54 protein-coding genes and 1 riboswitch (2 of these 55 running past the window's edge) are annotated in these 57671 nt (G+C 61.0%); of the genes, 40 read left to right on the top strand and 14 right to left on the bottom strand.

Going from position 1 to position 57671, the window contains the following annotated elements; genetic code table 11:
- The 10 genes from hisH to WM42_RS11345 all read left to right on the top strand — a co-directional run.
- A protein-coding gene (gene hisH, locus WM42_RS11300; RefSeq protein WP_062038313.1) for an imidazole glycerol phosphate synthase subunit HisH crosses the window boundary here: on the top strand, positions 1-254 show its 3' end. It extends 382 nt beyond the left edge of the window; 254 of the gene's 636 nt are visible here — the last part of the coding sequence; its start codon lies off the left edge, out of view; it ends in the stop codon at positions 252-254.
- A gap of 15 nt (positions 255-269) precedes the next feature.
- Complete coding sequence (priA, locus tag WM42_RS11305) at positions 270-1052, top strand: bifunctional 1-(5-phosphoribosyl)-5-((5-phosphoribosylamino)methylideneamino)imidazole-4-carboxamide isomerase/phosphoribosylanthranilate isomerase PriA (RefSeq protein ID WP_062038317.1); 783 nt, start codon at positions 270-272, stop codon at positions 1050-1052.
- A gap of 18 nt (positions 1053-1070) precedes the next feature.
- Positions 1071-1862, top strand: a complete 792-nt coding sequence (locus WM42_RS11310) for an inositol monophosphatase family protein (protein WP_062038320.1) — start codon at positions 1071-1073, stop codon at positions 1860-1862.
- Between the two features lie 13 nt (positions 1863-1875).
- Positions 1876-2640 (top strand): imidazole glycerol phosphate synthase subunit HisF, encoded by a 765-nt coding sequence (gene hisF / locus WM42_RS11315; RefSeq protein WP_062038324.1) that lies wholly within the window; start codon positions 1876-1878, stop codon positions 2638-2640.
- Positions 2637-2999 carry a phosphoribosyl-AMP cyclohydrolase gene (hisI, locus tag WM42_RS11320; protein WP_061923341.1) on the top strand — a complete coding sequence of 121 codons (363 nt, stop codon included), beginning with the start codon at positions 2637-2639 and terminating at the stop codon, positions 2997-2999. Before hisF ends, hisI begins: the two co-directional genes overlap by 4 nt.
- Positions 3000-3632: a TIGR02234 family membrane protein gene (locus WM42_RS11325; RefSeq protein ID WP_062038327.1), complete on the top strand. Its 633-nt coding sequence runs from the start codon at positions 3000-3002 to the stop codon at positions 3630-3632.
- A gap of 69 nt (positions 3633-3701) precedes the next feature.
- Positions 3702-4532: an indole-3-glycerol phosphate synthase TrpC gene (locus WM42_RS11330; RefSeq protein WP_062038330.1), complete on the top strand. Its 831-nt coding sequence runs from the start codon at positions 3702-3704 to the stop codon at positions 4530-4532.
- 36 nt (positions 4533-4568) lie between these two features.
- Positions 4569-5465, top strand: coding sequence for a prolipoprotein diacylglyceryl transferase (lgt, locus tag WM42_RS11335; protein WP_062038333.1), 897 nt, complete (start codon positions 4569-4571; stop codon positions 5463-5465).
- A 168-nt stretch (positions 5466-5633) separates the two neighbouring features.
- A complete protein-coding gene (gene pyk, locus WM42_RS11340; protein ID WP_062039444.1) occupies positions 5634-7046 on the top strand; it encodes a pyruvate kinase in 1413 nt (470 codons plus the stop codon).
- A 212-nt stretch (positions 7047-7258) separates the two neighbouring features.
- The gene (locus WM42_RS11345; RefSeq protein ID WP_141740977.1) at positions 7259-8296 is read left to right on the top strand and encodes an HNH endonuclease signature motif containing protein; all 1038 of its coding nucleotides are present in this window, start codon (positions 7259-7261) and stop codon (positions 8294-8296) included.
- Between the two features lie 257 nt (positions 8297-8553).
- Here WM42_RS11345 and WM42_RS11350 read toward each other — a convergent pair whose 3' ends face one another.
- A complete protein-coding gene (locus WM42_RS11350) occupies positions 8554-10941 on the bottom strand; it encodes a glycogen/starch/alpha-glucan phosphorylase (RefSeq protein WP_062038339.1) in 2388 nt (795 codons plus the stop codon).
- Between the two features lie 77 nt (positions 10942-11018).
- Positions 11019-12221, bottom strand: a complete 1203-nt coding sequence (locus tag WM42_RS11355; RefSeq protein ID WP_062038342.1) for an amidohydrolase — start codon at positions 12219-12221, stop codon at positions 11019-11021.
- A 36-nt stretch (positions 12222-12257) separates the two neighbouring features.
- Between WM42_RS11355 and WM42_RS11360 the strand changes: the two genes are divergently transcribed.
- On the top strand, positions 12258-12656 hold the full coding sequence (locus tag WM42_RS11360) for a hypothetical protein (RefSeq protein WP_062038345.1): 399 nt from the start codon (positions 12258-12260) through the stop codon (positions 12654-12656).
- On the opposite strand, the gene WM42_RS11365 is transcribed toward WM42_RS11360, so the two are convergent.
- Positions 12622-13743: a glycerate kinase gene (locus WM42_RS11365; protein WP_062038349.1), complete on the bottom strand. Its 1122-nt coding sequence runs from the start codon at positions 13741-13743 to the stop codon at positions 12622-12624. The two genes, WM42_RS11360 and WM42_RS11365, sit on opposite strands and share 35 nt — an antisense overlap.
- 138 nt (positions 13744-13881) lie before the next feature.
- Here WM42_RS11365 and gdhA point away from each other — a divergent pair, with 138 nt between their 5' ends.
- Together gdhA and WM42_RS11375 are read left to right on the top strand one after the other, a co-directional pair.
- Entirely contained in the window at positions 13882-15222 is a 1341-nt protein-coding gene (gene gdhA, locus WM42_RS11370) for an NADP-specific glutamate dehydrogenase (protein WP_062038352.1), read from the top strand.
- Positions 15223-15315: 93 nt separating this feature from the next.
- Positions 15316-16083: a DivIVA domain-containing protein gene (locus WM42_RS11375; protein ID WP_141740978.1), complete on the top strand. Its 768-nt coding sequence runs from the start codon at positions 15316-15318 to the stop codon at positions 16081-16083.
- A gap of 50 nt (positions 16084-16133) precedes the next feature.
- Here WM42_RS11375 and WM42_RS11380 read toward each other — a convergent pair whose 3' ends face one another.
- Positions 16134-16748: a hypothetical protein gene (locus WM42_RS11380; RefSeq protein WP_062038354.1), complete on the bottom strand. Its 615-nt coding sequence runs from the start codon at positions 16746-16748 to the stop codon at positions 16134-16136.
- A gap of 174 nt (positions 16749-16922) precedes the next feature.
- Here WM42_RS11380 and WM42_RS11385 point away from each other — a divergent pair, with 174 nt between their 5' ends.
- The 17 genes from WM42_RS11385 (at position 16923) to WM42_RS11465 (ending at position 38139) form a co-directional block, all read left to right on the top strand.
- Positions 16923-17477: a YceD family protein gene (locus tag WM42_RS11385; RefSeq protein ID WP_235591055.1), complete on the top strand. Its 555-nt coding sequence runs from the start codon at positions 16923-16925 to the stop codon at positions 17475-17477.
- Positions 17474-18244 (top strand): ribonuclease III, encoded by a 771-nt coding sequence (rnc, locus tag WM42_RS11390; RefSeq protein ID WP_062038357.1) that lies wholly within the window; start codon positions 17474-17476, stop codon positions 18242-18244. Before WM42_RS11385 ends, rnc begins: the two co-directional genes overlap by 4 nt.
- Positions 18244-19065: a bifunctional DNA-formamidopyrimidine glycosylase/DNA-(apurinic or apyrimidinic site) lyase gene (mutM, locus tag WM42_RS11395; protein ID WP_062038360.1), complete on the top strand. Its 822-nt coding sequence runs from the start codon at positions 18244-18246 to the stop codon at positions 19063-19065. Before rnc ends, mutM begins: the two co-directional genes overlap by 1 nt.
- A 37-nt stretch (positions 19066-19102) precedes the next feature.
- A complete protein-coding gene (locus WM42_RS11400) occupies positions 19103-20620 on the top strand; it encodes an alanine/glycine:cation symporter family protein (protein WP_062038363.1) in 1518 nt (505 codons plus the stop codon).
- Positions 20621-20899: an acylphosphatase gene (locus WM42_RS11405; RefSeq protein WP_061923298.1), complete on the top strand. Its 279-nt coding sequence runs from the start codon at positions 20621-20623 to the stop codon at positions 20897-20899.
- A gap of 26 nt (positions 20900-20925) precedes the next feature.
- Positions 20926-24504 (top strand): chromosome segregation protein SMC, encoded by a 3579-nt coding sequence (smc, locus tag WM42_RS11410; protein WP_062038366.1) that lies wholly within the window; start codon positions 20926-20928, stop codon positions 24502-24504.
- 50 nt (positions 24505-24554) lie between these two features.
- On the top strand, positions 24555-26273 hold the full coding sequence (gene ftsY / locus WM42_RS11415) for a signal recognition particle-docking protein FtsY (protein ID WP_062038368.1): 1719 nt from the start codon (positions 24555-24557) through the stop codon (positions 26271-26273).
- A 270-nt stretch (positions 26274-26543) separates the two neighbouring features.
- On the top strand, positions 26544-29522 hold the full coding sequence (locus WM42_RS11420; RefSeq protein WP_062038371.1) for a DUF4040 family protein: 2979 nt from the start codon (positions 26544-26546) through the stop codon (positions 29520-29522).
- Positions 29522-29965, top strand: coding sequence for a cation:proton antiporter subunit C (locus WM42_RS11425; RefSeq protein WP_062038374.1), 444 nt, complete (start codon positions 29522-29524; stop codon positions 29963-29965). The genes WM42_RS11420 and WM42_RS11425 overlap by 1 nt, the downstream gene beginning before the upstream one ends.
- The gene (locus WM42_RS11430; protein ID WP_062038379.1) at positions 29965-31506 is read left to right on the top strand and encodes a monovalent cation/H+ antiporter subunit D family protein; all 1542 of its coding nucleotides are present in this window, start codon (positions 29965-29967) and stop codon (positions 31504-31506) included. Before WM42_RS11425 ends, WM42_RS11430 begins: the two co-directional genes overlap by 1 nt.
- Complete coding sequence (locus tag WM42_RS11435) at positions 31507-32037, top strand: monovalent cation/H+ antiporter subunit E (RefSeq protein ID WP_062038382.1); 531 nt, start codon at positions 31507-31509, stop codon at positions 32035-32037.
- The gene (locus tag WM42_RS11440) at positions 32037-32327 is read left to right on the top strand and encodes a cation:proton antiporter (protein ID WP_062038384.1); all 291 of its coding nucleotides are present in this window, start codon (positions 32037-32039) and stop codon (positions 32325-32327) included. The genes WM42_RS11435 and WM42_RS11440 overlap by 1 nt, the downstream gene beginning before the upstream one ends.
- A 2-nt stretch (positions 32328-32329) precedes the next feature.
- Positions 32330-32698 carry a Na+/H+ antiporter subunit G gene (locus tag WM42_RS11445; protein ID WP_062038387.1) on the top strand — a complete coding sequence of 123 codons (369 nt, stop codon included), beginning with the start codon at positions 32330-32332 and terminating at the stop codon, positions 32696-32698.
- 79 nt (positions 32699-32777) lie between these two features.
- On the top strand, positions 32778-33116 hold the full coding sequence (locus WM42_RS11450) for a P-II family nitrogen regulator (RefSeq protein ID WP_062038390.1): 339 nt from the start codon (positions 32778-32780) through the stop codon (positions 33114-33116).
- On the top strand, positions 33117-35228 hold the full coding sequence (locus WM42_RS11455) for a [protein-PII] uridylyltransferase (RefSeq protein ID WP_062038393.1): 2112 nt from the start codon (positions 33117-33119) through the stop codon (positions 35226-35228).
- Positions 35229-35276: 48 nt separating this feature from the next.
- On the top strand, positions 35277-36914 hold the full coding sequence (ffh, locus tag WM42_RS11460) for a signal recognition particle protein (protein WP_062038396.1): 1638 nt from the start codon (positions 35277-35279) through the stop codon (positions 36912-36914).
- Between the two features lie 82 nt (positions 36915-36996).
- Positions 36997-38139 (top strand): TIGR04053 family radical SAM/SPASM domain-containing protein, encoded by a 1143-nt coding sequence (locus WM42_RS11465; RefSeq protein ID WP_062038399.1) that lies wholly within the window; start codon positions 36997-36999, stop codon positions 38137-38139.
- Positions 38140-38209: 70 nt separating this feature from the next.
- On the opposite strand, the gene WM42_RS11470 is transcribed toward WM42_RS11465, so the two are convergent.
- Positions 38210-40480 (bottom strand): acyltransferase family protein, encoded by a 2271-nt coding sequence (locus WM42_RS11470; protein WP_062038402.1) that lies wholly within the window; start codon positions 40478-40480, stop codon positions 38210-38212.
- 457 nt (positions 40481-40937) lie between these two features.
- Between WM42_RS11470 and rpsP the strand changes: the two genes are divergently transcribed.
- Complete coding sequence (rpsP, locus tag WM42_RS11475; protein ID WP_062038405.1) at positions 40938-41444, top strand: 30S ribosomal protein S16; 507 nt, start codon at positions 40938-40940, stop codon at positions 41442-41444.
- A gap of 97 nt (positions 41445-41541) precedes the next feature.
- Here the strand turns inward: rpsP and WM42_RS11480 are convergent, their stop codons facing one another.
- A complete protein-coding gene (locus tag WM42_RS11480) occupies positions 41542-42258 on the bottom strand; it encodes a TetR/AcrR family transcriptional regulator (protein WP_062038408.1) in 717 nt (238 codons plus the stop codon).
- Complete coding sequence (locus WM42_RS11485; protein WP_349267188.1) at positions 42255-42707, bottom strand: cupin domain-containing protein; 453 nt, start codon at positions 42705-42707, stop codon at positions 42255-42257. Before WM42_RS11485 ends, WM42_RS11480 begins: the two co-directional genes overlap by 4 nt.
- Positions 42708-42838: 131 nt before the next feature.
- On the opposite strand from WM42_RS11485, the gene rimM reads away from it, so the two are divergent.
- From rimM to WM42_RS11515, 6 genes are all read left to right on the top strand, one after another.
- On the top strand, positions 42839-43339 hold the full coding sequence (gene rimM, locus WM42_RS11490; RefSeq protein ID WP_062038411.1) for a ribosome maturation factor RimM: 501 nt from the start codon (positions 42839-42841) through the stop codon (positions 43337-43339).
- Entirely contained in the window at positions 43336-44214 is an 879-nt protein-coding gene (gene trmD, locus WM42_RS11495) for a tRNA (guanosine(37)-N1)-methyltransferase TrmD (protein ID WP_062038414.1), read from the top strand. The genes rimM and trmD overlap by 4 nt, the downstream gene beginning before the upstream one ends.
- Positions 44204-44566, top strand: a complete 363-nt coding sequence (locus WM42_RS11500) for a hypothetical protein (RefSeq protein WP_062038418.1) — start codon at positions 44204-44206, stop codon at positions 44564-44566. Before trmD ends, WM42_RS11500 begins: the two co-directional genes overlap by 11 nt.
- 202 nt (positions 44567-44768) lie before the next feature.
- A complete protein-coding gene (locus tag WM42_RS11505) occupies positions 44769-45350 on the top strand; it encodes a hypothetical protein (protein ID WP_062038422.1) in 582 nt (193 codons plus the stop codon).
- 182 nt (positions 45351-45532) lie between these two features.
- Positions 45533-47863, top strand: a complete 2331-nt coding sequence (locus WM42_RS11510) for a Tex family protein (protein WP_062038425.1) — start codon at positions 45533-45535, stop codon at positions 47861-47863.
- A gap of 118 nt (positions 47864-47981) precedes the next feature.
- The gene (locus WM42_RS11515) at positions 47982-50087 is read left to right on the top strand and encodes a YhgE/Pip family protein (RefSeq protein WP_062039450.1); all 2106 of its coding nucleotides are present in this window, start codon (positions 47982-47984) and stop codon (positions 50085-50087) included.
- Between the two features lie 14 nt (positions 50088-50101).
- On the opposite strand, the gene WM42_RS11520 is transcribed toward WM42_RS11515, so the two are convergent.
- The 6 genes from WM42_RS11520 to thiC form a co-directional block, all read right to left on the bottom strand.
- A complete protein-coding gene (locus tag WM42_RS11520) occupies positions 50102-51220 on the bottom strand; it encodes a ThiF family adenylyltransferase (RefSeq protein ID WP_062038428.1) in 1119 nt (372 codons plus the stop codon).
- Positions 51220-51999, bottom strand: coding sequence for a thiazole synthase (locus WM42_RS11525; RefSeq protein ID WP_062038430.1), 780 nt, complete (start codon positions 51997-51999; stop codon positions 51220-51222). Before WM42_RS11525 ends, WM42_RS11520 begins: the two co-directional genes overlap by 1 nt.
- 4 nt (positions 52000-52003) lie before the next feature.
- Complete coding sequence (gene thiS, locus WM42_RS11530) at positions 52004-52201, bottom strand: sulfur carrier protein ThiS (RefSeq protein WP_062038434.1); 198 nt, start codon at positions 52199-52201, stop codon at positions 52004-52006.
- 47 nt (positions 52202-52248) lie between these two features.
- A complete protein-coding gene (gene thiO / locus WM42_RS11535) occupies positions 52249-53349 on the bottom strand; it encodes a glycine oxidase ThiO (RefSeq protein WP_062038437.1) in 1101 nt (366 codons plus the stop codon).
- Complete coding sequence (locus WM42_RS11540; RefSeq protein WP_062039455.1) at positions 53346-53948, bottom strand: thiamine phosphate synthase; 603 nt, start codon at positions 53946-53948, stop codon at positions 53346-53348. The genes thiO and WM42_RS11540 overlap by 4 nt, the downstream gene beginning before the upstream one ends.
- Positions 53949-53979: 31 nt before the next feature.
- Positions 53980-55737 (bottom strand): phosphomethylpyrimidine synthase ThiC, encoded by a 1758-nt coding sequence (gene thiC / locus WM42_RS11545; RefSeq protein WP_062038440.1) that lies wholly within the window; start codon positions 55735-55737, stop codon positions 53980-53982.
- Positions 55734-55849, bottom strand: a riboswitch (TPP riboswitch). It overlaps the preceding gene by 4 nt.
- A gap of 175 nt (positions 55850-56024) precedes the next feature.
- Here thiC and rplS point away from each other — a divergent pair.
- Positions 56025-56369, top strand: a complete 345-nt coding sequence (gene rplS, locus WM42_RS11550; RefSeq protein ID WP_062038443.1) for a 50S ribosomal protein L19 — start codon at positions 56025-56027, stop codon at positions 56367-56369.
- 139 nt (positions 56370-56508) lie between these two features.
- Here rplS and WM42_RS13385 read toward each other — a convergent pair whose 3' ends face one another.
- Complete coding sequence (locus WM42_RS13385; protein ID WP_158510277.1) at positions 56509-56670, bottom strand: hypothetical protein; 162 nt, start codon at positions 56668-56670, stop codon at positions 56509-56511.
- A 190-nt stretch (positions 56671-56860) separates the two neighbouring features.
- Between WM42_RS13385 and lepB (WM42_RS11560) the strand changes: the two genes are divergently transcribed.
- Together lepB (WM42_RS11560) and lepB (WM42_RS11565) are read left to right on the top strand one after the other, a co-directional pair.
- Positions 56861-57664 (top strand): signal peptidase I, encoded by an 804-nt coding sequence (gene lepB / locus WM42_RS11560; RefSeq protein ID WP_062038449.1) that lies wholly within the window; start codon positions 56861-56863, stop codon positions 57662-57664.
- Positions 57642-57671, top strand: the beginning of a protein-coding gene (gene lepB, locus WM42_RS11565; RefSeq protein ID WP_062038452.1) for a signal peptidase I. It continues 750 nt past the right edge of the window; 30 of the gene's 780 nt are visible here — the first part of the coding sequence; it begins with the start codon at positions 57642-57644; its stop codon lies off the right edge, out of view. The genes lepB (WM42_RS11560) and lepB (WM42_RS11565) overlap by 23 nt, the downstream gene beginning before the upstream one ends.

Genomic DNA, 57671 nt, shown 5'->3' on the forward strand with positions numbered 1-57671 from the left:
TTGCTGCGGACTCAGCGATGTTCGCGGGGATTTCTCCGCAAGAGCGCTTCTATTTCGTGCACTCCTATGCGGCACGCCGCTGGGAGCTGGAAACCGAAATCACCGAGCCGCCGCGTGTGGCCTGGGCTGAGCACGATGGGGACCGTTTCGTGGCGGCCGTGGAAAATGGCGCGCTGTGGGCCACCCAGTTCCACCCGGAGAAGTCCGGCGAGGTAGGAGCGCAGTTGTTGCGCAACTGGATTAATACGCTTTAAGTAGGATTTGAAACCATGACCTTTACTTTGTTGCCGGCCGTCGACGTCGTTGACGGCCAGGCTGTGCGACTTGACCAAGGCGCGGCCGGAACCGAAAAGAACTATGGCACCCCGCGCGAGGCCGCGCTCAAGTGGCAGGAGCAGGGAGCTTCATGGCTGCACTTTGTCGACCTCGATGCGGCTTTTGGCCGCGGTTCTAATCACGCGCTGATGGCGGAGATTACCGCGGAGCTTTCGATGCAGGTGGAACTGAGCGGCGGAATTCGCGACGGTGAGTCTTTGGAGCGTGCGCTTGCCACCGGTGCGCGGCGGGTCAACATCGGCACCGCGGCGCTGGAGAAACCGGAGTGGGTCGAGGAAATGCTGGAAAAGCACGGCGACAAAATTGCCGTGGACTTAGCGGTGCAGCTAGAAGAAGGCGAGTGGCGCTGCCGCGGCAACGGCTGGGTATCGGATGGCGGAGACCTCTGGGAGGTACTCGAGCGCCTCGATGCGGCAGGCTGCCAGCGCTTCGTGGTCACCGACGTCACCAAAGACGGCACCCTCGAAGGGCCCAACGTGGAGCTGCTGCGTGAGGTTGCTGCGGCTACCGAGGCAAAGATTACGGCCTCGGGCGGCATCTCTAGCCTGGATGATCTTCGCGAGCTGGCGCTGTATGAAAACGAGGGCATCGATTCCGCGATTGTCGGGAAAGCGCTCTATGAGCAGCGCTTTAGCCTCGAAGAAGCAATCGCGGCGGTGGCGGAGGTAGAGCCGCTGCCGGAAGAAGATTACATCGACCCCATTGACACTTATTAAAGCGAGGAGCGCCATTTCATGACTCAACCGCGTGAGCTCGTGGCTTTTGCCGAGGCGGCCGTTGACCAAGTAAGCGAACTATTCCGCGCCGGCCTCGGCGCGCCGCCTGCCCATTTCAAGGGCGAGGGCGATTTTGCCACGGAAGTGGACCTGCAGATCGAGGCGCAGCTGCGCCAGCATCTCACCCAGCTCACAGGCATTCCGGTCTATGGCGAGGAGTCTGCCTCGCCCTCCGGCGTGTTTGCGTCCGAGAAGGCCATGTGGGTGGTCGATCCCATCGACGGCACCGCGAACTATTCCGCGGGCAACCCGCTGTGCGGCGTTCTAGTCAGCCTCATCCATGACTCCCGCCCCGTAGTTGCGGTGGCGGACTTCCCGCTGCTGGCGCGCCGCGTGGTGGCTGCCGAGGGAATGGGTCTGCGCTCGGTTGGCGGACCTGCCACCGGCTTTGGCGGCGGTGCGGATTCTCTCGGTTTTGACGAAGGCCGCGGGCACGTCGGCTGCTCTTCGCACCTGCCCACGGATATCTTCCACGAGCTGCGCGAGACCGGGCTGCGCCCACGCATGACCGGCTCCGTGGGGGTTGATTCGGCTTTCGTGGCGCAGGGCGTCTTCGACGGCGTGGTGAACTTCTCGCCGCATCCGTGGGACAACGCCGCGGGCGCTCTGCTCATCAAGGCCGCTGGCGGCATCGCAACCGACCCCGAAGGCAACGACTGGGCACCGGGCGCCCGCGGTCTGGTCGCCGGCACCCCTCAGGTGCACGCCACGATTCTCGACATCGTGGCCCGCCACAGTCAAAAATCTTAAAAAGGAGGATGCCATGGCCTTGGCCGTGCGTGTTATCCCTTGCCTCGATGTGGACAACGGCCGCGTGGTCAAGGGCATAAACTTTGAAAACCTGCGCGATGCCGGCGACCCAGTAGAGTTGGCCGCCCGCTACGAAGAACTCGGTGCCGATGAACTGACCTTCCTCGACGTCAGCGCCTCGAAAGAAGGCCGGGGCACCATGCTCGAGGTGGTGCGACGTACCGCAGACCAGGTCTTTATCCCACTGACCGTGGGCGGCGGCGTGCGTTGCATCGACGACGTCCGTAAGCTGCTGCGCGCCGGCGCCGATAAAGTAGCCGTCAACTCCGCGGCGTTTTCCCGCCCGGAGCTGCTGCGCGAGCTTGCCCGGGTCTTCGGCTCCCAATGCATCGTCCTATCCGTCGACGCCCGCAGAACCCCACGCATGCCTTCCGGCTTCGAGGTCACCACCCACGGCGGCACGCGCTCCGCTGAACTCGACGCCATCGAATGGGCGGCCCGTGGCGCGGAGCTGGGTGTCGGCGAGATTCTGCTGAACTCCATGGACGGTGACGGCACGAAGACAGGCTTCGACTTCGAGCTCATCAAAAAGGTGCGTGCTGCGGTGTCTATCCCCGTCATCGCCTCCGGCGGAGCGGGCAAGGCGGCCGACTTCCCACCGGCTATTGCAGCTGGCGCCGACGCCGTCCTCGCGGCCTCCATCTTCCACTTCGGCGAGGTGGAAATCGCCGAGGTGAAGGATGCCCTCGCGGCGGCCTCCTACGAGGTACGCAAGTGAGTAGCCCGGCAGACTTCGAGCTAGACCCGGGCGTCGCTAAGCTGCTCAAGCGCAACGCCGACGGCCTGGTTCCCGCCATCGCCCAGTCCGAGCAAGGCGAGGTGTTGATGTTGGCATGGATGGATGACCACGCACTCGCGCACACCTTGGCCACGCGCAAGGGCACCTATTACTCGCGTTCGCGGCAGGACTATTGGATAAAAGGCCAGACCTCGGGGCATACCCAAGAAGTGCTGGGGGTGCGGCTGGATTGCGATGGCGACACCATCCTGATTACAGTTCGCCAAGAAGGCGCGGCCTGCCATACCGGAGACCGCACTTGTTTCGATTCTCGTGACCTTTTGGGAGGCGCATTTTAGATGGCACGCCGTCTTGGCCCACTTTTAATTGCTGCAGGCGCAATCCTGCTGTGGCTTTCATCCCGCATGACGTGGGCTACCGCTGCCGTAGAAGACGATAAGTCCGGTTTCAGCACCGTCGACATGGTGGGTTCTTTCTGGTCGCTCGAGCTAATCGCGCTGACCCTTGTGCTTTTGGCCGGTTCGGTCGCCGTGGCGGCCCTGCGTCGCACCTCCCGCCGCATCGTGGCCGTCATTTGCGCGCTGGCCGCAGCCGCCGTGGCGTGGAGCCCAGTCTCCCTGCTGACCTACGGCGCCGACGCCGCTCGCGCCCAAGAACTCCTGCGCGCCGGCTCCTCCGACGAGAATGCCGTCAACGGTGCGCAAATCTCGGAGTGGGCCACCGTCATCAGCACCGAGGCTGCAAAGGCTGGCCCCATTCTTGCCATCTTCGGCGCAGCGTGCGCGCTGTTTGGGGCGATGCTGCTGGTGCGCAAACCGGGCGTCGACAAGCCCCGCTCGACCAAGTATGAAAGCCCGGCCGCGCGCCAGGAACGCATCGCCGAGGAACTGGAGACCACCACCGATTCCGGTCGCGTGATGTGGGATGCGCTCGACGCCGACATTGACCCCACGGACGTAAAACGCCCCTGAATTTCTATTTCGCGGGCCATCGCGATAGCCTAAGTGTGATCTCAAACGCCCCTGTGGAGGGAGGTGCTGATGTCCACTCCGATCGCCGTAGACCACCTGATAGCAGGTGTGCTTGACGACGTCGCCGTGCGCGAAGCCCGCGTCTCCTTCCAAGACATCAAAGCGCGCTCGCGTTCCATGAGCGAGCCTCGCGACGTCCGTGCTGCGCTGTTACGCCAGGGCTGCTCCGTGATTACCGAAATCAAACGCGCCGTGCCTTATGCCGGCGAAATCGCACATCTGGACTCTCCGGAGTCGGTGGCGCAGATTGCCGCGCAGCTAGCTGCCACGGGGGTCCACCTGATGGCCTGCCAGACCGACAGGCGGCGCTTCCACGGTTCTTTGGAGGATATGCGCCAGGCCCGCGCGGCGATCGATATCCCGATGATTTGCCGCGACATCATCGTGGACCCGTATCAGATCCACGAGGCGCGCTGCTATGGCGCGGACGCGGTGCCGCTGCAGGTGGAGCTCTTGGAGCAGGCGCGGTTGGAGGCGCTGCTCGATCGCATTGAATCGCTGGGAATGACCGCAATTTTAGAGGTGCGCACCTGTGATGAAGTCGACCGCGCCATCAAGGCCGGTGGCAGCGTGGTGGCCATTAACGCATGGTCAGTGGCCTCGGATGCCATCAACCGCGAGGCCTTCTCCGAGATTGTGCCGGGGCTGCCGGAATCCATCGTGCGCATCGCAATCGGCGGAGTGAATTCGCCACGTAACGTGTTGAGATATGCCTCCCAGGGCGCCGATGCGGTGCTGGTAGGAGAGGCCATCATGGCGGCCCAAGACCCCGCCGCCGCGGCGCGTTCCTTGGTCGCTGCTGGCCAGCACCCGGCGTGCCCTTCGCGGAAGTCTCTTTAGTGGCTTTGTCCAGCCGGATAAGGCAAACTGTCTAGCGTGCAAATTCTCGCAAACATCCCGTCCCCGCCGCAGGGCGTGTGGCATTTAGGCCCGTTTCCGCTGCGTGCTTACGCACTTTGTATCATCGTCGGCATTCTGGTGGCGATGTGGATGACGCAGCGCCGCTACGTTGCGCGTGGCGGCAATTCCGATGTCGTGTGGGATGCGGCCATCGTCATCATCCCGGCGGGCATCGTCGGCGGGCGTTTGTATCACGTGATTACGGATCACCAGAAGTATTTCTGTGCCGACTGTAACCCGGCCGATGCCTTGAAAATCACCAACGGCGGCCTCGGTATATGGGGCGCGGTGGCGCTCGGCGTGTTCGCGATTTGGGTGATGTTCAAGATTAAAAAGGTGCCCATGGCGCCGTTTGCCGACGCCGTCGCTCCCGGTCTCATCCTTGCCCAAGCCATCGGGCGGCTCGGTAACTGGTTTAACCAGGAGCTCTACGGCCGGCCCACCGACGTTCCGTGGGCGCTGGATATTTACTACCGCATCAACGAGGCAGGGGAGTATGCGCCGGTATCGGGCCGCTCAACTGGGGAAGTAATAACGTCCGTGCACCCGACCTTCCTCTACGAGCTGGTCTGGAATGTCGCCGTGTGCTTGTTCCTGCTGTGGGCGCAAAAGGCGTGGAAGCTGGGGCACGGCCGCGTGTTTGCGCTCTATGTGGCGGGGTATACGCTGGGCCGTTTCTTCGTTGAGAATATGCGCTCGGATGAGGCCACGATGGTCTTCGGCCTGCGTATCAACGTCATTGTTTCAGTAGTGCTTTTCATCGTGGCGCTGGTGGTATTTTTCAAGCTTCCGCGCGGGCAGGAGACTCCCGATGAGGTAGATCCTGCGCGTAACGGGCCGAAAGCGCTCGATGAGTCGCAGGAATCACACTAAGCAGCGTACGTTGCCCATTCATGCCCGCTTTCATGCGGGCATTTCTGGTTTTTGGTGAGATTTTCTGTGGATTTGCGGGTTTATGTTGGCTTTGGCAGTGGCCGTTGCCAGCGAACGCGGGTAGGTTGGGTTTCGTTAGCATTCCCGATGTGAATAGGGCTTTTAATGTTGGATAGAAGAACCAAAATCGTTTGTACCTTAGGTCCCGCTGTGGCAAGCAAGGACGGAATCCTGCGCCTCGTGCAAGAGGGCATGGACGTCGCTCGCCTTAACATGTCCCACGGCGAGCACACCGACCACGAAGCCAATTATCGCTGGGTACGTGAGGCTACCGATGAAACTGGCCGCGCCGTCGGCATCCTAGCCGACCTGCAGGGGCCGAAAATCCGCCTGGGTCGCTTCATCAACGGCGAGGAGATGTGGGCAGATGGTGAAATCGTTCGCATCACCGTCGACGACGTCGAAGGCACCCACGACCGCGTTTCCACCACCTACAAGAACCTCGCGAAGGATGCGAAGGCCGGCGACCGACTGCTTATCGACGACGGCAAGGTCGCCGTGGTCTGTAAAGAAGTAGATGGCAACGACGTCGTCTGTGAGGTCACTGAAGGTGGCCCCGTATCCAACAACAAAGGTGTTTCCCTGCCCGGCATGGATATCTCCGTGCCGGCTCTATCCGAAAAGGACATCGCCGACCTGCGCTTCGCTTTGCAGCTCGGCGTCGATATGATCGCGCTGTCCTTCGTACGCTCGCCAGCCGACGTCGACTTGGTCCACGCCATCATGGACGAAGAGGGCCGCCGCGTGCCGGTCATCGCGAAGCTGGAGAAGCCGGAGGCGGTCGATGCTCTGGAGTCCATCGTCCTTGCTTTCGACGCCATCATGATTGCCCGTGGTGACCTGGGCGTCGAGGTACCGCTCGAGCAGGTGCCGCTGTTCCAGAAGCGCGCCATCCAAATCGCGCGTGAAAACGCTAAGCCGGTCATCGTGGCAACCCAGATGCTGGATTCCATGATCAGCAACCTGCGCCCGACCCGCGCGGAAGCATCGGATGTGGCCAATGCCGTGCTCGATGGCGCCGACGCCGTCATGCTCTCAGGCGAGACCTCCGTGGGCATCGACCCGCAGAACGTCGTGCGCACCATGTCTCGTATCGTGCAGAATGCCGAGTCCGATGGCCAGGTGCCGCCGCTTTCGCACGTTCCACGCACCAAGCGCGGCGTGGTGTCCTACTCAGCGCGCGACATCGCGGAGCGCCTGAATGCGAAGGCAATCGTTGCCTTCACCACCTCCGGCGATACCGCAAAGCGCGTGGCGCGTTTGCACTCCAAGCTGCCACTGCTGGCGTTTACCCCGTTCCCGGAGGTGCGCTCGCAGCTGGCCCTGACCTGGGGTGCGCAGACCTTCCTGAGTGATGCCGTGGACTCCACCGACGACATGATGGCTACCATCGACCGCTCGCTGCTGGCCATGGATAGTTACAAGGAAGGCGACCTTATCGTCGTTATCGCTGGCACCCCGCCGGGAATTGCGGGCAACACCAACATGATTCAGTGCCACATGTTGGGTGGAAGCCGCTAACCGAGCTCCTTGAGCGCGCTTCGCCGGCGCTCGAAAAGTGCTGGCCCGTCAGCGCTGTGGCCTTGCTGCTTTTGCGCAGGGAGGCCTCTTTTTGTGGATAACTTTGTGGCCGCGTCATCGGAAAGCGCGTTTTAGTCCCCTTTTGGCGAAGTTATCCACAGACGAAGAATTGATGCTTGTGGCGGTTCGTGGGTGCTTTTAGCGTGAAAGGCATGAACCTTCAGACGTATTTGCAAGCACGGGCGCGCGGCGTGGATCTTCTCGCCGAGGCGGCCGCGTTAAGCAAGTCTGAAATCATGGCTTTAGGCGCAAGCCCCGATGACGCCGATCACCTCATCCGCCTCGCCGAGCCTTATTTTGGCAAGACGCCGTATACCCGCAAACAGGCTCGTGCGCTCGCCGGAGCGCGGCGCCGTGGTCATGGATTGAGCGTGCTGGCCCGGATCGAAAAATATGTCGCGCGGGTGCGCAACCGCCATCACGCGTGGGACCTAAGAGTCGAGTTGTGCCACGCGCCAGCCAATAACGTGGACGGACTCGCGCGCGCTCGGTTACGCGAGATCCTCACTCCGCCGCAGCCCCAGCCTCAGGTATCGCATACCCGGTACTCCAACGGCCTGGGCGCAATCCGTATCACCGATAAGGCGATGACCATCGAGGACTTTCGCGCCATCATTTCGCATGCGGACGGCGCCCTTGAGGGTTTTCGCGCGTTGGTGGCCGGAAAGGCGAGCGGAGGGGCCGTTAAAGTGTCGACCTCGGCGATTGTTTACCTTGACCAACTCGACCGCATCGTAAACGGTGAGGGTGAGGAGGTCACCATTGAGCTGAGCAACGGCGCGGTGGTCTCTGGCGCGCAGTATATTCAGCGCGCGCTGGCCCAGCATGGGGAGGCCGTCCTCGTGCATCCGCTGGCTGGGCCGGTCGATGCTTTCCGAACTCAGCGCATCGCAAACGATAAACAGCGTGCCATACTCAAAGCGAAGTTCCGCGAGTGCGTGTGGCCGGGATGTTCCGTGCCTTTCGACGACTGCCAAATCCACCACATCGAAGCGTGGAACCACGGCGGGCACACCAACCTACAAAATTTGGTGCCACTTTGCGCCTATCACAACGGGCTCAACCAGGACGATCCACTAGGGCCCGCGCATCGCGGTCGCATCACGCTTATCGACGGCCATCTTGCCTGGCTTTCACCCAAAACCGGCAGGCCGTTGTTTCTAAAACACAACCTCCGCCCGCCACCCTAGGTTTGCGCCGGGCCGGCTCTATCGCCGCGACCCGGTCTCGCAGTCTCGTCACCGCCAATCCCGCAGACGCCGACGCTGGCCCGACCGCCCCCTGCCGGACGCTCGTGCAAACGGAGTCACGGGTTGCACGGCGTGGGTGTCAGTAGCGGCGGTTGAGTGGCGGCGATTGAGTGGCAGCGGTTGAGTGGCGGGGCCGCGTAGGGCGGGGAAAGCCGAAAAAGGCGCTAGGTGAAATGCCTAGCGCCTACTGGTCGTGGTTACTTATTAATTGGGGTGGGGTTGAGCTTCCAGACTTCGGCGGCGTAATCGGCAATCGTACGATCAGAGGAGAAGCGGCCGGACAAGCAGATATTCAGCCAGGCTTTCTTGGCCCAGTCGAGTGGGGCGTCGACGTAGTCTTGCGCCATGCGGTCGCGGGTCTTCCGGTAAGAGTCGAAGTCACCGAGGACGTAGTAGGTGTCTTGGGCGTGGATACCCTGGCCGTCGAGAAGCGAGGAGCGCAAGTCGCCGAACACACCGGAGTTCTCGTGGCCTAAAGTGCCATTGTTGAGGGCATCCAGAACACGCTTCAAACCCGAAACGGATTCGTAGAGCTCGCCAGGATTATAAGACTCTCGTAGCGCTGGCAACTCCTCGTTGGAAGCGCCGAAGATATACGCGTTGTCCTCGCCGACTGCCTCCACGATTTCAACGTTTGCCCCGTCCATCGTTCCCAAGGTGAGCGCGCCATTCATCATGAACTTCATGTTCGAGGTGCCGGATGCTTCCTTACCCGCCACCGAAATCTGCTCCGAGATGTCGGCGGCCGGGATGATGTGCTCGGCAGGGGAGACGTTGTAATTTTCCACGAACACAACGCGAATGACATCGCGGGTGTCCTCGTCGTTGTTGACCAGCTCAGCGATGGAGTTGATGAGCTTGATGATCTCCTTAGCACGGACATAGCCCGGGGCGGCCTTCGCACCAAAGATGAAGGTACGCTTCGGCACGGACTCGCCGTCTTCCTTGATACGGAAATACAAGTCCAGGATATAAAGCGCATTCAACAGCTGACGCTTGTACTCGTGCAGGCGCTTGATCTGCACGTCGAAGATAGAATCCGGGTCGACTTCCGCGCCGTGATGCTGCATGATCCACTCTGCGAAGTCGACTTTGTTTTTGTGCTTTACCTCCATGAGCTTGCGCAGAACCTTCTTGTTCTCAGAAAGCTGGGTAAGCGAGGCAAGTGAGTTAAGGTCGGTGACCCACTCATCAGAACCGGACTGCTTGGTCAGAAGCTTCGCCAGGCGCGGGTTACACATCTTCAGCCACCGGCGAGGCGTGACACCGTTGGTCTTGTTGTTGAATTTCTCCGGCCACAATTCATGCCACTCGCAGAGCGTGTCGGCCTTGATGATTTCCGTATGCAGGGCGGCGACGCCGTTGATAGAAAACGCCGCGTAGCAGGCAATCCACGCCATGTGCACCTGCCCGTTGGACACCGGCGCCATGTACTCGATGCGCTGGGAATCGACGCCTCGAGCTTCCATATCCAGCCGGAAACGACGGTCGATTTCTTCCACCAACTGCCAGATGCGCCAAAACAGCTTCTGGAAGATAGACACTTCCCAGCTCTCCAGCGCCTCGGCGAGAACGGTGTGGTTGGTATAAGCAAAAGTCTCTGTGACAACCTGCCAGGCATCGTCCCAGGACAAGCCGTGGTCGTCGAGAAGCAGGCGCAAAAGCTCTGGAATCGCCAGCACCGGGTGTGTGTCGTTGAGCTGGATGCAGTTGTACTTCGCGAATCCGCGCAGGTCGTCGCCGTGGTGGGCGATGTAGTTATCGATCATCTGCTGCAGCGAAGCAGAAACGAAGAAGTACTGCTGGCGCACGCGCAGCACCTTGCCCTCGTAGGTCGTGTCGTTGGGGTAGAGCACTCGGCAGATGTCCATGACGCGCTCGCGCTCGACGATGGCGTCGGTAAACCGCTGTGAGTTGAACGCATCGTAGTCAAATTCGTCGATGGGTTCGGACTTCCACAGGCGCAGGGTGCCGACGTTGTCGGTGCCGTAGCCGGTAATAGGCATGTCATAGGGAATCGCACGGACGTCCATGTCATCGAAGTGCACACGACGCTGATCGGAAGCACGGCGAATGACAAACTCGTAACCGTTTTCCATCCATGCGTCAGGCTGCTCCTTTTGGTGCCCATTTTCAAAGGATTGGCGGAACAAGCCGTAGCGGTAGAGCAGGCCGTAGCCGGTGACTGGGTAGTCCTGCGTGACCGCCGAATCGAGGAAGCAAGCAGCGAGTCGGCCTAGGCCACCATTGCCGAGGGCGGCGTCGTGCTCGGCCTCGAGGACGTCGGAAAGCTCGCGGCCGGCTGCCTTCGCTGCGGCCTTGGCTTCGTCGACCAAGTCCAGATTGGTGAGGTTATTAAGCAGCGCGCGGCCTTGTAGGAACTCAGCGGAAAAGTAGTGCTGCTGGCGGGTCGCAGAGTAGGCAGCGCGGGTGGCTTCCCAATTGTCAGCGATTTCGGCTACGACAGCAGAAGATAAGCCGGACCAGAATTTGCGCTGGCTGGCAGCAGAAGGGCTAACCCCGGCAGCGGAGCGCACGTGTGCGGGGACAGTGGACTGAAAAGCAGAGTGCTTGGGCTGGCTCATTTATTTCCTATCGGGTTCTTTAAGAGAATGGAAAATACCGTGTGCCAGCTTATCCGGCCTTGAGCGCAAGCGCTTGCTTAATTTGCGAGGTAGGCCAGCACCGCTGCTGTGGCGGCTTGGGTACTCGACGCCACGGTGGGTTCATAATCGGGTAGGAATGTCGCTTGGTGGTTGACGGGTGGGTTATCTGCCAGTTCCGCGGGCGTCGAGCCAATAAACCAGAAATAATACGGCACACCCCAAGCTTGGGGCAGGTAACAAAAGTCCTCGGAGGCCGTCGAAGGTTCGGCAGTACCCGAGGCTGCGCCGAAGGCGGCGTCGAAGACTGCGCGCACGGTTTCGTGGGCGCCAGGATCGTTGTCGGTGACTTCGCCGTGAGCAAAGTACTCGAATTCCGGCGGCTTTGGGGCGCCGGAGGCTTCGCATTCCGCGCGCACCATTCGCTCGAGGGAGGCATACACACGCTTGGCGACGTCCGGTTTGTAATAACGGGTATTCAACACCAGCTCGGCGGTCTCAGGAATGATGTTGTTTTTATCGCCTGAATGCAGCTCCCCTACAGAAATGACAAAGAAGTCATGCGGTGCCACCTCGCGTCCAACGATGGCTTGCAAACGCGTGATGACCATGGCGGCGATATAGGTCGGGTCAACGGCTGCGTGCGGCATCGAGGCATGTGCCGAGCATCCGTGAATGGTGATGCGCAGGGAGTCGCAACCGGCCATGATTGCTCCGGGGCGGGACAGAACATCGCCTGCTTTGCCGGGCATAACGTGTTGGCCGAGGCAGATGTCGGGTTTGGGGACGCGGGTAGTAAGGGAATCGGCCAGCATATATTTTGCTCCCATGGAAGATTCTTCTGCTGGCTGAAAAAGAGCGAGGAAGGTGCCGGACCAGGCGTCGCGGTGGGCGTCGAGAAGCGCGCAGGCTCCCAGCAGCGCTGTAGTGTGCATGTCGTGGCCGCAAGCATGCATGTTGCCGTTGCGGGAGGCGTATGCAACTGCCGTTTCCTCTTGCACGGGCAGCCCGTCGAAGTCAGCGCGGAAAAGAGCGGTGGGCCCGGGGCCGTTGCGGAAGATGGCCACAGCTCCGAAGCCGCCGATGGGCTGGACAATCTCGCAGTCGAAAGCGCGCAGGCGCTCGAGGATTCGGCCGGCGGTGCGCTCTTCTTCGTGGGAGAGCTCAGGGTGAGCGTGAAGGTCCTCGTAGAATTCGCGCTGCCAGCTGAGGTCTACGCGGCAGTCTTTCAAGTGGTTTGCGATTTTGGTGGAATCTGCCATAGCTAATCTTCTTTTCGTTAGGGTAGGGTTACCTACATGCCAATTATTCAGTTTGATGTTCTTGTGCCGGATGCCCAGGCCGAGCGCGTGACGGAGGTCTTTAGCACCGCCACCGAAAAGCTGGTTGCAAATGAAACGCTGGCCGCTGCCCGCGTAACTCGCGAGGAAAATCCCACCTTGCCGGCCGGCTTGGAGGAGCAGTTGCGCCAGACCTACCGTGATGAGCACTTCGACCGCGAGCTAGAAGATGCCAACGTGTATCGCTACAACATTGAGGTCGACGGTGTGAAGGGATCCGTGAATCAGCTGACGATGGTGCTCGCGCGCCTTCTTACCCCGCACGCGGTGTTGCCGAAGGACCACGTGCTTTTGGAAGATGAAGTCGCGCACGAGCGGCCTGCTATTTTTCCGTGGTCTGTGCAGGTGCAACCTTAGCGGCCAGCGCGTGGGCGGCGGTACGCAATTGCTCCACGACGTCGCCTTTCGCGGCGCCTTGCGCATTGTCGAGCTCGACTCCTACGGCGCCGTGGGGAAGCGGCGATGCGATGGAGCCTGCGATGACGCCGACTGGCGTTTCGCCGGCTAGCTCGGCGACGGTGCCGACAACTTTGCCGGTAAGGGATTGCTCATCAAAGCGGCCCTCGCCGGTGACAACGAGGTCTGCCTCGGCGAGTTTCGCCGACAGGCCGATTTTTTCTGCCACATACGCGCCGCCGGGGACTACTTCGAAGTGTTCTTCGCTTCCCCAGAGCGTTTGCGAAAGCCAGTGCAAAGCGATGGGGATGCCGCCTGCGGCACCAAAAGATTCGGCGTTTTCGTCGGTGCCGGTTACTTCGCAGAGGCGAAGAAGAGCGCCCGCGAGCAGCGCGATGTGTTCTCCCTCGACGCCTTTTTGTGGGCCGTACATGGTCGCGGCCTGGATAGGCACGGCTCGGGTATCGGCGAGCAGGGTGTAGTCAAGGGCACCGGCCTTGATGTTGAGTTGGGCGGTGTCGATGTTGTCGAGGCGAACAAGGGGAGCACCGCCCTTGGGTAGTGCGTAGCCGCGCTCGTCGTGTGCCGCAGCACCAAGTGCGGCGAGGATGCCCATTCCGCCATCGATGGTCGCGCTGCCGCCAAGACATAAAACGATGTGCTTAGCGCCGCGGGCTTCGGCGTCCGCGATGAGCACGCCGGTGCCGTAGGAATCCGAGTGCAGTGGGTCGAGGTCATTGGCGACGGCGGGCAGCCCGGTGGCGGAGGCGACGTCGATTAGCGCATGCTCGCCGGCTAGGTAGTAGCTGGCTTCGGTCAGTCGCCCGCGGGCGTCGGTGGTGGGCAGTGTAATCGTTTGCACCTCGACGCCGGAAAGGCTGGCGGCGGTGGCGAGGATTTCGGAGGTGCCTTCGCCGCCGTCCGCCATAGGGTAGGTGGTGATGGTGGCGTCGGGAAGGGCCTCGCGCAGACCGCCAGCGATGGCTGCCGCGGCCTGCATTGCGCTTGCTGTCCCTTTGAAAGAGTCCGGTGCGACGATGATATGCATGCCGAAAAGTATAGGTGGCCACTAATTCGTGGGCGGTTTCACCTCGCGGGTACTTGCGCTTTTGGTCAAACGATAGAAAAGTGTTTGGTGTCCTGTAAACCACCGATTCGGCACCCTCGCCGGCGAAAGGCGCACCAGATGCACATCGAAAAGCAAATTTCCAGCTACTACGACATGCTTTTAAAGCGAAACGCCGGCGAGCCCGAGTTTCACCAAGCCCTCTCCGAGGTGCTGGATTCGCTGAAGATTGTCCTGAACAAGGATCCGCACTACGCCGACTACGGCCTGGTCGAGCGCCTATGCGAACCCGAGCGCCAGCTCATCTTCCGCGTTCCCTGGACCGATGATCGCGGAAACGTTTGCGTCAACCGCGGTTTCCGCGTGCAATTCAATTCCGCACTGGGCCCGTACAAAGGCGGGCTGCGTTTCCATCCTTCGGTGAACCTGGGCATCATCAAGTTCTTGGGCTTCGAGCAGATTTTTAAAAACTCGCTGACCGGCCTGCCCATCGGTGGCGGTAAGGGCGGTTCTGATTTCGACCCGAAGGGCAAGTCGGATGCGGAAATCATGCGCTTTTGTCAGTCCTTTATGACGGAATTGCACCGCTACATCGGTGAATATCAGGACGTTCCGGCAGGCGATATCGGTGTTGGCGGACGCGAGATTGGTTACCTGTTCGGTCAGTTCCGCAGGCTGGAAAACCGCCACGAATCCGGCGTGCTGACGGGCAAGGGGCTGTCCTGGGGAGGCTCCCTGGTGCGCACCGAGGCCACCGGCTACGGCTTGGTCTATCTCACCGCAGAGATGATGAAGACCCACGGCGAGTCCTTTAACGGCGCGAAGGTCATTGTCTCTGGTTCCGGCAACGTGGCGATTTACGCGGTCGAGAAGGTCCAACAGTTGGGTGGCACCGTCGTGGCGATGTCCGACTCCGCGGGCTATGTCGAAACCCCAAACGGCGTTGACATCGAGCTGCTGAAGGATGTCAAGGAGGCGCGCCGCGAGCGCATTAGCGTTTATGCCCAGGAAGCGGGAGTGAAATATTACGAGGGCGGCAATATCTGGGCCACGCCTGCCGACGTTGCGTTGCCGTGCGCTACCCAAAACGAGCTCGACGTCGACGCCGCGCGGCTGCTGGCAGAAAATGGCGTGCGCTATGTCGCCGAAGGCGCGAACATGCCGTGTACCGCAGAAGCGGCACACTTCTTCGTAGGCTCGCAGGTCAAATTCGCGCCGGGCAAAGCCGCGAATGCAGGCGGCGTGGCCACCTCTGCGCTGGAGATGCAGCAAAATGCGTCGCGCGATTCGTGGTCTTTTGACTACACCGATAAACGATTGCACGAAATCATGTCGAATATCTTCAAAAACATCGACCGCACCGCGCGGGAGTATGACATGGAGGGCGATTATGTCGCGGGCGCGAATATCGCGGGCTTTAAGAAGGTGGCTGATGCGATGTTGGCGCAGGGCGTCGTTTAGCGCTGCTGAAAGCCTGAAGTCGAACTTTAGATTTTTATTGCAAGTGCCGCGTGGGAAACGTGTGAAAAAAGTTTCTTTGGTTACTCTGAGCGCATGTACCGCGTATTTGAGTCCCTAGATGAACTTGTTCGCAACCTGGAGCAGGCCTACTCCGTTCCCATGACGGCCAACTGCATGGTCCCGCGCCACGAGATGCTCGCGCTTCTCGACGACCTCCGTAACGCCCTGCCCGTCGAAATGGACGATGCGCAGGATGTCCTAGATAAGCAGGACGAAATCTTGGCTGGCGCGGAGGAACGCGCTGCGCAGATTGTCGCGGATGCAAACGCGCAGTCTGACGAGATTATGGCGCGTGCGCAGGAAGACTCTGACGCCATGCTTTCCGACGCCCAGCAGCGCTCGACCGCCATGGTCGCCCAGGCGGAAGACGATGCCAGCGCCATGATCGAAAGCGCGCGTGCCGATGCGGACCGCACCATCGCGCAGGGCAATCAGGAATACGAGCGCAGCGTCGCCGCAGGCCAGGCGGAGCAGGAGCGCTTGGTCTCTGAGTCCGAGGTGGTCCGCCGCTCGAACGATGAGGCGCAGCGCATTGTGGAGACCGCCCACACCGAGTCGAATCGTTTGCGCACCGAGTGTGATGAGTTTGTTGATTCTAAGCTCGGCGAGTTTGAAAGCTCTCTTTCCGGCCTGCTGCGTACCGTGAACTCTGACCGTCAAGCGCTGCGCCGCGGCGCGGGCGTGCGTTCCCGCATAAGCGATCCGCGCGCAGATGTGCGCAGCGAGCGCGGCGAGTACCGTGCCGACCGGGGCGAGCGCGGCGAGTACCGCGCCGAAAGCTCCGAGCGCTACGAACGCTAAGACCTATAGCGCGGATGCGTCAAGCGCCGAGAGCTTCCGGCGCCCGGGCGCTAGCGCGGCGAATGCACACTCTGTTTGCATAGGGTTTGCATATCTCGGCTGCGGCGCGGAGACGATGGCCCTTGCTGGTGGCCAGACGGTTTGTCGTACACCGTCTGTTCATCAGCTGGGGCCATCGTCTTTGTAGCAACGGCGATCGCCGCCGATACCGCAGCAGGAAAACCGAACACGCCCCACATCAATGCAAACGTTTCCATTGGCGTACCCGCGATGAGACGCACAGAAAATAGCGCCTCCACCAAATATTGCCCTGCGACAACGCTCAAAATACCGCCGAGCGCCGTGGCAACGGACATGAGAACGCCCGATAGCCCTTCGCGTGCATTCCAGGCCAGCCACGCGGTGCCAAGGCCCAGGAGCGCGGAGGCGACAATCATCGTGATGTCGAAGGGCAGCGGAAGCGCCACGAAAGCACCCAGCACAAGTCCCAAACCCACACCGCGATAGGCCAGGGAACGCAGTGCCATCCCCGGCCGCAGGCGGCTGCGGCGGTATTGCAGATATGCGATTGCGCCAAGCGCTACCACCGGCAGCACGCAAAGCAGAGAAAACGCCCATCCAAGCTGGGCTAATTCGCTGTTTGGTGCAGTGGTGCCGTAATTCATAGTCCCCAGCCTAAGACCCGCTAAACCATTGGGAAACCACCTGCCTTTAGTGCATAAGACCTTGTGCGGTGCAGTTCAGGCAACACCCAGATAGCGGGCAAAAGGCGGCGTCGGCAAGCGTGGGCAAAGCTCTGCTAAAAGGATGGCGCCGCACAATGTAGGCTAAGAGACGTTATGGCAGATGTATTGGAATCACCGCTGAAATTTAACGTGGCCGAGCTCTTGCGTGGCCAGGGTGCTGCCGCAATGCCGGAGCAGCGCGTGCAGAAGGGCCCTGCGCCCGAACGTATCGGTGTCGAGATGATCGCCGTTGCAAAAGGCGACGAGATTACGGTCGACGCTACCTTGACACCGCTGGGATCGGGCGTGCTTGTCGACGCCACGGTTACCGGCACTCTCACCGGCGAATGCGCTCGTTGTTTGCGCCCGCTGCAGCCGCAGCTGGATCTGCAGGTCTCGCAGGTTTTTGCTGCAGACGAGTCTTTCATCAGCGGCGACGAACTCGATGATGAGGATGCAGGCTCTGGCGATGAAGTTCCTGAGGTCGTAGACGACGAAATCGATTTACTGCAGACTGTCATCGATGAAGCTGGCCTGAGCTTGCCTTTCGCGCCGGTGTGCGAGGAAGGCTGCGACATAGAGATGCCGGAGGGTGTTTCCACCGGAGTCTCTGGGGAAGAGGAAGACAAAGTCGATATCCGTTGGTCTGGACTGGAGAAGTTCCTGTGAGCAAGAAGAAGAAGCTGACCGGCGAGGAAGCCCTCCAGCAGGCCTATAGCGCCGTCGATCATGGCCCGTTGCTGCAGGCATTGGGCATCAACCTGGCCGATGAAAACTTGTGTCTGGCGCTGACCCACCGCTCTTTTGCCAACGAAAACGGGTACCTGCCCAACAATGAACGCCTCGAGTTTCTAGGCGACGCTGTCCTTGGCCTTTCCGTGGCTTCGAAGCTCTACGAGCAGTACCCTTCGCGTCCGGAATCGGATATTTCGAAGATGCGCGCTTCCATCGTCTCGCGATACGGGCTTTCCGATATCGCTCGCGAGATTGAACTGGGCCAACATATCCTGCTGGGCAAGGGCGAGCAGTCCACCGGCGGCCGCGACAAAGATTCGATTCTGGCGGATACCACCGAGGCCATCTTCGGCGCGATTTATCGCCAGCACGGCTTTGAGGTCGCGCGCGATGTTATTTTGCGCCTGTTCCAAAAGAAGATCGACAACGCTGTCGTCTCCGGCCGCCACATGGACTGGAAGACCAACCTGCAGGAGCTGTGCGCCGAGCTGAAGGCCCCGATGCCGGTCTATACCGCTACCTCTACCGGCCCAGAGCACGACCAGACCTTCACCGCGGTGGCTACCGTCGCGGGCCTGACCGTGGGCAACGGCGTTGGCCACAACAAGAAGCTGGCCGAGCAGCAGGCGGCGCAAGAGGCGTGCGATACTCTGCGCGAAACTCCGCTTTTGGTCCAGGGCACCGCTAACCGCGAGAATTAATGCCTGAACTTCCAGAAGTCGAGTCCGTCCGCCGCGGGCTGGAGGCCTATCTTCCTGGCCGCCGCTTCGAGTCCGTGAAAGTCTTGCACCCGCGGGCCAACCGCGGCCAGGATGGCCCCTTGGGCCAGCTCCTAGCCGACCGCGAAATCGCGAGTGTGGCACGGCGCGGCAAGTTCATGTGGCTGGAATTCGCCGATGAGGACCTCACGGATCCCGGCCGCGATGTGCTTTTCGTACATCTCGGCATGTCCGGCCAAATGCGGGTGGGGGAGACGGACTCGAAACATGTACGCATCGCGGCGTCGTTAAGCGGCGGCGTCCAGCTGAACTTCGTGGACCAGCGCACCTTTGGATATTGGTTGCTGGCCCCATGGACGAAGATTGCGCACATCGCGCGGGACCCGCTGGAGTCGGACTTTGACCTTGTTGCCACTGCGCGGCGGCTGCGGGGGAAGAAAACGGCGGTGAAGACGGCGTTGCTGGATCAGACTGTGGTCTCGGGAATCGGTAATATTTATGCCGACGAGGCGCTCTGGCTAGCCCACATACAGCCCCAAAAGAAGGCCTCCACGCTGCGCCAACGCGACGCAGTTGTGCTTGTCGACGCCGCCGCGACCGTCATGCGCGCTGCCCTTAAAGTCGGCGGCACTAGCTTCGATGCGCTTTATGTCAATGTCAATGGTGAGTCGGGTTATTTCGACCGCTCTTTGCATGCCTACGGCCGCGGCGATGAGCCGTGCGATAGGTGTGCGACGCCGCTAAAAAGGGTGGTTGTGGGCGGCAGATCTACCCACTATTGCCCCCGCTGCCAAACCTATTAATGGATCGATAGGGGATATATAGCGTTTAATATTCCACATGGAATTTATTGAGAACGCTGTGACAACGTTCAACGATTCGGTATGGACTTATCTGATCCCGTGGATCTTGATTGCTGCGGGACTATTTTTCGGCTTTAGGACTGCGCTCGTACAGGTGCGCATGGTCCCGCAAATGTTCAAGGCTGTGGTGGAACGCCCGAAGGGCGTCGGCCGCGACGAAGACGAGGACTACGGCGGAATCTCCGCTTTCAAGGCTTTTACCATTTCGGCGGCCTCGCGCGTGGGCACCGGCAACGTCGCGGGCGTGGCTGTGGCTATTTCCGTGGGCGGACCTGGTGCCGTGTTCTGGATGTGGCTGATTGCCATCCTGGGCGGTGCGACGGCGTTTATCGAGTCCACCCTGGCTCAGGTGTGGAAGGTCCGTGAAGGCACTGCTTACCGCGGCGGCCCGGCTTATTACATGAAGCGTGGCCTAGGCTGGGGCCCGCTTGCCGTTATCTTCTCTGTGGCCATCGCCTTTACCTTCGGTTTTGTCTACAACGCATTCCAGACCAACGCCATTGCCGATTCCATCGCGTTCTCCTTCGGCCGTGACGACTTCACCTTCCGCTTTATCATCGGCGGCATCATCGCTGCTATCTCCGCTCTCATCATCTTCGGTGGTGTGCAGCGTATCGCGAATATCACCCAGGTCATCGTTCCGTTTATGGCGATTGCCTACCTGCTCATCGGCGGCTTCGTTGTCGTGGCCAACTTTGACAAGGTCCCGGGCATGATCGGTGACATCATCGGCCACGCCCTGGGCTTCAAGGAAATCGCCGGCGCCGGTCTAGGCGCTGCCATGATGAAGGGAATCCAGCGCGGCCTGTTTTCCAATGAGGCCGGCGAGGGCTCCGCGCCGAACGCCGCAGCTACCGCCGCTGTGTCGCACCCAGTCAAACAGGGGCTGGTGCAGACCTTGGGCGTTTATTTCGACACGCTAGTTGTCTGTTCTATCACCGCCTTCATCATCCTGCTGGGGCCTACCGTCAACTACGGCGCGGAAGCCGAGGGTGTTTCCCTGACGCAGGCTGCACTGGCTTCTGAGGTGGGCGATTGGGGCATCCATTTCGTCAGCTTCATCCTGTTCTTCCTGGCATTTTCTTCGATTCTGGGCAACTACTACTTGGCAGAGGCCAACGTGGAGTACTTAACCCGCAAAAAGAGCCTGCTGATCCTCTTCCGCCTCGTGGTGCTCTTCTTCGTATGGTTTGGCGCCGTGGGCTCTTTGCCTTTGGTCTTCGCCCTGGCAGATACCGGCGCGGCAACGATGGTCTTCCTGAATATTCTTGCCATCGTTCCTCTGTCCGGCGTGGCCATCAAGCTGCTGAAGAACTTCAACGAGCAGCGTCGTGACGGCGTGGACCCGATTTTCCATCGCGACATGATGCCGGAACTGAAAAACGTCGAGTGCTGGGACGGCTCTGACCCGGTTACCCGCCGCAGCCCGGAGGACCGCAAGCACTTGCAGCACAAGTACGATCTGTCGGATCGCACCAACCTACGGGAGTACTAAATGCAACGCCTGACCGCTTTCGTGCACGGTACGGTCCAAGGCGTTGGCTTCCGCTGGTGGACGCGCTCTCGGGCCCTTGAATTGGGTCTTGCGGGCCACGCCACAAACTTAAAGGGCGGGCGCGTGCAGGTTGTTGCCGAAGGCCCGCGCGAGGACTGCGAGCGCCTGCTCGAGTTATTGCGCGAGCAGCCTTCCACCACCAAGCGCCCCGGAACCGTAACTACCGTGGTGGAGCAGTGGTCAGACCCACGCGGTGAGAGCGGCTTTATCGAACGCTAGCGCCTAGGCTTGCTAAACTTTCACGAATGCACCTGAAATCGCTCACGCTCAAAGGCTTCAAGTCTTTCGCGTCCGCGACGAACCTGAAATTCGAGCCCGGCATTTGCGCCGTGGTTGGTCCGAACGGCTCAGGTAAGTCGAACGTCGTCGACGCGTTGGCGTGGGTCATGGGCGAGGGCAGCGCCAAGACCCTGCGCGGCGGCAAGATGCAGGATGTCATCTTCGCTGGCGCGGGCGACCGCAAGGCGCTAGGTCGCGCCGAGGTAACCCTTACCATCGACAACTCCGATGGTGCGCTGCCCATCGAATACTCCGAGGTTTCTGTCACCCGCCGCATGTTCCGCGACGGCGCCAGCGAGTATGAAATCAACGGCGCCAAAGCGCGCCTTATGGATATCCAGGAGCTGCTTTCTGACTCCGGTATCGGCCGCGAGATGCACATCATCGTCGGTCAGGGCAAGCTCTCCGAAATCCTGGAATCGCGCCCAGAAGATCGCCGCGCCTACATTGAGGAAGCCGCCGGCGTGCTCAAACACCGGCGTCGTAAAGAAAAAGCGCAGCGCAAGCTCACCGGCATGCAGGCCAACTTGGATCGCTTGCAGGATCTCACGGAAGAGCTGGGCAAACAGCTAAAGCCTTTGGCCCGTCAGGCCGAAACCGCCCAGCGCGCGGCCACCGTCCAGGCGGATTTGCGCGATGCCCGCCTGCGCATCGCCGGCGACCAAGTCGTGCAAACCCGCAAGAAGTACGCCGATGCCGAGCAACAGGCCCAGGTGCTCGCCGAGCAGGTGGCGGAAGCTACCGAGCAGCACGAAGAGGCCACCGGCGTCCAATTGGAAATCGAAGCCCAGCTCGAGGAGGTTAATCCGCAGGCCGAGGCCGCGCAGAAGCTGTGGTTCGACCTGTCGACGCTGTCCGAGCGCATCGCCGCCACCCAGCGCATTGCGGAAGAGCGTGCGAAAAACGTCGGCGCACAGGTCGCCTATGCAGGCCAAGACCCAGAAGAGCTCGAGGCCCGTGCCCTGCGCGCGGACGAAGAGCACGCCGAGCTGCTCATGGAGGCCGAAGAGGCCGCCGAGCGCCTGGAGTCCATCCGCGAGGAGGTGGCGCAACGCCGCGCCGTCTTCGAAGAGGCGGAAAAGGAACATATGGCGCAGCTACGCGCGATTGCGGATCGTCGCGAGGGAGTGGTTCGCCTCATCGCCTCCGAGGAAAACCTCGCCGGGCAGGTCTCCGCGGCAGAGGAGGAGCTCGCGCGCCAGGAGGAGACGCTGCAGTCCACCAAGGCGCGCACGCGCACGGCGCAGGCTGAGGCGGACGAAGTCGCCGATAAGCTGGAGGCCTTAAACGCCGAGCGCGAGCCGCTGGAAGAGGCCCACGTGAGGGCCGCGAGTGAGTCAGGGGCGGCCGAAAAACGCCTGGAGCAGCTTCGCGACGGTCAGCGCGAACGCGAACGCGCGGTCTACACGCTGCGCTCGCGCATCGATACTTTGGCGCAGACCGCCCCGGAAAATATCGACTTGGGCGAGGGCTTTAAGCCGCTGGCGCACTACATCACCACCTCCCATGACACGGCCGTTGCGGCGGCGTTGGGCGCGTTCGCGGAGGCGCAAACGGGCGCGGTTACAGAGGACATCGTGGAAGCCTTGAGCACCGCCGCCCGCACCCCGCTGGTGGATACCACTGCCGCGGGTGCCTCCGACTGGCGTCTGGACGCCAACCTGCCCAGCGGTGCGACCTGGCTGCTGGATGAGATACAGCTTGCACCCGAGGTGCAGGCGGCGCTGACGCGTCTGCTTTCCGACGTCGCGCTGGTCGGCGATCTTGCCCAAGCCCGCGAGCTGGTGCGCGAGGATCCGCGCCTGCGCGCGGTTACCGCCGAGGGCCTGTTGGTGGGCGAGGGCTGGGTCCAAGCCGGCACCGGCGCTTCTTCTACCGTCGAGGTCACCGCGCGCATCGCGGAGGCAGAAGGCCAGCTGGAATCTGCCACGCAGGAGTTGGAAGAGCTCTCCGGCACCCTGGAGGGCGCGAAGATGGCGGCCGAGGAGGCGCGCGTCGCAGCGGCCTCGGCAAAGGCGGCCTTGCGTGAGCACGACACGACCGTGGAAGCCTGGCAGCGCGACCACCAGCGCCTGCTGAAGCAGCACGAGGTCAACAAGGCTGAGCATGAGAAAGCCGCGGCCCGTGCGGCCGAGATCGAGGTCAAGCTTGCCGAAGTGCGCGAGCAGCTGGCTGAGACCCGCGACCGCCTCTCGCGCGTGGATGAGGAGGTCGAAGACGGCGAGCCTTCCTCCCACGAGCGCGATGCTGCCTCGGCCGCTTTGGAGCAGGTCAAGGCCATGGAGATGGAGTCCCAGCTCGCGGCGCGCACCGCCCAAGACAAGGTGGGGCAGGCTGCGGGTAAGGGCGACGCGCTGCGTCGCCAAGCGCAGCATGAACGTCAGTCAAAGGCCCGCCATGAGCAAGCGATGGCGCGTCGTAAAGCGCAGGCCGCTTTAGCTCAAGCGGTGGCGGGTCATGCCACCGACCTTGCCGGACGCGCATCCCAGGCCCTGGAGCGCGCCACCGCTGAGCGCGATGAGTTGGTCAATCAGCGCAACGTGTTAGGCGGGCGCTTGCAAGCGGCCAAGCAGCAGGTTTCGGCAACGCGGCAGAAGCTTGACCGCCTGACGGCGAACGCCAATAATTCCGAAATCGCCCGCTCGCAGGCGCAGGTGCGCGTGGATGAGACCGAAGCGAAGATCGTGGACCAGTTGGGCATTGCGATCCCTGATTTGCTGCGCGATTACACGCCGGGCGAGGACTTCGACCGTAGCGCGGAAAAGGCGCGCCTGAAGCAGGCAGAAAAGGACCTGAACTCCCTGGGCAAGGTCAACCCGCTAGCGCTGGAGGAGTACAAGGCGCTGGAGGAGCGCTATTCCTTCCTGTCTACGCAGCTCGATGACGTTATCCAGGCGCGCAAGGATTTGGCGGGCGTGATTGAGGATGTGGATCAACAGATTCTGCAGCTTTTCACTGATGCGTGGAACGACGTGGAGGCGGAGTTCCCGAAGGTCTTCCAGACCCTCTTCCCGGGTGGCGAGGGCCGACTGATCCTGACGGAGCCGGATGACATGCTGGCCACCGGCATTGAGGTTGAGGCGCGCCCGCCGGGCAAGAAGGTCAAGCGCCTATCCTTGCTTTCCGGTGGTGAGAAGTCCCTGACCGCCTTGGCAATGCTGGTGGCCATCTTCCGTGCGCGCCCGAGCCCGTTCTACGTGATGGACGAGGTTGAAGCCGCGCTCGATGACGTCAACCTGCGACGCCTCATCGCCCTGTTTGAGGAACTGCGCAAGGATTCGCAGCTTATCGTCATCACACACCAGAAGCCGGCGATGGATGTGGCTAACGTCCTCTACGGCGTGACGATGCGTGGCGATGGCGTTACGCGCGTGATTTCGCAGCGTATGAGCCAGGCTGGCGACGCCCCCGGTTCCGCCGCTGCCGCCGAGGACGCCACGCGCCTGGGCGTCGATGCCCCGCGCGGCGCTGCGCTTGGCGACGCCGCCGAGCCCGACGCTGGGCCCGACGCCGAGCCCGACGCTGAGCCCGAAACCCAGGGTTAATCCGCAGGGTAGTGGTGCCAGGCTGCAGCAAGCCTGGCACTATAGAGGGCATGAATACGACGTTGATGTGGATTCTTATTGCCGTAGCCGTCATCGTGCTGCTGGCGATTGTGCTGGTAGTAGTAGGTAAAAAGCGCGGCGATGCCAAGAAAGTATCGTTCGAAAAGCCTGCCGAGGAAGCTCCCAAGGAGCTGACCCAGGAGCAAAAGTCTGGCAACTACCAGGCCAAGTCCGGGTTCAACTTTGCCCCCGCCGGCAGCGGCGCCAAGGAGCCAGAGAAGGTTCCCGCTCAGCCGACCAAGCTGGCTGAGCCCACCAAGCCGGCTGAGCCCACCAAGCCGGCCGAGCCTGCTGAGCCTAAGGCTGAGAAGTCCGCACCCGCCGCTGGTGCTGCAACCGGCGCGGCCGCTGCCGGTACCGCTGCCGCAGGAGCTGCAGCTGCTGCCTCCAAGCCGGCGGAGTCTGAGTCTGCCAAGACTGAACCTGAAAAGGCCAAGCCGGTAGCAGATGAAACCCCGGTTGAACAGCCGGCCGTCGAGGAGCCGGCAGCAGAAGAACCGGTTGCTGAGGCGCCGCAGGAGGAAGCGATCGCGGAAGAGCCGACGGTTGTTACCGAAAGTACAGACGAAGTCCCGACAGATGAAGCCGCCGAATCTCCAGCAGAAGCTTCTGATGCCGAAGCTGCGGAGGTTGAGGAAGCTGCGGAGGCTGAGGAAGCCGCGGCGGCAGCCGATGCGCAGACGCAGGGCGCTGAGGCAGCGCTAGAGGCCGAGCCGGAGGAGCTTGAAGTCTCTGCGGACGCTGAGGTTGTCGAGGCGGCGGAGGCGACGGAACCTGATATTGCGCCGGCGGGTGGCCGTTTGGGGCGCCTGCGCGGCCGCCTGTCGCGCTCGCAGAATGCTATTGGACAGGGCCTGATGGGCATCTTGTCCGCGGGTGACCTCGACGAGGAAGCGTGGGAGGAAATCGAAGACACCCTCATCATGGCGGACCTGGGCACCAAGTCCACTATGAAGGTCACGGAGGCGCTGCGCGATAAGTTCGCAGAGCGCGGCGTCGCCAGTGAGGAAGAGGCCCGCGCGATGCTGCGCGAGTGCCTCATAGAGGCCGGCCACCCGGAGATGGACCGTTCCATCAAGGCCATGCCGAACGAGGGCAAGCCTGCTGTCATCATGGTCGTCGGCGTCAACGGCACCGGCAAGACCACCACCACGGGCAAGCTTGCGCGCGTGCTCGTCGCGATGGGTCACAAGGTGTTGTTGGGCGCCGCGGATACCTTCCGCGCAGCCGCAGCGGATCAGCTCGAAACCTGGGGTCGCCGCGTCGGCGCCAGCACTGTCCGCGGCAAGGAGGGCGCTGACCCGGCTTCCGTTGCTTTCGATGCCGTTGCAGCGGGCGTTGACCAAGGCGTAGACGTCGTCCTCGTCGACACCGCCGGCCGCCTGCACACTTCTGTTGACCTGATGGATCAGCTGGGCAAGGTCAAGCGCGTGGTGGAAAAGAAGACTGAGGTGGACGAGGTTCTGCTGGTTCTCGACGCCACCGTTGGCCAGAACGGCCTAGCACAGGCCCGCATTTTCCGTGAGGTCGTCGACATCACGGGCGTGGTACTGACCAAGCTCGATGGCACCGCCAAGGGCGGCATTGTCTTCCAGGTTCAGGAGGAGCTAGGCGTCCCAGTCAAGCTTGTTGGCCTGGGCGAGGGTGCCGATGACCTCGCGCCATTCGAGGTCGAGGGCTTCGTCGACGCGCTGCTCGGGGAGAAGTAGCCTCCTTTAGCCTCGCGTTTGCCGCCGTGGATTTCTTTCCGCGGCGGCTTTTTATGTATGGGGCGGTGCTTTCTGGCGCCGCCGCTAGAACGATGCTGGAAAGCGCTGCTTGGAGGTTGTTTTTCTTGCAAAATCGCCGCGCGATTTGTCGCCTTGAGCACCGAAAAAATGTGCTTTGACGTGGGCCACAATGGTAGTGTGGGAACGTCGTATTTTATGCGCGCTCTAAGTAATAAATCTCTACACAATGGTTTGTGAGGCTAATTTTTCGTGACACTTATTTATGTTGTCCTCCTCGCAGCTTTGGCAGTGGTCCTTGCCCCAGTAATCGTCAAGGTTGCTGATCGCGCCGCCGGCTACCCCCTAGCCGGCATTTTTATTGTGGCGGCAGGTCTTCTTGCTAAAGAATTTGGAACTTTATCGGCGGGCGAAGAGCTGTCTTTCTCGCGCACGTGGGTCGGCGACGTCGTCGGCACCGGCATCGACGTCCACTTCGCTCTGCGCGGCGATGCCTTGGGCGTATTCTTCGCCTTGCTGGCTTTGGTCATCGGCGCCGTAGTCCTTACCTACTCGGCCGCCTACCTGCCCAAGGGCAAAGGAAACACCAGCTTCTATCTGCTGATGACGGCATTTACCATGTCGATCCTGCTGCTGGCGCTGGCTAACGACGTCATCCTGCTCTTTCTTGCCTGGGAGCTGGTTTCCCTGGCCTCGTTTATGCTTATCGCGCGTTCGGGTAAGGCAGGCGAGAAGGGCTCGCAGCGCACGCTGATTTTGACCTTTATCGGTGGCCTTACCCTGTTGGCAGGCGTGGCCATCGCGGCGACGGCCGCGGGTACTACCAACCTGGAAAAGATTCTGGCCTCCGGTGTCTGGCACGAGCGCCCAAGCCTTACTGCCGCCGTGGCAGTTCTTATTGCTTGCTCTGCTTTTACAAAGGCCGCGCAGTTTCCGTTCCACTTCTGGCTGCCAGAGGCCATGGCCGCAGCAACGCCGGTCTCTGCCTTCCTGCACGCAGCCGCAGTGGTCAAGGCAGGCGTGTACCTGCTGATTCGTTTCTCCACCATCTTCCACGACGTGGCCGTGTGGAACTGGCTGCTCATCGTCGTTGGTATGGGCACCGCCGTTATGTCGGCGGTCTTTGCGGTGCAAAAGACTGACCTGAAGAAGCTGACCGCCTATTCCACCGTCTCGCACCTAGGCTGGATCGTGGCTACCATCGGCGTCGGCACGCCTTTTGCTATCACCGCCGCCCTGGTGCACACGCTGGCGCACGCACTGTTTAAGTCTTCCATCTTCATGCTCATCGGCGTGATTGATCACGAGGCCGGCTCCCGAGATATCCGCCGCCTCGGCGTGCTGTGGAACAAGATGCCATGGACCTTCGGCTCCATGGTTATCGGCGCGGCATCGATGGCCGCGGTTCCACCGCTTTTGGGCTTCGTTTCCAAGGAGGGCATGCTCACCGCCTTCGAAGACGCGCCCATCGGTGGGGCAGGGCAGCTGGTGCTGCTGATGGTTGCCGCAATCGGCGCCTTCTTTACCTTCACCTACTCCGCCAAGATCGTCTTCGGCGCCTTCTTCGACGGCCCGCGCAACATGTCCAAGGTCCACGAGGCGCCTGTTCGTCTCTGGCTGCCGGCAGCACTTCCGGGCTTTATGTCCTTGCCGCTGGTCTTCGTGTTGGGCAAGTTCGACAAGCCTTTGGACTTGATGGCAGGTTCCGTGGGAATGGAATCCCACGCCCACCTTTCCCTGTGGCACGGGGTGAACGTTCCACTGGTCATCTCCGTTGCGGTTCTCATCGCGGGCATCGCTGGTATCTTCATTCGCAAGCAGCTGTGGTCCGCATTCGAGGACACCAAGCTGGTTCCGCGCACCGGCAACGAGATTCTGCGCTCCGTCCAAAATGGCGCAACCGCGATCGGCCGCTTCGTCGGCCGCATGTCCGATACCCATAATCCTTCACGCCTGATGCTGCCCATCGTCTTGCTGCTCATCATTCTGGCTGCGGCAGGCCTTATCAGCGAGGGCGTCGACGGCGTCGCTCTTGCACCACGCGTCGAAGGCCTGGATAACCCATGGGATCTTTTGCCGCTTTCCATCGTCGCGCTGTCCATGTTTGGCCTGGTGCGCACCCGCAACCGCCTGACGGGCGCGGTGATGATCGGCATCGCCGGCACGGGCGTGACCCTGCAGATGTTCCTGCTTGGCGCACCCGACGTCGCGCTGACCCAGTTCACCGTCGAGGCGCTGTCTGTCATCGTGATGATGATGGTGCTGCGCTACCTGCCGGAGAAGTTCCACCCAGTGCAAGAGACATCGCGTAAGACCGGCTCCATCGTGGTAGCTGTCCTCGCCGGCGTGGCCGCCTTCCTCGGTGTCTGGGGCCTGATGGGCCGCCACGAGCGTTCCGATATTTCTCTGTGGTACCTGGACAACGCTCCGAATATCACCGGCGGCGACAACGTCGTGGCCACCATCATCGTGGAGTTCCGTGCACTCGATACCCTGGGCGAGCTTTCAGTTCTGGGCATGGCCGCCGTGGTGATTGCTTCTGTTACCTCCACGCTGCCGCGCTTCCCATTTACCTCCGGCACGCGCCCGGCTCCGTTCGGCCAGTCGCAGCTAAATTCGGTTCCGCTGCGTAAGGGCATTGCCATCGTTATTCCGATTCTGGTTGTCACCTCCGTCGTGGTCTTCTACCGCGGTCACCAGGCCTCGGGCGGCGGCTTCCCGGCCGCGCTGATTATGGGCGCAGCCATCGGCCTGACCTACCTGTCCCGCGGCTCCGACGAGATTGTCTTCGGCCGTATGACCCCGATTCACCTCACGGGCATCGGCATCATCGTGGCGCTGACTGCAGGCTTTATCGGTTACATCCCGCATCACGGCGAGCCGGGCGGCTTCCTGACCGCCATCCACGGCCACGCATTGGGCCAGCACTGGACCACGTCGCTGATTTTCGACCTCGGTATTTATCTCGCGGTTCTGGGCATGCTGACCATGGCCATCAACGCCCTCGGCGGTTATCTGCGCCCGGGCACGGAGCGCGACTTCTTGCCATGGATCCACGACGACGATTCCGCGTTGCCGACGACCCCGCGCGTTGTGCTTGACGACGTCGATGATCCTTACCCCGAGCCCATCAACCCTTCGAGCAATCCGCTGGCTTTGCTCAACAAGTCTGAGGCTCGAACTAAGAAGGACTCGCCGCGCGTGGCACGCCAGAAAGGCGGGGAGAAATAATGATTCTTGCACTAACCATCGCACTGCTTATCGGTTCTGCGGTCTATCTCATCCAGCAGCGTGGCTTGGTCCACATCGTGCTGGGCATGATGGCCTTCGGCCACGGCGCTAACCTGACGCTGCTCGCTACGGGCGTGTACTCCTACCGCGGGGAATCTTTCCCCTCGCAGGTCGCACACGACCAGATGGCGGACCCGCTTCCGCAGGCCTTCGTGCTTACCGCCGTGGTCATTTCCATGGCGACCTCCACGATCTTGCTAACCATGGCGGCTATGGGCGCCAATGATGACACGGACATCGTGGAGCCGGTTGATGACAACACCATTGACCACGCGTTCTCCACGCTGGGTCGTGATTCTAAGAATCGAGAGATTTTGCAGCGTTCGGCCAACAAGATGGATCGCGTCAAGCAGTTGGACCACAGTGAGGAAGGGGAGAAGTAATGGCTGAACTCGTCAGTGCACTGTTGCCGCTATTCCCAGCGGTTCCCCTCGTGGCCGCGGCCTTGGCCCTAATGGCCCCGTGGCGCGGCGTGCGTGATTCCATCATGCTGATTATCCCGGGCATCGGAATCTTTGCTGGTTTCGCGCTCTTGCTCTACACCTTGAACAACGGCGTGGTGGCCCACACCGTGGGCGGCTACCCAGGTAACGCGGGTATTGCCTTCGCAGCAGATACCTTCTCCGCGTTGATGATTGTCACGACGATGATCGTCGCATTCGGCGCCAACTGGTTTGCCATCGTGGGCGGCGAGACGAAGTCGCGCTACTACCCATCGCTGACGCTGATTCTCATCACCGGTGTCTGCGGCGCGCTGCTTACCGCAGACCTCTTCAACTTCTTCGTGTTCATCGAGGTCATGTTGCTGCCTTCTTATGGCCTCATCACGATGTCCGGTACCTGGTCGCGCCTCGCGGCCGGCCGTGCCTTCGTTCTGGTTAACCTCTTTGCCTCGACGCTGCTGGTCGTCGGCGTGGGCTATATCTACTCCGTTACCGGCGCGGTCAACCTCGCCGCACTAGAGGGCGCTGCGGCGGGCAACGGTCCAGTGACCGTGGCCTCGGGAATCGTAGTCATCGCCATCGCGGCGAAGGCCGGCGTCTTCCCCGTGCAGTCCTGGCTGCCGCGCACCTACCCAGGCACCTCGGCTGCCGTGATGGGCTTGTTCTCCGGCCTGCACACCAAGGTTGCGGTCTACATGCTCTACCGCCTGTGGGTCCACCTTTTTGGCATGGACCAGCGCTGGGGCACTCTCATCATCGTGGTCATGATCATTTCGATGCTGATCGGCGCATTTGGTGGCTTGGCCGAAAACTCCATCCGTCGCGTCTTGGGCTATCAGATGCTCAATGGCATGCCTTTCATCTTGGTGATGATGGCCTTTACCACCCACGATCCACAGCGCGCTCTCGCCGCCGGAATCTTGTACACCATCCACCACATGCTCACGGTGGGCTCGCTCATCCTGGCCTCTGGTGCCATCGAAGAGACCTACGGCACTGGCTTGCTATCTAAGCTTTCGGGCCTGGCACGCCGCGATCCGCTCATCGCCTGGATCTTCGCCGCCGGTGCCTTCTCTGTGGTGGGCTTCCCGCCATTTTCTGGCATGTGGGGCAAAGTCTTGATCGTCATCGAGATCGCCCGCACCGGTGGGGCATGGGCATGGATTGTCATCGCGGTCATCATCATCGCTTCCTTTGCCGCTTTCTTGTCCATGCTGCGCGTGTGGCGCGAGGTTTTCTGGGGCAAGGATCTGCCAAAGCAGAAGGTGCCGAAGGAACTCATCATCCGCAAGAAGCTGATGGCTCCTTCCGCTGCGCTGATCATGGGCTCGCTGACCATGTTCGTCCTGGCAGGCCCGTTCATGGATATCACCCTGCACGCGGCACAGGATCTGCTGGATACTCAGGCTTATACCGAAGCCGTGCTTGGCGACGCCCCCGTTGCCTTGCCGGACATCGACTCCATCCAGGGAGGTCGCTAAATGAAACTTTTCTTCCACTCCTGTGTCTATGGCCTATGGCTGATTAAGGAGATCTTCGTTGCCGGTTTCGGCCTGGCCATGGAGTCTTTCAAGCCGCATAATTCCTACCACCCGGTCATCGTGCGCTACCCGCTGCGCGTGACTGATGCGTGGGAGATCTTCTGGTTTACCTCGTCTATCACCGCAACCCCTGGCACTTTGTCGCTGGGCCTGCGCGAGCCGGTGGCAGAGGGGTTGCCGCGTATCGTGCTCGTCCAGGCGGTCATGGGCGATGACCCGGTAGAAATCATGGAGTCGCTCGCGGACATGGAGGAGCACTTGGCACCGCACGTGAAGGACATCGACTATGGCGTGCCAGGCCAGAGCGATACCAAGGATCTGGATCCAGCCTTCTACGAGTACCCACTCGAGACCCTCGGCCGCCACATGCGTGCGCCGGATATCGCGCAAGAAGAAGACACCCCGTTGCCAGCGGATGAGACGGAGAAGTATTCCGTCTGGCCGCTGCGTCCGGAAAGGAAGGGCGAATAATGGTAGATTTCGCGCACTTTAGCGCTTTCGAATGGGTCATTTTCGTCTGCATATTCGTGATGGGCGGGGCCCTGGCTTCGGCCTTGGTCTTGGCGCTGCGCTCCCGCGACGAGCTGACACGTACCGTCATGTCAGACATGGCCTTCTACGGCATGTTGTGCATGTACATCGCTTGGACCTTTGTCAATCACGCCTCGATTCTCTATGACATCGCCATGCTGGCAGCGATTGCAGCCGGCGTGCTGCCTACGTTGTCGATGGCGCGCATCATTTCGAAGGGACGTCGATAAGCATGGCGTGGTACGAAATCATCGCATCCATTCTCCTCATCGTGGCTACCTTGTTGGTGGTTGCTACCGCAATCGCGCTGTGGCGCGCCCCCGACGCGTTGACCCGAGTAAACCTCTTGGGCCCGACCGTCGGCCTTGCGGTGCCGCTGTTGCTCGTGGGAAAGCTCGTGGTGGACTTTGCTGAAAACGGCTTTGATCTGTGGTCGCTGGTGCGCGTTCTCATCGCATGCTTCGGCGTGTGGATCATCGGCTCCGTTGGCTCTTTCTACATGGGCCGCTCCATCTACGGCGTCACCGTCACAGACGTGAAGTATGCGCGCCGCATGCGGAAGCAGACCGACATGGTAGAAGCCAGCGAAGACGAGGTTTAATTAGCGTCGCGGCGGAGCCGTTGACGCTAATATGATCACATTAGGCACATACTTTCAATCGGAGCCCAAGGAGTAGGACATGAAACTCATCACCGCTGTTGTAAAGCCTTTTACGCTGCCGGATATTCGCGAGGCATTGGAACAGCTTGAGGTTCATGGTCTCACCGTGACTGAAACGCAGGGCTTTGGCCAGCAGCGCGGACACAGCGAGGTCTACCGCGGCGCCGAGTACGCCACCGACTTCGTCCCGAAGGTCAAGCTGGAGGTCGTTGTTAATGACGCAGCGGTAGAAGAGACCATCAACGCCATCGTTGAGGCTGCCTACACCGGCAAGATCGGTGACGGCAAGCTGTGGGTAACCCCAGTCGAGGACGTCATCCGCGTGCGCACCGGCGAGCGCGGCGAGGCTGCTGTCTAAATGGACAAAGCCGCGCAGCTGCGCGCAGAAGCTTTCGATGCGGCAGAAGCATTGATTAAGACCCTGGAGCTGCCAGAGGGCACCGCCCTCGCAGCGACGGGGTCTTTTGCGCGCCGCGAGATGACAAAGTATTCCGATCTGGATCTGCTGTTGATTCATCCAGAGGGGATGGTGCTAGACGAGCAGGCGGTGGCCAACATTTGGTATCCCATCTGGCAGGCGGGGTATCACCTGGATTATGCCCTGCGTACCCCGGGCGAGTGCGCGGAGATAGCCGGCACGGATCCGGCGGCGGGTTTTGCGCAGCTGGATCTGTCTTTTGTGGCGGGTAGCAAGGCGCTTGTCGACGAAGCCCGCGCCAAGCTTCTATCCCAGTGGCGGGTGCTGCTGCAAAAGCATTTCGATTCTTTCGTCAGCACCGCAATTGCGCGCTGGCGGCGTTCGGGCACGTTGGCCACGATGGCGAATCCGGACATTAAAAACGGGCGGGGCGGCCTGCGCGATATCCAGTTCATTAGGGCCCTGGCCCTGGGCAATCTTGCCGACGCTCCGCGGCTGGATGCCGAGCGTGACCTGCTGCTCGATGTCCGTAGCCTTTTGCATATGCATGCCCATCGTCACCGCGACCTTTTGGACCCTGAATTCGCCGCGGAGATCGCTGACGAGCTGGGTTTCGCGGACCGTTACGAGCTTTCGGCGACGGTGGTGCGAGCGGCGTCGACAGTCGATAGGGCGATGGAGCGCGCGCTTGCCACGGCCCGCGGCGTCGTGGGTAAAAGGCAACGGGACCGTTCGCGCAAGCCTTTGGACCTAGGAGTCGTCGATAGTGGCGGCTACGTGACGCTGGCGCGCAACGCTGACCTGCAGGACCCAGGGCTAGGGCTGCGCGTGGCGGCGGCGTCGGCGCGCACGAGCCGTCCCATCGAGCCGGGCGTGTGGAAGCTGCTGGCTAACGCGCCTGCGCTTCCGGAGCGTTGGAATACCGCGATAACCGACGCCTTCTTTACTATCTTGTCTTCGCCCACCGAAACGCCACGGCTCATTGAGGAGCTTGACGAGGTGGGACTGTGGGAGACTCTGGTGCCGGAGTGGGGGCACATCCGCGGGATGCTGCCGCGGGAGCGTAGTCACGCTCACACTGTGGATTATCACACCATGCTGACCGTAGCGCGCTGCGCGGAGGTGCGTACCACGGTCGCGCGTCCGGACTTGTTGTTGCTAGCGGCGCTGTACCACGACATCGGCAAGGGCTATGGCCGCCCGCATTCCGCCGTAGGCGCGGAAATGGTGACCAAGGCCGCGGCAAAAATGCGGCTGAGCCTGGCGGATCGTTCGCGTGTGCAGACGCTCGTGGCAGAGCATACAACCTTGGCCAAATTGGTCTCCCGCATGGACCCGGAATCGGACGTGGCTCGGGATAAGTTGCTGGCGGCGGTGCATTATGACCACCTGACGCTCTCGCTGTTGCTGGTCTTGGCACGCGCGGATGCTGAATCGACTGGCCCCAGCGTGTGGAATCCGCGCCTGGAGGCGGGCATTCGGGTGCTGTCTTCGCGCGCCTTTGCGCAGCTGGAGGCGCTTAGCCCTACGAAGCCGGTGGTGTATTCGCAAAAGGAGATTGCGCTCAAGGCGAACTATGAGGAACGCACCCTGACGGTTTCGTGGCGGGGCAAGTATCAGCGCGAGGTCATCCGCCCGCTGGCGCTTATTGCGGCGTTGGGCTGGACCATCGAGTCCTCTCGCATGGGCAGGGTAAGTGACGAGCAAGGCGAGGGCTTTGCTGCCGAATTCGACGTGCGTACCGTGGCGGAGAGCTTCGATGCGGCGGCCGATGAGGCGCGTTTCATCCAGTCCTATAAATCTGGCGTGTACACCATCCTTCCGGAGATTGATGGCGCGCCCACAACGGCGATGTGGACGGGAAGCATCTTCGAGGTGCGCACGGGCGAGCGTACGGGTGTGCTTGGACATGTCATCGCTAAGCTTCCCGATTGCGAATGGATTACGAGCTACGTTCCGGGCGCAACGATGGTGCTGCACGCCAAACCGCTAGGCGATGTCGCGCGCGCGACATTGGTCAGGAATGTGACCGAAGCGCTAGTCAGCGGCTAAGCTGGGGGAGTTAAAAATTACTCGAGATTGTTTAGGGAGCACTCACTCGTGTTTGAGTCACTGTCCGATCGCTTGCAAACTGCCTTGTCGGGCCTGCGTGGCAAGGGCAAGCTGACCGAGGCCGACATCAATGCCACCGCGCGCGAGATTCGCCTTGCGCTGCTGGAAGCTGACGTCTCGCTGACCGTAGTCCGCGCGTTCATCAAGCGTATTAAGGAGCGCGCTGCCGGTGCAGAGGTCTCTGAGGCGCTGAACCCGGCGCAGCAGGTTGTCAAGATTGTCAATGAGGAACTCGTTGACATCCTGGGTGGCGAGACCCGCCGCCTGCAGCTGGCAAAGAACCCGCCCACGGTCATCATGCTGGCTGGTCTGCAGGGTGCTGGTAAGACCACCTTGGCCGGTAAGCTGTCCAAGCACCTGGCCAAGCAGGGCCATACGCCGATGCTGGTGGCCTGTGACTTGCAGCGTCCGGGCGCGGTCCAGCAGCTGCAGATTGTTGGTGAGCGCGCGGAGGTACAGGTCTTTGCTCCGGACCCAGGCACCTCCATCGACTCCAATGATCACGAGATGGGTACCTCCCACGGTGACCCAGTCGCCGTCGCCCAGGCCGGCATCGAGGAAGCTAAGCGGACCCAGCACGACATCGTGATCATCGATACCGCGGGCCGCCTCGGCATCGATGAGACCTTGATGACGCAGGCACGCAACATTCGCGACGCTGTGAACCCGGACGAGGTCCTTTTTGTCATCGATTCCATGATCGGTCAGGACGCGGTGCAGACCGCCGAGGCCTTCCGTGACGGCGTTGATTTCACCGGCGTCGTGCTGACCAAGCTCGATGGCGATGCCCGCGGTGGTGCGGCGCTGTCCATCCGTGAGGTCACCGGCAAGCCGATCATGTTTGCCTCCACAGGTGAGAAGCTCGAGGACTTCGACGTCTTCCACCCGGAGCGCATGGCTTCGCGCATCCTGGGCATGGGTGACCTTCTCTCGCTGATTGAGCAGGCTGAGGCCACCCTGGACCACCAGAAGGCAGAAGAAGCTGCCGCCAAGCTGGGCACCGGTGAGCTAACGCTCAACGACTTCTTGGACCAGATGCTGATGATCCGCCGCATGGGCCCGATTGGCAATCTGCTGAAGATGATGCCGGGCGGCAAGCAGATGAACAAGATGGCGGAAATGGTCGATGAGAAGCAGCTCGACCGCATCCAGGCCATCATCCGCGGTATGACCCCGCAAGAGCGTGAGAATCCGAAGATCCTTAACGCCTCGCGCCGTAAGCGTATTGCAAACGGTTCTGGCGTTTCCGTCTCCGAGGTCAACCAGCTCATCGAGCGCTTCAACGAAGCGAAGAAGATGATGTCCAAGATGGCCGGCCAGTTTGGCATGGGCCCGGGCATGGGGCGCTCTGCCACCAAGAAGAAGCGGAAGGGGCGCAAGGGCAAGAACGGCAAGCGCAAGGCCCCGAAGAACCGTCCAGGCGGCGGCATGCCAGGTATGCCAGGCGGTATGCCGGGAATGCCGGGCGGCATGCCTTCCATGGAGGAGCTGCAGAAGCTGCAGGAGCAGATGGGCGGCGGCGGAATGCCAGGCATGCCAGGGGGTATGCCGGGTTTGCCTAAGATGCCGAAGGGCATGGAAAACATCGACTTGAATAACCTGGACTTTGGCCAGGGCAAGAAGTAGTCGGGCCTAGAAGAGGCGAGGGAACTCCTCGCCTCTTTTTCGCGTTTTGGAGGCGTGTTTTTCTACGGCTAAAGTTGTACTTATGAAGCCGATCCCAGCTGTTCGCCAAGTTCGCCACGACATCAACGCCAAGCCTTTCATCGCAATCTGGGAGGTGACGCGCGCGTGCCAGCTGGTGTGCCAGCATTGCCGCGCCGATGCGCAGCATGAGCCAGCGCCAGGGCAGCTGAGCACGCAGCAGGGCAAGGCGCTATTGGATTCCATCGCGAGCTATGAGAAGCCGCGTCCCATTGTGGTGCTCACAGGCGGCGATCCCTTTGAGCGTGGCGACCTCGAGGAGCTGACGGAGTACGGCACCTCGCTGGGGCTAAACATCTCACTTTCGCCTTCGGTCACCCCGCGTCTTACTCGCGAGCGCCTCGAAGGCCTGCGTGCCGCGGGTGGCTCGGCATTGTCGCTTTCGCTCGACGGCGCGACGGCCAAGACCCACGATTATTTTCGCGGCTTTTCCGGCATCTTTGACCAGACCATCGAGATGGCAGAGGTGGTCACGGACGTGGGCTACCGCCTGCAGATCAATTCCACGATCACCAAGAACAACGTCTATGAGGCGCCGCAGCTGCTCAAGCGCGTCATCGACATGGGAGCAAAGCTGTGGAGCGTGTTCTTCCTGGTGCCAACTGGCCGTGGAACGGGTCTCGAGGCGCTGACTCCGCACGAGCGCGAGGACGCTATGCACTGGCTGCACGATGTTTCGAATCGCGTGGCAATCAAGACCACTGAGGGCCCGCAGTATCGCCGCATCGTGCTGGAGGCACAACAGGGCAAGGAATACGTTGGGGGAGAGCTCTACCGCTATCTCACCGAAGAGACCGAGCGGGTGCTCGGGCCTGCCGACGACGCGCATACCCGCCGCCCGCGCCCGCCCATGGCGATTAACGCAGGCTCTGGCTTCGTGTTCATCGACCACCTCGGCGACGTTTATCCCAACGGCTTCCTACCGATGCACTGCGGCAACGTCAAAGACACTCCGCTGCCCGAAATCTATGCCAATTCGCCTGTCTTTAAAAAGTTGCGCGACCCCGCCCAGTGGTCGGGCAAGTGCTCCGTGTGCGAATATGCCACCGTCTGCGGCGGTTCCCGCTCGACCGCGTTCGCAATGACGGGTGATCCGCTAGCTTCCGACCCGACGTGCGCATACGTGCCCGCGGCGTGGGTCAAATAGCAGAAAGCGTGGTGCCAGATGGCACCACGCTTTCTTTGCTCTAGGGTGAGGAAATTAAGTAATCCGCGACTTAGACTGCGTCGTTGTCGGTCAGATACGGGTAGGGGACCGGCTGGGCATTGGAGGCCGTGGCATCGGCCGGTGCCGACGGCGTGGTCGGTGCGGTTGAGGTCGGCATGTTAGCAGGCGTCTTAGGCGGTGCCTGCTTTACTTTTTTGCCGGCCAGGAACGGCTCGATGGCCTCGCGCAGCATTGGCATTGCGGACTCCGCGAAGGCGTTGCTGATGTGGTGCATATCGCGGTAGACCATCGTGTTGCCGATGACCACCGGGCAGTTGCCATTTTTGTCACAGAACCAGGAAGAGGTATCCAGCGACAGCATGTTGTCGTATTGGGACAGGATTTCCGCACCTGGATCGACCGGCGCGTAGACCTTGTCGAAGGTCATGCCGCAGCCCTTCTCGTCCTCGGTGGCGACATAGCACTCGTCGAACTCGCGGCCCTTGCCAGCATCGTCAAAGCCCCACGGGTTATCGCGTAGGCCCAAGAATGGAATCTTGGCGTCTGCCAATTGCTTCCAGAACTCGGCGTAGCCTGCCGGGACGTAGTCTGGGCCTTCTCCCAGCGGGCCGGATGGGCGAGTGGTATTCGAGATGACCAGCGCCGGATCCGCATCCAGGATGCGCTCGGTGACCATCTCGCCCCACTCGTGACATTCAGGGGTAACGGTCAGGTCTTCACCAAGTTCAATCGGGCAACCCTGGCGCAGCATTGGGATGATCTTGAAGTGCATCTCACGGCCCAGGCGGTCCAAGCCGGACATCCACTGTTCCGCGTGGGAGCCACCGACGACGTAGACCTCGGTCTTTGACTCACGGTCACCCCACTCACACGGAGTGCCGTCGCGGCGGGCATCCGGCAGGTAATCCGCCGGCATGTCCTGCCCAATAAAGCAATAGGCCACTGCGGTTGGCGGCATGAGGCCGCCAACGAGGATCGGGTCCGGCTTGTACTCTACGTCCTTCGGCACCGGCTTATTTAGTGCGAGGGCCGTGGCACCTGGGTAGAGCTTCGGGTCGAGGTTCTCCGCATTCTCGGAGTAGATGGTGTTCATCCACAGCGGCTGAATGGCAAGCAAACCGACAACGCAGGCGCCCACGACGACGCCGCCTACCGCTCGGAACGCGCCAACGCGCTGCTTCATGGAGGCAATGGCGCTATTGACCGGCATATCGTCCGCCGTCGGGCGCTTGCGGGCCTGGCGCAGGGGCTTCTCCAAGAAGCGGTGGGTAAGATCTGCCAGCACTAGGGAGATGGCGATGATAATGATGCCCAGCCACCATGGAGGGGTCTCCAGCTCGAGGGCCTTGGTGGACAAAATCAGAAGCGGCCAGTGCCAGAGATAGAGCGGGTAGGCGACGTCGCCAAGCCAGCGCGCCTTCTTTGAAGCCATGTGGCGGGAGATGGAACCGCCGCCGCCCAAGATGATGAGCACCGCACCACCCAACGGCAGCAGGGAGAGCGGGCCTGGGTAAGCCGTGGTTTCAGCGATGATAGCGCCGGTAAACGCTAGGCACACCAGGCCGAGGCCGGTAAACAGGTTGGAAAAACGGCTAGAAATATTCCACTTCGTACCGTAAATAGCCAGAACCGCACCCAGGGTCAGCTCCCATGCGCGCGACCACGTGGAGTAGTAGTTAGCGGCCGTGCCGTAGAGGCCATCGCGGGAAGCATAGGCAAAGGACGCGATGGTAACGACGATGAGGATAGGGCCGGCAATCTGGTTGACGGTGGGGAAGCGCACCTGCTTGAGGCGCTTCGGGTCCGGTGCCGGGCGCAGCTTCATGATGGCTGCCAGAATCAGCGCAAAGGCGATGCCCATGATGTAGAACTGACCCTGTACAGCCATGGACCACATGTGCTGCAGAGGGGAGGTGCTAGCAGAAGCTGCGGTGTAGTCCGCGTTTTGGCGGGCTAGCTCCCAGTTCTGGAAATACAGCATCGTGGCCGTGATTTGCTGGGCGAGCTCTGTGCGCATCAGTTCCGGAGTAAAAATGCGAACCAAGATATAGGTGACGCCGATGACCAATACGAGGCTGGGAACGAGGCGTCGCAAAGTGCGCCAGATTGGCCACCATGGATTCAAAGAAGCATTAGGCTTGGCCGCGTAACGCAGCTGGGAGCCTAAGAAGAAGTAGCCCGAAAGCAAAAGGAACACGTCCACGCCGCCCGAAACTCGGCCGACGAAGACGTGATAAATGACCACGAGTGCGATGGCGATGCCGCGCAGACCATCGAGGTCATAGCGGTAACGGAAGCTGCGTGGTGAATTTTCAGTCATAATTTCTCTCAGCAGGCCAATTAAGGCATACGTCTGTCCCCTAAAAGGTTTTGCCTCAAGGGGAAGTGTTTGGAAGTAAATAAGGGCAAACTGGCCTGAAAGGTGTCTAGGTTAGCGTCAAATAGGGTACTCTCTCGGGCCGCGCTGTTCATAACGCCACGGGCAATGCCGCCGAAGATTGCATAAAAGTCCTAGGAAAAGTGCCACCAGAGTTCTCCGTGGGAGGATTTCCGTTTTGGGGCGTCTGCCGCTAATATAGTCGGGGTTGTCTATAGGTAGTTGGTTCTATAGATGGACGACACTAGATAGACAACACTGCAAACTTAACATTCTGCGTAACGCCGTATACCGCCTACGGACGGCCGGCACGTCACGCGCAGGGTAAATTCAAGAGCTGAACCGGCGTGGTTTGAATCCACGCGTCTGAACTGCTCGGTGACTAGAAAAGGAGCCAATCATGGCTGTCAAGATCAAGCTGCAGCGTATGGGTAAGATCCGCAACGCTGAGTACCGCGTCATCATCGCTGATGCACGCACCCGCCGTTCCGGCAAGGCTATCGAGAACATCGGCATCTACCAGCCGAAGCAGGAGCCTTCCCTCATCCAGATCGATTCCGAGCGCGCACAGTACTGGCTGGGCGTCGGCGCACAGCCGACCGAGCCGGTTCTCGCACTGCTGAAGGTTACCGGTGACTGGCAGAAGTTCAAGGGCCTGCCAGGTGCTGAGGGCACCCTGAAGGTTGCTGAGGAGAAGCCTTCCAAGCTGGAGCTGTTCAACGCTGCACTGGCTGAGGCCAACAACGGCCCGACCATCGAGGCTATTACCGAAAAGAAGAAGAAGGCCAAGGAAGAGGCAGAGGCTAAGGCTGCTGCTGAGAAGGCTGCAGAAGAAGCTGCTGCCGCTGAGGCTGCCGCTGCAGAGTCCGAGGAGTCCGCTGAGGCTTCTGAGGAGTCCGCAGAGTAATCTCGCCGCGCTTTTGCGTAACTAGATCTTCTAATCAGATCTTCTAAAAGGGCGCCTGTTACCTCCCGTAAAGGGGAACGGTAACAGGCGCTTTTTGCTATTGCGCTTCCGGTCGCACGCTGCCTGGGTAGTTACGATAAGGATTTTCCGGATTCTTAAAATCGGTGCCGCGGATGGAGGCGGCGAAGACGGATTTGGCGATGTCGAGCTTCATTTGCTCCGGTAGTGCGCTGAGGTGACCGCTGGTGGCGAGTACCGAAAAGCCGTGCACCGTGGCCCAAGCAGCAAGCGCGTTGACGGGAAAGTGCGTGTAATCCGCTGTGCCATCGGTGTCTATCGCGTGCTTGGCCAGTAGGTGATAGAAGCGGTGCAGCGTAGACGAGTGGCCGTCGGAAGCACCCATGTCTAGATCGTCGTTGAATGCCCGCGGGTAATTAAAGCCGCGTCCAGACAAGATGCATTGGAAGAAGCCGTTTTCGTCCAAAGCGAAGCGGAGATAAGCCATTGCGGCGTGCATGAGCTGCTCGACGTGAATGGGGCCTGGATTTTCTTCCTGCGCGGCGAAGTCCTCGGCCTCGATCAGCGCTGCGTCGAGGCGCTTGAGGAGCTCATCAATCGAGGCGTCGGCAACCGCGCGTAGCAGTTCCTCCTGATCCGTGAAGTGGCGGTACGCCGAGGTGGGGGACACGCCAATGGTGCGCGTGACTGCACGAATGCTCACCGCGTCAGGCCCATGCTTTCGGCCGAGCTCTACTGCTACACGCAACATCTCCGCGCGCAGATTTCCGTGATGATATGGCTTGGAGGTACTCATGATTTGGCTATGCTATCACCGTCGTAAGTGCTAGCTATTGTTTCTCCTGTCAACATTGTGAGCAGCATAATTGCCGGTGAATCGCCGTCAGATTCCACTGCGTCAACCCTGTGTGGAACATAGGCGGGAAGGTGGATGATCTGGCCTGGCCGGAGGAGAACTTCTTTGCCTTCACACGTAAAAAAGACTTCTCCGCGCAACGTTTGAACGGTAATCGGATGCGCAGCCTTGTGGTCTGGCAAACTTTGGCTCGCGTTAAAGGTGAATAGGATGAGGTTGCCGCCATCGGCGCTCAACACGCGTTTGACGGCCGGGCGTGGGCGCTGCGCGTTCGGCTTCGGCGCCTCCGCCAGGAGGTCCAGGTTAAGCATTTTCTCGCCGTGATGGCTGGCATTACCGAAGGTGGTTACGTTATTGATTGGAAGCTCTGCCACGGGCTTGTCCGTCATGGGCTTCTCCTTTATCTAAAGGCGATGGTTTTATTCTCAACGTTACCCAAAAACATCAGATTTAATAAGGCTCGAGCCGTATAAAATATTGTAGTTCGTGCCGTCAGTTGGAAGCGATTAAAGTTGGGCAAATGGAACTAATGATCGGCCGTGTCATCAAATCGCACGGAATCAAAGGCGAGCTGAGCGTCGAAGCCACCACCGACGAGCCCGAAATCCGCTTCGCGGTGGGTGAGGTACTCCATGGCCGCCAGGGAAAGAAGGAACACGATCTCACCATCAAGGCAGTGCGTGCGCACAAGGGCCGCTTGCTCATTACCTTCGAGGAAGTAAAAGACCGAACCGCAGCCGATAGCCTGCGCGGCACCCAATTTTTTGCGCCGCCATTGGATAACCCAGACGACGAAGGTTTCTACGACCACGAGCTCGAGGGTCTGCGCGTCATCCACGAGGGGGCCGACATCGGTGAGGTTACCGGCGTCACCCACGGCCCGGTGCAGTCCTTGTTGTCGGTCAGCCTAGAAAACGGCAAGAAAGCGTTGATTCCTTTCGTTGAGGAGATTGTCCCCGAGGTCGATCTTGAGGAAGGTACCTGCACGATTACGCCACCGGAAGGATTGCTAGAGCTGTGAGGCTAGACGTCGTCACAATTTTCCCTGAATACCTAGACCCGCTGCGCCATGCTCTGCTGGGTAAGGCCATCGAACAAGGCAAGCTTTCGGTGGGCGTGCACGATCTGCGCGGCTGGGCCACCGATACACATAAGTCGGTGGATGATTCGCCCTTCGGCGGCGGTCCCGGCATGGTGATGAAGCCGGAGGTCTGGGGCCCTGCGCTTGACGACGTCGCCAGTGGCGCCGCGCACACCACGGACTTGGAATCCTCGCTCCCGCACCTGAACAAGCCGCGCCACGACGACGTCGAGGGCGTCGAAGCGAAAGCCTATGCACGTCCAGCGGGCGCATCCGCCGGCGCGAATGAGGCTGCGGAGGACGAGTCCTTGCCGCTGCTTATCGTCCCGACGCCTGCCGGAAAACCTTTCACGCAGGCAGACGCCCAAGAGTGGTCCAATGAGGAACACATCGTCTTTGCCTGCGGCCGCTACGAGGGCATCGACCAGCGCGTCATTGACGATGCAGCGCAGCGCTACCGCGTACGCGAGGTCTCCATCGGCGACTACGTGTTGATCGGCGGGGAAGTGGCGGTGCTCGTCATGGCCGAGGCTATCGTGCGCCTAATCCCAGGAGTGCTGGGCAACCGCCGCTCGCATGAGGAGGACTCCTTCTCTGATGGGCTGCTCGAAGGGCCGAGCTACACCAAGCCACGCGAGTGGCGTGGGCTGGCCGTGCCTGAGGTGCTGACCTCTGGAAATCACGCGCTCGTGGATAAGTGGCGCCGCGAGCAATCACTGCGCCGCACCTTTGAACGCCGCCCCGAGCTATTGGACGGCGTGGAGCTCGATAAAGCCGACCGCAAGTACTTGGAGCAGCTACGCAATGGAAGTTAGTACCGATCTATCTATTTTGATGACGGAAAAAGAATGGAATGACATTCTGACCCACATGCCGCAGAAGCTGGCAGAAGGTGGCTATGAGCCTGCGAATATCAGCGCGGAGGTCATCTCCTTTACCTGCGAGCCGGACAACATCTTGGTCAACGAGTACATGTCCAAGCATGGCAGCGCACCAGTAGGCGAGAGCGTGTGGCGCGTCATCGTCAACGGCAGCTCTGACCTGCCCTTGCATAAGGTCACCACGGCGGTGGTGGACTGTTTGCCGCCGCACACGCTGTGGTACGGCACCTCCGAGATCGGTCACACCGAGTTCGGGTTGGGCACCGCCTGCGCGTGGCAACCATAAATCTTTAGGTAGTAACTTCGGCGACGAAAATGGGGAACCTCGCCCTTTGATTAGTTGCTGCAGAATCATCTTGTGAGCTGCGGAAAGAGGAATGTTCCCCGGATTCAATCGTCGTTGGTAGCGCCCGTCTTAGCATGAGGTCATCAACAGGAAGTCTCCTTACTTCCTTCTCTCTTTACTCGATACAAGGCAGGTGCACCGCATGTCCATCCCCAATACTTTCCCTCCGGCCAACAACGTCGCTGGTTTCACCGATCCGGCAGATAACTACGTGGCACCCACAGAGCAGCGCGGCGGGATATCAACCGGCTTGACGGTGGCTATTACGGCCATCGTTGGTCTTTGCTTGGCTGCAATCGTGGCGGGCGTCATGGCGTTCATGGGCAAAAGTGGCGGCTCTGATGATGCTGCTGCTGGTGCGGCCTCCCCAGTACTCGTCTCCCCTGCACAGGAGGCCGCCCCAGTAACTGTCACTGAGCAGCGCCCGGCCACCGTGACCGCGCAGGCGCCAGAACCCGTCGTACCCGTTGAGCGCGTTGCACAAGCTCCGTCCTACTCCTCTGGATACTCCAGCTATCGAGCGCTCACTGGCAACACCTCGCAAAGCTTTGCAGCAAATGTTTATTCATCCTTTGTAAGCAACTACGCCGCGACCGGCTCCCCGAACGCAACGCTGAAGGTTTATTCTCCGGCTACCGGCGGCAACTACGACATGTACTGCTCCGGCACGTCCTCCTCTGTCCGCTGTTCTGGAGGCGACAACGCAGCAGTTCTCATCTACTAGCACTCTGCCAGCACGCCAAAGCGCTTTCGCTTCCTGAACGAGTCGCCCCGACACGAATGTGTTGGGGCGTTACTGCGTGAGGGGAAGCAATTGAGGAGTTGGAGCGCTCATCGCTGGGATGAAAGGGCGGTGCGGTACCTTTGTTGAGTCCAGAAAATCAGCCACAAAGGTGAGGATTTCTTTTGAAGATTGCAGCTACCATCGCCGCAGAGATTGGTGTAAAGGAGTCTCAGGTTGAGACTGCTTTGACGCTTCTGGCGGAGGGAAACACTGTCCCATTCATCGCGCGCTACCGCAAAGAAGCCACTGGTGGTTTGGATGATTCGCAGTTGCGCACCATCGAGGAGCGCGCGACGTACCTGCGCGAATTGGAAGAGCGTAAAGAGGCAATTTTGGCGGCTATCGATGAGCAAGGAAAGCTCACCGACGAGCTGCGTGCACAGATTCTCGAGTGTGAGACCAAGGCGCGTTTGGAAGACCTGTACCTGCCATACAAGAAGCGCCGCAAGACCAAGGCCGACATCGCTCGTGAGGCCGGCCTGGAAGAGTTGACGGACAAGCTCATTGAGAACCCCACGGCCAATCCAGAAGAGATGGCGGGGCAGTTCCTGACTGAAGGATTTGAAGACACCAAGAAGGCTCTCGAGGGCGCGCGTTCCATCATCATTGACCGGTTTGCTCTCGACGCCGACTTGGTCGGCGAGGTGCGCGAGCGCATGTTCAACGAGGGCACCATGGGCGCTTCCGTGGTGGCTGGCAAGGAAGCCGAAGGCGCCAAGTTCAAGGACTACTTCGAGTTCTCTGAGCCTTTCGACCAGCTGCCCTCGCACCGGATTTTGGCCTTGCTGCGCGGTGAGAACGAGGGCGTTCTCCAGCTCAACCTGGATGCCGGTGAAGACGAAGTCTATGAGGGCATGATTGCCGAGCGTTTTGATCTTGCGGTCGGCGATTCCAAGTGGCTTTCCGACGCCGTGCACTGGGGCTGGCGCACGAAGCTCTACATTTCTTCTGGCCTTGATGTGCGCATGCGCCTCAAAGAAATCGCGGAGGAGGGCGCGCTCAAGGTCTTTGCCACCAACCTGCGCGACGTCTTGTTGGCGGCACCGGCGGGTCAACGCGCCACGATTGGGCTGGACCCGGGCTATCGAAACGGCGTGAAGTGCGCTGTAGTTGATTCCACGGGCAAGGTTCTTGATACCGCAATTGTCTATCCGCATCAGCCGCAGAACCAGTGGAGCCAGGCAGTAAACACTCTGGCCACGCTGTGTGCGAAGCACTCGGTGGACCTTATGGCCATCGGCAACGGCACCGCTTCCCGTGAGACGGAGAAGCTGGCCAACGAGATCGCTGACATGCTTAAGCAGGCCGGCGGCCAGCGCCCAACTCCGGTCGTGGTCTCCGAGTCCGGCGCTTCGGTGTACTCGGCCTCCCAGCTGGCGGCGGATGAGTTCCCAGACATGGATGTCTCGCTGCGTGGTGCAGTCTCCATCGCACGCCGTTTGCAGGATCCCCTGGCTGAGCTGGTCAAGATTGATCCGAAGGCCATCGGCGTGGGCCAGTATCAACACGATGTCAACCAGACCTCGCTGGCGCGCACCCTCGACGGCGTGGTTGAGGATGCAGTAAACGGTGTCGGCGTTGACCTAAACACCGCATCTGTTCCGCTGCTTGAGCGCGTGGCGGGCGTAAACTCCACCATCGCCACCAACATTGTGGCCTATCGCGACGAGAATGGTTCCTTTGCCTCGCGCAAGGAGCTCAAGAAGGTGCCGCGCCTTGGGCCAAAGGCCTTCGAGCAGGCAGCAGGCTTCCTGCGCATCAATGGCGGAACCGATCCGCTCGATAGCTCGGCAGTTCACCCTGAGGCCTACCCGGTGGTGGCGCGTATCGCGGAGTCCACTGGCATGGGCGTGGCGGACTTGATTGGCAACTCCCGCGTCCTGCAGAAGCTGCAGCCGGGAGACTTTGCCGATGAGACCTTCGGTATCCCGACTGTCACCGACATCATTGCCGAGCTGGACAAGCCTGGCCGCGACCCGCGTCCAGAGTTTAAGACCGCTACTTTCAAGGAAGGCGTGGACAAAGTCTCGGACCTGGTACCGGGCATGATCCTGGAGGGGACCGTCACCAACGTTGCGGCCTTCGGCGCCTTCGTGGACGTCGGAGTGCACCAGGACGGCCTGGTACACGTCTCCGCGATGAGCAATAAGTTCATCTCTGATCCGCACGAGGTCGTGCGCTCCGGGCAGGTAGTAAAGGTCAAGGTCATGGAGGTTGACGTGCAGCGTCAGCGCATCGGCCTCTCGCTGCGCCTCGATGATGAACCAGGCCAGCCTACACAACGCCAGGGTGGCGGCAAGCGTGGTGGCAACGGCGGTAGCAGCAGAGGCGGCAACACCGGCAATGGCCCCAAAGGTGGCCGTGGAGCGCGTGGCGGCCGCGGCAATTCCGGTGGACGTCCCGCCGGCGGCTCCATGGCGGATGCGCTGAAGAAGGCCGGCTTCGGCAAATAAATTTATTAAAAGTTGCTTCGTGGCGTGTTAGTGCAGCGCGGCGAGTTAGTGATAAGTTTGGTGAAACAAACAAAAGGGTGACCGCGGTCACTGTACCTTCATGAGGGAGGGTTTCGCCTTGCATCAGAAACAAACGCCGTTCGACGCCACGCAGCCGGCTGCCCATGCCGTGCAGGAAACGGAAGCGAAGGGGTGGCATCGCATCCTGGACTGGCGCCCGCGTAGCACACTCTCGCGGGTGCTGATCGTTTTCTTGCTGGTAGCGCCAGTCATCCTCGCAGCCACGATGATGTGGGCGATGTGGGACCCTTCCAAGTACATGCGGCAGATTGACTTGGCGGTGGTCAATGAGGACGCCGGCGTGGAAAAACAGGGCAAATACGTCAACTACGGCGATCAAGTAGTAGAAGGCCTCCTGGAAACTGACTACCTGAACTTCGCCGAGATGAACGCCCAGGAGGCAAACGATGGGTTGTTAAAGGGCAAGTACCTGATGGTGGTGACCATCCCAAAGGTTTTCTCGGAGCAAGCGGTTACCATCATCAGCGATAAGCCGGTCAAACCGCAGATCCACTTCGCCAGCAACGATTATTACGGAACGAATGGCTCGGTGATTTCTTCGAGCCTGGTTCCGCAGGTTCAGACCAGCGTTGAGAACGCGATTTCCAAAAAGTATGCGGATCAAGTCATCGAGGGCATGGTCAAGCTCAGCGATGGCATTGGTACCGCGGCCGAAGGTGCAGGCCGTCTTGACGAGGGCGTGGGCAAGCTGCAGGCTGGCGGCGAGAAGGCGGTGACCGGCATCGACAAGCTGGATGCCGGAGCGGGCGTGCTCAACAACGGTGCGGGGCAGCTGCACGATGGCACTGGCCGGCTGGTCCAGGGCGTAAGCGAGCTTTCCACGGGTGCGGGCCGGCTTGACGACGGCGCGAATGAGTTGGCGACGGGCTCCGATAAGTTGCTGGAGGGCACGGGCAAGCTTGGCGAAGGAGCCAGCCAAATCGAAGGTGGCGTCGGCCAGCTCACCGGCATGCTCATCCCACTCCTGCAGCAAGCACAGTCAGTGGTGCCGAGCCTCATCGGCTTGGTGGATGTGCTGCGCGGAATGGGCATGACGGCCCAGGCAGACCAGCTTTCCACTTTGTTGACGAAGCTGGATCCGGCAAATAGCAGCAACATGGTCTCCCAGCTGGAGAAGCTGCGTGATGGTACGCAGCAGCTGAATTACAACTTGTCCGACCCGAATTCCGAGTACCTAGGTGGCATGCTCAAGCTCAACCAAGGCACCCATCAGCTGGCGGAGGGAACCGGTCAGCTAAAAAGCGGCGTGGGCGAGCTATCTACCGGTGCCGTGCAGCTGGATGAAGGTGCGGGACGCCTGGCAGAGGGCACCACGAGCCTCAAGGATGGTACCGGTCAGTTGAAGGGCGGCGGTGCCCAATTGAAAGACGGCATCGATAGGCTCAAGGATGGTTCGGGTCAGCTCGCCACGAAGCTGGGCGAGGGTGCTGCGAAGGCCCCGCATATTACCCAGCCGGACGTGACAGCACAGAATATGGCGGTGCCGATCAGCTTCACCGAATCCAACGTTCATCCGGTGCAGACCGGCGTTAGTGCCGTCGACCCAACCAAGAAGGAAATCACGGGCGGCGTCTCGATGCTTCTGGTGCTCGTCTTTGGCTTCCTAGCCATGCTGTTGCTCGCTATGACCCTGCCTTATTATCTGCGTGGTATTTTGCCCGCATTCGCGGTGGTTAGCGGCATTAACTTCCTGTTGTTGCTGGGCATGGCGCTGATGTCCACGCTTATGGGCTGGCACCCGGCAAGCTGGCCGATGATGCTGGGAGTGCTCGCAGCAATCGCGATGGTGGGCGCTGCCACCTACCAGCTGTTGCTGGTGACCTTCGGGCGCAGGATTGGCGCCATCTTCTCGGTCGGCGTTTTTGCCATGGGAGTCATGGTCTTCGGCGGCGTGTGGCCCACGGCGGCCATCCCGGCACCGCTGCGTTTGCTGCATCCTTTTCACCCGATGACCTATGCCAAGAACGCCTTCACCCGCGCCACCGATGGCATTCATGACGGCACCTTCGCCGGCGGCATCATGGTCTTGCTCAGCGTCACCGTCTTGGCAGTAGCCGCCAGCTACCTCATCTTCCGCGCACGCCACCACGGCACCGCCCGCCTGTTGGACGAGCACAAGGTCATGGCAGCGACCACGGCTTAAGCGGCGTGCGCGAGCTAACCAAGCTCCCGGTGTAGGCGCTCCGCGCCGCCGGGGTAGCTGCGCAGCCGCAGTCCAAGCCCTGCGGCGAGCTCGCCATAGCGCAGCGCGAAACCGGCGCTGCGGCTGCCAGAATCACAAATTACCCAGACGGTGCCGCCAGCCGGAGCCTCTAAGGAGCCCAGTGCTGCGCGCACCATCTCATCGCCAGTGGTGCCTGCGGCAATCGTGTGAAAAGGCAGAGCGTGCTGGCGCAAGTTCGCCGGCAGCGAGCTATAAAGCAGTGCGGACGGGTCCCGGATGTCGAGGAAGCACTCCGCAGCTTCGCCAGTGCTAGCAGCAACACTGGCGTCGGAGTCGAGCTCGGCATGAGCTTCCAGTGAAGCGCATAGTGCGCGCCCAGGATCGGCGCTGACGCGGAAGCTGCGCAGGCTAGCTGGGTACGCGGTGTAGCTGGATACCTGGCCCACGGTGGTGTCGATTCCGGTGAACCAGCCAATCGCGGCGGTGGCCATCAGCCCGCCGATGACGGAGGTGGTAGCTCCCAGAACACCGGCGCTGGCGCAATCGGGAAGGGCATCGGCATTGGGAGCGGCAGGGAAGAGGTCGCGCAAACCGCAGCCGCGGCCATCCGGTGTGAAAGTGCCTGAATGCCATAGTGCTACGTCGCCGCGAAAACCCAAGACGGTGCCCCAGACCAGCGGAGTCGAGGTTGCCTCGCAGGCGTCGGCGATGAGGTACTTCGTGTCGAAGGTATCTGTGCCGTCGATGACGAGGTCTGTGTCCTGACACAGTTGCAGTGCATTGTCTGCGCTAAATCGGGCGACTTTCGCCTCGATGTGTATCTCTGGCTGAAGCTTACGGGCGCGCCGGGCGGCGACCGCGGCCTTGGGCTGGCCCACGTCATCCACGCCGAAGAGCACCTGGCGGTGGATATTGCTCAGCGCTACCTCGTCATCGTCGATGAGCGTAATGTGCCCGATACCCGCGGCGGCCAGCTGCTGCAGGACCGGGCAGCCCAATCCGCCCGCACCCACGATGAGTACGTGCGCGCGGTTAAGAGCTACCTGCGCATCTTGGCCGATTAGCACCTGTTGGCGCGCGGTGCGGGCAGACTCGAGTTCGCTAAGGCCCACTAGAGCACCTCATCGGCCCAGCTGGCAAGGCCTTCGAAGGTTGAAGAGGCTTGGGCATGCTCGCGGCGCGGGATGCGTCCTGCCTGGCGGGCATAGTGCCCGGCGGCCACCGCATGACGCATAGCGTGGGCCATGGCCACGGGGTCTTGGCAGCGGTTGATAGCGCTGGCCAGCAGAACCCCGTCACAGCCTAGCTCCATCGCGAGGGCGGCGTCGGAGGCGGTGCCGATGCCGGCGTCGACAAGCACGGGCACACTGGCGCGCGCGGCGATGAGCTTGATGTTATGGGGATTTAAAATACCCAGCCCCGTGCCGATCGGCGCGCCTAACGGCATCACGGCGGAAGCGCCCGCATCCTCCAAGCGCAGCGCCGCCACTGGGTCATCGCTGGTATAGGCCAAGACCGTAAACCCCTCTGCCACGAGGAGCTCGGTGGCGTCGATGGTTTCTACGACATCGGGAAGCAGCGTGTGCTCATCCGCGATGACTTCTACCTTGACCCAATTGGTACCTAGTGCCTCGCGCGCCAGCTGCGCCGTGAGCACGGCATCGCGCGCGGTGCGGCAGCCCGCGGTATTCGGCAGCGGCGCAATGTTAAGCCGGCGCAGCAAGTCAAAGACGCTCTCGCCACCTGCCTGCGCGCTGTGGCGGCGCATCGCCACGGTGGTTAGCTGCGTGCCGGAGGCTACCAGCGCTTTTTCCAGCGCGTCCTGGCTGCTTGCGCCACCCGTGCCCATGATGAGCCGAGTTTCAAAGCTCTTATCCGCGATTGTCAGCACTTTACTAGCCTCCCTGGATTGCAGTAAGAACATCGATGACCGCGCCTTCTTCGAGGCAGGTGTCTTCCCACGCCGAGCGTGGAATCACCGCGCCATTTATGGCCACCGCAGTGCCCGCTTCTGGTGCATTGACCTCGGCAATCAGTGCCGCCACTGTTGCTGCGGTGGTATCCATCTTCTGCCCGTTGTAGGTGATTGTCATCGTGTTCCTTAAATATCTGTCTTGATATAGCTGTCTTTACTTCGGCTCTAGCGCGCAAAGCGCAGCGGGTCGCAGGCCGAAAGTTCGATGCTGGGGTCCTCGCCGAGGACGAGCTCGCGCGTACACCGTGCACCGAAGGCGGCCAGCAGGATGCCGTGGCGGAAATACCCGGTGGAGACAATGAGCCTGTCACTCACGCGCCCCAGGTAGGGAAGATCATCAGGCGTGCCCGGGCGGGCGCCGGTGGTGGCTTCTAGGAACTCGCAATCTTCGATGCCCGGCAGCACCCGGATGGCATCGCGCAGCAGGTCATAGACACCGCCGGCCTGCGGGGCATTGAGGCTATCCTCGCGGCTGGTCGCGCCCACGGCGATGGTTCCGTCGCCGCGTGGAATCAGATAGATAGGGCGGTCTTCCACGAATCCGCGCACCACGCGGTCTAGCAGTGGGCGGCGTTGCTCTGGCACACGTAGGCGCAGGATGTCGCCGTAGACTGGGCGCAGCGGTTGCGACCATTCGCTAAGACTATTCGCCCCCAGTCCGGCGGCCAGCACCACCTGGTCTGCGGCGAAAGTACCTCCTTCGGTGTGTACCATTCCGCCGTCGACTCCATCGCCGATGTGTGTGACCTTTGTGCGGTGAAAGTGCACGCCTAGGTTTTCCGCGGCGTCGTATAGCGCGAGCGCCCATTGCCGGGGGAAGACCTGCGTATCCCCAGGAATTGAGACAGCGCCGGCCAGGCGTGGGCTCAGCCCCGGTTCGAGGGAGCGCGCCTGCCGCACGGTGATGCGCTCGACCTGCATGCCGTGCGCATTCTGGTAGTCCATGAGCTCTGACAAATGCTGGGAATCGGCGCGGTCCGCGGCTACCACGAGCGTGCCTTCGTCGCGGTAGCCGGTATCGAGGTCGCTGTGCTTGGCGACGGCCGCGATAAGCTCCGGATACCACTTGCCTGAGGCTTGCATCAGCGGAAAGAGCGGGTCTTGTTGATAGACCACCTCCGCGGCGGGAGCCAGCATGCCGCCGGCATGGTGCGTGGCGCCGGATGCTGGCGCTGGGTCGAAGACATCGACTTTGATCTCTGACTGGGCCAACTCTACTGCGGTGGCAAGGCCGATGACCCCGGCACCGACGATGGCAACGCTCATGCGCGACCTTTCTCGAATTCGCTCAGGAGACGCTCGCAGTAGGCGGCCGGGTCCGGGGCATTCATGATTCCGCGCACGACGGCCAGGCCGTCGACGCCAGTTGCAGCGAGCTCGGCGGCATCGTCCGCGGTGACGTCGCCGATGGCGACTACGGGCAGCTGCGAGGCGGCGACGATCTCTGGGTAGCTCTCGAGCCCCAGCGGGGTGCGCCCGGAATCCTTCGTCGGGGTAGCGCGGAAGGGACCGCAGCCGACGTAGTCGAGGACGTCCGCGTACTGGTTCGCGTCCCTAATTAACTCAAGCGTTCCCGTGGTCAGGCCGATGATGGCATCGGGGCCGAGCAGCTCACGTGCGGCACGTGGGCAGAGATCGTCCTGGCCGATGTGCACGCCGTGGACGGGCGCGCCCGCGCAACGCAGAGCTAGGGCGACGTCGACGCGGTCGTCGATAAGCACGTGCGCGCGCGGATTTACCTCGTGTACCGCCTCGGCCACGCGGGCGCCCAAATCATAGAGCGTGCGGGCAGAAATTGGCTTTGAGCGCACCTGTACCACGCCCGCGCCGCCACGCACGGCGGCCGCGGCAATCTCCGGTGACATATTGGTGCCGGTGACGAAGTAACAACGCAGATCAAGCACGGTCGGCTGGTTCCTTGTCTGCCGTTTGATAGAGCTTGGAGCCTTGCGCCTTGAACTCGGCTGACATCATTGCCTCGCCGGCCTTGGCATCGGTGGGAAAGCTCGGCATGCCCAGGGAATCCGAGAAAGTATCGCGGATGTCCTGGCTAATCCGCATGGAACAGAACTTCGGGCCACACATCGAACAAAAGTGCGCGGTCTTGGCGGGCTCAGCCGGCAAGGTCTCATCGTGGTATTCCTGCGCGGTCTCAGGGTCGAGCGAAAGCGCGAACTGATCGTGCCACCGGAATTCGAAGCGGGCCTTGCTCATGGCGTCGTCCCACGCCCGCGCGCCGGGGTGGCCCTTGGCCACGTCGGCGGCATGCGCGGCGAGCTTGTAGGTGATGACGCCGGTCTTGACATCGTCACGGTTCGGCAGACCCAGATGCTCCTTCGGGGTGACGTAGCACAGCATCGCGGTGCCGCCCATGGCGATGTGTGCGGCGCCGATGGCGGAAGTGATGTGGTCATATCCCGGAGCGATGTCCGTGACCAGCGGGCCCAGTGTGTAGAACGGGGCGTCGTGGGCCCAGTCCTGTTCCAGCTCGTTGTTTTCCTGGATCATGTTCAGCGGAACGTGGCCGGGGCCTTCCACCATGACCTGCACGTCGTATTCCCAGGCGCGGCGGGTGAGCTCGCCGATGGTCTTAAGCTCGGCGAACTGCGCCGTGTCGTTGGCGTCGGCCAGGCTGCCAGGGCGCAGGCCATCGCCCAAGGAGAAGGCGACGTCGTATTGCGCGAAAATCTCGCAGAGCTCGTCGAAGTTCTCGTAGAGGAAGGACTCCTTGTGGTGGGCCAGGCACCAGCCGGCCATAATCGAACCGCCGCGGGAGACAATTCCGGTGACGCGCTTGGTGGTCAACGGGATGAATGGGAGCAGAACGCCGGCGTGGATGGTCATGTAGTCCACGCCCTGCTCGCACTGCTCGATGACGGTATCGCGGAAGATCTCCCAGGTAAGGTCCTCGGCCACGCCGTTTACCTTCTCCAGCGCCTGGTAGATAGGCACGGTGCCAATCGGTACTGGGGAGTTGCGCAGAATCCACTCGCGGGTGGTGTGGATGTCATCGCCGGTGGAAAGATCCATCACGGTATCGGCTCCCCAGCGGGTGGCCCAGCGCAGTTTGGACACTTCTTCTGCGATAGAAGAAGTCACGGCGGAGTTGCCAATGTTGGCGTTGATCTTGGTCAAGAACTTGCGGCCGATGATCATCGGCTCGGACTCAGGGTGGTTGATGTTATTCGGGATAATCGCGCGTCCGCGGGCGACCTCGGCGCGCACGAACTCGGGATCGCAGTGCTCGCGCAGCGCCACGAACTCCATTTCCTTGGTGATGATTCCCTTGCGGGCATAGTGCATCTGGGTGACGCGCTTGCCGGCCTTGGCGCGCAGGACAGCACGCTTCTCGCCGCGCCATTCCTGGGAGGCAGCCCCGCGGCGCTGCGCGGACTTGCCGTCATCGGCCAGGTTGCGCTCGCGCCCGGCGTACTCCTCAACGTCGCCGCGGCCTGCAATCCACTCGCTGCGCAGACCCGGCAGGCCCACCTCCGGCTCACACTCGGGGCCGCGGGTGCGGTAGACGCGGAAAGGCTCGTTGGGCCCAGTGGGCGAGTCATCGAGCTCGATCTGGGTTTCCGGTACCTCCAGGCCATCACGGATGATGGGGGAGTAAGAGTGCTTTGGATGGATCTCGTTAGGGGTAGCCGACATGGCGCCTTCCTCACTTCCTTCGCTGGTGCTAACCAGACAGGTTCGAACGGTCTAGACGCGGCCTTGGCGCCTATCTCAGCCCACTTCTTCGTGGGCACCCGTGGGGTACTTGCATCACACACCATAAACCCTGTGATGCGCGTCTGTCTTGGAATTGCAAGAATTTGCTGTTCGCGCGGTGGGTATGGAAGAATTCCTTTGTTCTATGTAACAGGCACGAACCGGTCAGCTTCTTCAAGGTTGAAGGGGCGCTAGGGTCCTCTGTCTTAAACTGAAAAGGAAAAACAATGGCTAACCTCATTGACAAGGTAGATGCAGCACAGCTGCGTGACGATGTTCCAGACTTCCGCCCAGGCGATACCCTCGACGTAAACGTCAAGGTCATCGAGGGTAAGACCCAGCGTGTTCAGCTCTTTAAGGGCGTGTGCATCCGCCGCCAGGGCGCTGGCATCCGTGAGACCTTCACCGTCCGCAAGGTCTCCTTCGGCATCGGCGTTGAGCGTACCTTCCCGGTTCACTCCCCGAACCTCGAGTCCATCCAGGTTGTACGCCGCGGCCGTGTCCGCCGTGCAAAGCTGTACTACCTGCGCGACCTGCGCGGCAAGAAGGCTCGCATCAAGGAGCGCCGCTAGTTCTAGCGCCGAAAGCGCCCGCCTCCGTCTTCGTTCCTCATTCGAGGTTCGAGAGGGAGAGTGGGCGCTTTTGCTATGTCTAGACTTTTAGGTCTGGACTGTTAGCTTTGCTCTAGTTTTCTTGGTTTTGGTCCGGCGTTTAAATCTGTGCTGAGCCGGTGCCCGGCTGCTGGGTGGAGTCCTGGGCCATTTGCTGCTCGGTGAGCATGTGCTTAATGTCTTGTTGGTCGCTCCTTACCTTTTTCGCCCACCAGACGACGCCCGCGACGATCGCAACGATGATCAGTAGCGGTACGAGCATGAAAAGAAGTTCAACTATTCCCAAAGACATAAACAGCACGCTACTTCAGGAGAAAAAGTAATTCAATACTTTTTGATGGAAGTTTGCAGAGCTCGCGGGGGACTGATGGGGGATTCGGCGAACTTAGAGTTCGCTGAATGCTTTCGTCAGGGTGCCGGTTTTCGGGCCCATTGTTGCTAGGATTTAGCCCGTGAATAACGAGAAGGAATTCGAAGACCATGGCGCAGACGTCGCGACTAGCGAGGCTAAGCCGGTAGAAGAAGTATCAGAGAAGAAAGAAAAGAAGGAGAAAAAGGAGCTGCCGTGGCTCCTGGAGACCCTTCTCATCATCCTCTGCGTGTTGTGCGTGGTAGGCCTCGTACAAACCTTCATCGGCCGCCAATATGTCATTCCTTCTGGTTCGATGGAGCCAACCCTTCACGGCTGCGATGGCTGCACCAATGACCGCATCTTCACCGAGAAGATTTCCTACTACGGAGATAAGGGCCCGGAGCCTGGCGACGTCGTGGTGTTCAAGGGCACCGATGACTGGAACCGCAATTACCAGTCGCCGCGTTCTTCCAACGAGGTCATTCACAAGATTCAGGATGTACTGAGCTACGTCTCGCTGACCCCGCCGGATGAGAACACCTTGGTCAAGCGCGTCGTAGCTACGGGCGGCCAGACCGTGTCCTGTAAGGAGGGCGATCCAGCTGTGATGGTGGATGGCAAGCCGATTAACCAGGACTATGTCATGGACCCGCCAACCTACAAGGTTGACGAGAAGACCGGTTCCTATGCCTGCGGCGGTGCCTACTTTGGCCCAGTTACCGTTCCGGAAGGAAACATCTGGGTAATGGGCGATAACCGCACGGCTTCCGCGGACTCCCGCTATCACATGCAGGATCAGTACCAGGGCACCATTCCGGTAGAAAACGTCCGCGGCAAGGTCATGTTCGTGTTCTTCCCGTTCAACCACATTGGTGGGGTAGATGACCCAGACATCCAGGCCTAGAAAGCGG

The sequence above is a fragment of the Corynebacterium simulans genome (assembly GCF_001586215.1).
Taxonomy (GTDB): Bacteria; Actinomycetota; Actinomycetes; order Mycobacteriales; family Mycobacteriaceae; genus Corynebacterium; species Corynebacterium simulans.

Coding starts and splice junctions, on each gene's coding strand:
- priA (WP_062038317.1), top strand. CDS start 270: ATGACCTTTACTTTGTTGCCGGCCGTCGACGTCGTTGACGGCCAGGCT.
- WM42_RS11310 (WP_062038320.1), top strand. CDS start 1,071: ATGACTCAACCGCGTGAGCTCGTGGCTTTTGCCGAGGCGGCCGTTGAC.
- hisF (WP_062038324.1), top strand. CDS start 1,876: ATGGCCTTGGCCGTGCGTGTTATCCCTTGCCTCGATGTGGACAACGGC.
- WM42_RS11325 (WP_062038327.1), top strand. CDS start 3,000: ATGGCACGCCGTCTTGGCCCACTTTTAATTGCTGCAGGCGCAATCCTG.
- WM42_RS11330 (WP_062038330.1), top strand. CDS start 3,702: ATGTCCACTCCGATCGCCGTAGACCACCTGATAGCAGGTGTGCTTGAC.
- WM42_RS11345 (WP_141740977.1), top strand. CDS start 7,259: ATGAACCTTCAGACGTATTTGCAAGCACGGGCGCGCGGCGTGGATCTT.
- WM42_RS11350 (WP_062038339.1), bottom strand. CDS start 10,941: ATGAGCCAGCCCAAGCACTCTGCTTTTCAGTCCACTGTCCCCGCACAC.
- WM42_RS11355 (WP_062038342.1), bottom strand. CDS start 12,221: ATGGCAGATTCCACCAAAATCGCAAACCACTTGAAAGACTGCCGCGTA.
- WM42_RS11360 (WP_062038345.1), top strand. CDS start 12,258: ATGCCAATTATTCAGTTTGATGTTCTTGTGCCGGATGCCCAGGCCGAG.
- WM42_RS11365 (WP_062038349.1), bottom strand. CDS start 13,743: ATGCATATCATCGTCGCACCGGACTCTTTCAAAGGGACAGCAAGCGCA.
- gdhA (WP_062038352.1), top strand. CDS start 13,882: ATGCACATCGAAAAGCAAATTTCCAGCTACTACGACATGCTTTTAAAG.
- WM42_RS11375 (WP_141740978.1), top strand. CDS start 15,316: ATGTACCGCGTATTTGAGTCCCTAGATGAACTTGTTCGCAACCTGGAG.
- WM42_RS11380 (WP_062038354.1), bottom strand. CDS start 16,748: ATGAATTACGGCACCACTGCACCAAACAGCGAATTAGCCCAGCTTGGA.
- WM42_RS11385 (WP_235591055.1), top strand. CDS start 16,923: ATGGCAGATGTATTGGAATCACCGCTGAAATTTAACGTGGCCGAGCTC.
- mutM (WP_062038360.1), top strand. CDS start 18,244: ATGCCTGAACTTCCAGAAGTCGAGTCCGTCCGCCGCGGGCTGGAGGCC.
- WM42_RS11400 (WP_062038363.1), top strand. CDS start 19,103: ATGGAATTTATTGAGAACGCTGTGACAACGTTCAACGATTCGGTATGG.
- WM42_RS11405 (WP_061923298.1), top strand. CDS start 20,621: ATGCAACGCCTGACCGCTTTCGTGCACGGTACGGTCCAAGGCGTTGGC.
- smc (WP_062038366.1), top strand. CDS start 20,926: ATGCACCTGAAATCGCTCACGCTCAAAGGCTTCAAGTCTTTCGCGTCC.
- ftsY (WP_062038368.1), top strand. CDS start 24,555: ATGAATACGACGTTGATGTGGATTCTTATTGCCGTAGCCGTCATCGTG.
- WM42_RS11425 (WP_062038374.1), top strand. CDS start 29,522: ATGATTCTTGCACTAACCATCGCACTGCTTATCGGTTCTGCGGTCTAT.
- WM42_RS11430 (WP_062038379.1), top strand. CDS start 29,965: ATGGCTGAACTCGTCAGTGCACTGTTGCCGCTATTCCCAGCGGTTCCC.
- WM42_RS11435 (WP_062038382.1), top strand. CDS start 31,507: ATGAAACTTTTCTTCCACTCCTGTGTCTATGGCCTATGGCTGATTAAG.
- WM42_RS11440 (WP_062038384.1), top strand. CDS start 32,037: ATGGTAGATTTCGCGCACTTTAGCGCTTTCGAATGGGTCATTTTCGTC.
- WM42_RS11445 (WP_062038387.1), top strand. CDS start 32,330: ATGGCGTGGTACGAAATCATCGCATCCATTCTCCTCATCGTGGCTACC.
- WM42_RS11450 (WP_062038390.1), top strand. CDS start 32,778: ATGAAACTCATCACCGCTGTTGTAAAGCCTTTTACGCTGCCGGATATT.
- WM42_RS11455 (WP_062038393.1), top strand. CDS start 33,117: ATGGACAAAGCCGCGCAGCTGCGCGCAGAAGCTTTCGATGCGGCAGAA.
- WM42_RS11465 (WP_062038399.1), top strand. CDS start 36,997: ATGAAGCCGATCCCAGCTGTTCGCCAAGTTCGCCACGACATCAACGCC.
- WM42_RS11470 (WP_062038402.1), bottom strand. CDS start 40,480: ATGACTGAAAATTCACCACGCAGCTTCCGTTACCGCTATGACCTCGAT.
- rpsP (WP_062038405.1), top strand. CDS start 40,938: ATGGCTGTCAAGATCAAGCTGCAGCGTATGGGTAAGATCCGCAACGCT.
- WM42_RS11480 (WP_062038408.1), bottom strand. CDS start 42,258: ATGAGTACCTCCAAGCCATATCATCACGGAAATCTGCGCGCGGAGATG.
- WM42_RS11485 (WP_349267188.1), bottom strand. CDS start 42,707: ATGACGGACAAGCCCGTGGCAGAGCTTCCAATCAATAACGTAACCACC.
- rimM (WP_062038411.1), top strand. CDS start 42,839: ATGGAACTAATGATCGGCCGTGTCATCAAATCGCACGGAATCAAAGGC.
- WM42_RS11500 (WP_062038418.1), top strand. CDS start 44,204: ATGGAAGTTAGTACCGATCTATCTATTTTGATGACGGAAAAAGAATGG.
- WM42_RS11505 (WP_062038422.1), top strand. CDS start 44,769: ATGTCCATCCCCAATACTTTCCCTCCGGCCAACAACGTCGCTGGTTTC.
- thiS (WP_062038434.1), bottom strand. CDS start 52,201: ATGACAATCACCTACAACGGGCAGAAGATGGATACCACCGCAGCAACA.
- thiO (WP_062038437.1), bottom strand. CDS start 53,349: ATGAGCGTTGCCATCGTCGGTGCCGGGGTCATCGGCCTTGCCACCGCA.
- WM42_RS11540 (WP_062039455.1), bottom strand. CDS start 53,948: ATGTCACCGGAGATTGCCGCGGCCGCCGTGCGTGGCGGCGCGGGCGTG.
- thiC (WP_062038440.1), bottom strand. CDS start 55,737: ATGTCGGCTACCCCTAACGAGATCCATCCAAAGCACTCTTACTCCCCC.
- rplS (WP_062038443.1), top strand. CDS start 56,025: ATGGCTAACCTCATTGACAAGGTAGATGCAGCACAGCTGCGTGACGAT.
- WM42_RS13385 (WP_158510277.1), bottom strand. CDS start 56,670: ATGCTCGTACCGCTACTGATCATCGTTGCGATCGTCGCGGGCGTCGTC.